The organism is Chroococcidiopsis sp., from assembly GCF_051657925.1.
Lineage (GTDB): Bacteria > Cyanobacteriota > Cyanobacteriia > Cyanobacteriales > Chroococcidiopsidaceae > Chroococcidiopsis.
Map to the genome: position 1 here is coordinate 1 of NZ_JBOFLP010000155.1, position 57,671 is coordinate 57,671.

At 47.2% G+C, this 57,671-nt stretch carries 53 protein-coding genes (1 of these 53 running past the window's edge); 34 read left to right on the forward strand and 19 right to left on the reverse strand.

Going from position 1 to position 57,671, the window contains the following annotated elements:
• Positions 1–271: 271 nt before the first annotated feature.
• From ACRC32_RS12260 to ACRC32_RS12380, 25 genes are all read left to right on the forward strand, one after another.
• Positions 272–781, forward strand: coding sequence for a hypothetical protein (locus ACRC32_RS12260; protein WP_438554221.1), 510 nt, complete (start codon positions 272–274; stop codon positions 779–781).
• Positions 782–831: 50 nt separating this feature from the next.
• The gene (locus ACRC32_RS12265; RefSeq protein WP_438554222.1) at positions 832–1,641 is read left to right on the forward strand and encodes a hypothetical protein; all 810 of its coding nucleotides are present in this window, start codon (positions 832–834) and stop codon (positions 1,639–1,641) included.
• Between the two features lie 4 nt (positions 1,642–1,645).
• Positions 1,646–2,554: a hypothetical protein gene (locus ACRC32_RS12270; protein ID WP_438554223.1), complete on the forward strand. Its 909-nt coding sequence runs from the start codon at positions 1,646–1,648 to the stop codon at positions 2,552–2,554.
• A gap of 21 nt (positions 2,555–2,575) precedes the next feature.
• Entirely contained in the window at positions 2,576–3,748 is a 1,173-nt protein-coding gene (locus ACRC32_RS12275) for a hypothetical protein (RefSeq protein ID WP_438554224.1), read from the forward strand.
• 110 nt (positions 3,749–3,858) lie between these two features.
• Complete coding sequence (locus tag ACRC32_RS12280) at positions 3,859–4,530, forward strand: hypothetical protein (protein WP_438554225.1); 672 nt, start codon at positions 3,859–3,861, stop codon at positions 4,528–4,530.
• Between the two features lies 1 nt (position 4,531).
• A complete protein-coding gene (locus tag ACRC32_RS12285; protein ID WP_438554226.1) occupies positions 4,532–6,016 on the forward strand; it encodes a hypothetical protein in 1,485 nt (494 codons plus the stop codon).
• 6 nt (positions 6,017–6,022) lie between these two features.
• A complete protein-coding gene (locus tag ACRC32_RS12290) occupies positions 6,023–6,430 on the forward strand; it encodes a hypothetical protein (RefSeq protein WP_438554227.1) in 408 nt (135 codons plus the stop codon).
• The gene (locus ACRC32_RS12295) at positions 6,399–6,908 is read left to right on the forward strand and encodes a hypothetical protein (RefSeq protein ID WP_438554228.1); all 510 of its coding nucleotides are present in this window, start codon (positions 6,399–6,401) and stop codon (positions 6,906–6,908) included. Before ACRC32_RS12290 ends, ACRC32_RS12295 begins: the two co-directional genes overlap by 32 nt.
• 65 nt (positions 6,909–6,973) lie before the next feature.
• Positions 6,974–7,990, forward strand: coding sequence for a hypothetical protein (locus tag ACRC32_RS12300; RefSeq protein WP_438554229.1), 1,017 nt, complete (start codon positions 6,974–6,976; stop codon positions 7,988–7,990).
• A 5-nt stretch (positions 7,991–7,995) separates the two neighbouring features.
• Positions 7,996–8,652, forward strand: a complete 657-nt coding sequence (locus ACRC32_RS12305; RefSeq protein ID WP_438554230.1) for a hypothetical protein — start codon at positions 7,996–7,998, stop codon at positions 8,650–8,652.
• Between the two features lie 2 nt (positions 8,653–8,654).
• Positions 8,655–8,834 (forward strand): hypothetical protein, encoded by a 180-nt coding sequence (locus tag ACRC32_RS12310; protein ID WP_438554231.1) that lies wholly within the window; start codon positions 8,655–8,657, stop codon positions 8,832–8,834.
• Entirely contained in the window at positions 8,831–9,331 is a 501-nt protein-coding gene (locus ACRC32_RS12315) for a hypothetical protein (protein WP_438554232.1), read from the forward strand. Before ACRC32_RS12310 ends, ACRC32_RS12315 begins: the two co-directional genes overlap by 4 nt.
• Positions 9,332–9,379: 48 nt before the next feature.
• On the forward strand, positions 9,380–10,225 hold the full coding sequence (locus tag ACRC32_RS12320; protein WP_438554233.1) for a hypothetical protein: 846 nt from the start codon (positions 9,380–9,382) through the stop codon (positions 10,223–10,225).
• Between the two features lie 112 nt (positions 10,226–10,337).
• Positions 10,338–10,712 carry a hypothetical protein gene (locus ACRC32_RS12325; RefSeq protein WP_438554234.1) on the forward strand — a complete coding sequence of 125 codons (375 nt, stop codon included), beginning with the start codon at positions 10,338–10,340 and terminating at the stop codon, positions 10,710–10,712.
• Positions 10,705–11,121 (forward strand): hypothetical protein, encoded by a 417-nt coding sequence (locus ACRC32_RS12330; RefSeq protein WP_438554235.1) that lies wholly within the window; start codon positions 10,705–10,707, stop codon positions 11,119–11,121. Before ACRC32_RS12325 ends, ACRC32_RS12330 begins: the two co-directional genes overlap by 8 nt.
• Before the next feature lie 5 nt (positions 11,122–11,126).
• The gene (locus ACRC32_RS12335) at positions 11,127–11,603 is read left to right on the forward strand and encodes a hypothetical protein (RefSeq protein ID WP_438554236.1); all 477 of its coding nucleotides are present in this window, start codon (positions 11,127–11,129) and stop codon (positions 11,601–11,603) included.
• A 50-nt stretch (positions 11,604–11,653) separates the two neighbouring features.
• Positions 11,654–11,917 carry a hypothetical protein gene (locus tag ACRC32_RS12340; protein WP_438554237.1) on the forward strand — a complete coding sequence of 88 codons (264 nt, stop codon included), beginning with the start codon at positions 11,654–11,656 and terminating at the stop codon, positions 11,915–11,917.
• Positions 11,917–17,766: a phage tail tape measure protein gene (locus ACRC32_RS12345; RefSeq protein ID WP_438554238.1), complete on the forward strand. Its 5,850-nt coding sequence runs from the start codon at positions 11,917–11,919 to the stop codon at positions 17,764–17,766. The genes ACRC32_RS12340 and ACRC32_RS12345 overlap by 1 nt, the downstream gene beginning before the upstream one ends.
• 93 nt (positions 17,767–17,859) lie before the next feature.
• A complete protein-coding gene (locus tag ACRC32_RS12350; protein ID WP_438554239.1) occupies positions 17,860–18,261 on the forward strand; it encodes a hypothetical protein in 402 nt (133 codons plus the stop codon).
• A 3-nt stretch (positions 18,262–18,264) separates the two neighbouring features.
• A complete protein-coding gene (locus ACRC32_RS12355) occupies positions 18,265–18,621 on the forward strand; it encodes a hypothetical protein (protein WP_438554240.1) in 357 nt (118 codons plus the stop codon).
• On the forward strand, positions 18,621–19,400 hold the full coding sequence (locus tag ACRC32_RS12360; RefSeq protein ID WP_438554241.1) for a hypothetical protein: 780 nt from the start codon (positions 18,621–18,623) through the stop codon (positions 19,398–19,400). The genes ACRC32_RS12355 and ACRC32_RS12360 overlap by 1 nt, the downstream gene beginning before the upstream one ends.
• On the forward strand, positions 19,397–22,039 hold the full coding sequence (locus ACRC32_RS12365) for a hypothetical protein (protein ID WP_438554242.1): 2,643 nt from the start codon (positions 19,397–19,399) through the stop codon (positions 22,037–22,039). The genes ACRC32_RS12360 and ACRC32_RS12365 overlap by 4 nt, the downstream gene beginning before the upstream one ends.
• Before the next feature lie 178 nt (positions 22,040–22,217).
• On the forward strand, positions 22,218–23,843 hold the full coding sequence (locus ACRC32_RS12370; RefSeq protein WP_438554243.1) for a hypothetical protein: 1,626 nt from the start codon (positions 22,218–22,220) through the stop codon (positions 23,841–23,843).
• Positions 23,844–23,847: 4 nt separating this feature from the next.
• A complete protein-coding gene (locus ACRC32_RS12375) occupies positions 23,848–28,812 on the forward strand; it encodes an Ig-like domain-containing protein (RefSeq protein ID WP_438554244.1) in 4,965 nt (1,654 codons plus the stop codon).
• 2 nt (positions 28,813–28,814) lie between these two features.
• Complete coding sequence (locus tag ACRC32_RS12380; protein ID WP_438554245.1) at positions 28,815–30,833, forward strand: hypothetical protein; 2,019 nt, start codon at positions 28,815–28,817, stop codon at positions 30,831–30,833.
• Positions 30,834–30,835: 2 nt separating this feature from the next.
• Here the strand turns inward: ACRC32_RS12380 and ACRC32_RS12385 are convergent, their stop codons facing one another.
• Both ACRC32_RS12385 and ACRC32_RS12390 read right to left on the reverse strand, forming a co-directional pair.
• Entirely contained in the window at positions 30,836–31,027 is a 192-nt protein-coding gene (locus ACRC32_RS12385; RefSeq protein WP_438554246.1) for a hypothetical protein, read from the reverse strand.
• A 59-nt stretch (positions 31,028–31,086) separates the two neighbouring features.
• A complete protein-coding gene (locus ACRC32_RS12390) occupies positions 31,087–31,872 on the reverse strand; it encodes a hypothetical protein (protein ID WP_438554247.1) in 786 nt (261 codons plus the stop codon).
• Positions 31,873–31,930: 58 nt separating this feature from the next.
• On the opposite strand from ACRC32_RS12390, the gene ACRC32_RS12395 reads away from it, so the two are divergent.
• Positions 31,931–33,430, forward strand: coding sequence for a hypothetical protein (locus tag ACRC32_RS12395; protein ID WP_438554248.1), 1,500 nt, complete (start codon positions 31,931–31,933; stop codon positions 33,428–33,430).
• Positions 33,431–33,742: 312 nt separating this feature from the next.
• Here ACRC32_RS12395 and ACRC32_RS12400 read toward each other — a convergent pair whose 3' ends face one another.
• From ACRC32_RS12400 to ACRC32_RS12410, 3 genes are read right to left on the reverse strand one after another with little or no spacing between them, the layout of a single operon-like run.
• Entirely contained in the window at positions 33,743–33,958 is a 216-nt protein-coding gene (locus tag ACRC32_RS12400; protein WP_438554249.1) for a hypothetical protein, read from the reverse strand.
• Between the two features lie 49 nt (positions 33,959–34,007).
• A complete protein-coding gene (locus ACRC32_RS12405) occupies positions 34,008–37,280 on the reverse strand; it encodes a hypothetical protein (RefSeq protein ID WP_438554250.1) in 3,273 nt (1,090 codons plus the stop codon).
• A 2-nt stretch (positions 37,281–37,282) separates the two neighbouring features.
• Positions 37,283–37,636: a hypothetical protein gene (locus tag ACRC32_RS12410; protein ID WP_438554251.1), complete on the reverse strand. Its 354-nt coding sequence runs from the start codon at positions 37,634–37,636 to the stop codon at positions 37,283–37,285.
• Positions 37,637–37,660: 24 nt separating this feature from the next.
• Between ACRC32_RS12410 and ACRC32_RS12415 the strand changes: the two genes are divergently transcribed.
• From ACRC32_RS12415 to ACRC32_RS12445, 7 genes are read left to right on the forward strand one after another with little or no spacing between them, the layout of a single operon-like run.
• Positions 37,661–38,110 (forward strand): crossover junction endodeoxyribonuclease RuvC, encoded by a 450-nt coding sequence (locus ACRC32_RS12415; protein WP_438554252.1) that lies wholly within the window; start codon positions 37,661–37,663, stop codon positions 38,108–38,110.
• Positions 38,103–38,858 (forward strand): hypothetical protein, encoded by a 756-nt coding sequence (locus ACRC32_RS12420; protein ID WP_438554253.1) that lies wholly within the window; start codon positions 38,103–38,105, stop codon positions 38,856–38,858. Before ACRC32_RS12415 ends, ACRC32_RS12420 begins: the two co-directional genes overlap by 8 nt.
• Complete coding sequence (locus ACRC32_RS12425) at positions 38,858–39,496, forward strand: hypothetical protein (RefSeq protein WP_438554254.1); 639 nt, start codon at positions 38,858–38,860, stop codon at positions 39,494–39,496. Before ACRC32_RS12420 ends, ACRC32_RS12425 begins: the two co-directional genes overlap by 1 nt.
• Positions 39,497–39,502: 6 nt before the next feature.
• Positions 39,503–40,717, forward strand: a complete 1,215-nt coding sequence (locus ACRC32_RS12430; RefSeq protein WP_438554255.1) for a hypothetical protein — start codon at positions 39,503–39,505, stop codon at positions 40,715–40,717.
• A complete protein-coding gene (locus tag ACRC32_RS12435; RefSeq protein WP_438554256.1) occupies positions 40,714–43,446 on the forward strand; it encodes a fibronectin type III domain-containing protein in 2,733 nt (910 codons plus the stop codon). Before ACRC32_RS12430 ends, ACRC32_RS12435 begins: the two co-directional genes overlap by 4 nt.
• 18 nt (positions 43,447–43,464) lie before the next feature.
• The gene (locus ACRC32_RS12440) at positions 43,465–44,571 is read left to right on the forward strand and encodes a pentapeptide repeat-containing protein (RefSeq protein WP_438554257.1); all 1,107 of its coding nucleotides are present in this window, start codon (positions 43,465–43,467) and stop codon (positions 44,569–44,571) included.
• Entirely contained in the window at positions 44,564–45,643 is a 1,080-nt protein-coding gene (locus ACRC32_RS12445; protein ID WP_438554258.1) for a pentapeptide repeat-containing protein, read from the forward strand. The genes ACRC32_RS12440 and ACRC32_RS12445 overlap by 8 nt, the downstream gene beginning before the upstream one ends.
• On the opposite strand, the gene ACRC32_RS12450 is transcribed toward ACRC32_RS12445, so the two are convergent.
• From ACRC32_RS12450 to ACRC32_RS12485, 8 genes are all read right to left on the reverse strand, one after another.
• On the reverse strand, positions 45,627–46,184 hold the full coding sequence (locus tag ACRC32_RS12450) for a DNA N-6-adenine-methyltransferase (protein WP_438554259.1): 558 nt from the start codon (positions 46,182–46,184) through the stop codon (positions 45,627–45,629). The two genes, ACRC32_RS12445 and ACRC32_RS12450, sit on opposite strands and share 17 nt — an antisense overlap.
• 3 nt (positions 46,185–46,187) lie before the next feature.
• On the reverse strand, positions 46,188–46,709 hold the full coding sequence (locus ACRC32_RS12455; protein WP_438554260.1) for a M23 family metallopeptidase: 522 nt from the start codon (positions 46,707–46,709) through the stop codon (positions 46,188–46,190).
• A 43-nt stretch (positions 46,710–46,752) separates the two neighbouring features.
• On the reverse strand, positions 46,753–47,082 hold the full coding sequence (locus tag ACRC32_RS12460) for a hypothetical protein (RefSeq protein ID WP_438554261.1): 330 nt from the start codon (positions 47,080–47,082) through the stop codon (positions 46,753–46,755).
• Positions 47,083–47,102: 20 nt separating this feature from the next.
• The gene (locus ACRC32_RS12465; protein ID WP_438554262.1) at positions 47,103–47,570 is read right to left on the reverse strand and encodes a hypothetical protein; all 468 of its coding nucleotides are present in this window, start codon (positions 47,568–47,570) and stop codon (positions 47,103–47,105) included.
• Positions 47,571–47,662: 92 nt separating this feature from the next.
• Positions 47,663–47,863: a hypothetical protein gene (locus ACRC32_RS12470; protein ID WP_438554263.1), complete on the reverse strand. Its 201-nt coding sequence runs from the start codon at positions 47,861–47,863 to the stop codon at positions 47,663–47,665.
• 89 nt (positions 47,864–47,952) lie between these two features.
• A complete protein-coding gene (locus ACRC32_RS12475) occupies positions 47,953–48,144 on the reverse strand; it encodes a hypothetical protein (protein WP_438554264.1) in 192 nt (63 codons plus the stop codon).
• A gap of 52 nt (positions 48,145–48,196) precedes the next feature.
• Positions 48,197–48,922: a ferritin-like domain-containing protein gene (locus ACRC32_RS12480; protein WP_438554265.1), complete on the reverse strand. Its 726-nt coding sequence runs from the start codon at positions 48,920–48,922 to the stop codon at positions 48,197–48,199.
• A gap of 109 nt (positions 48,923–49,031) precedes the next feature.
• Positions 49,032–50,546: a ribonucleotide reductase gene (locus ACRC32_RS12485; RefSeq protein WP_438554266.1), complete on the reverse strand. Its 1,515-nt coding sequence runs from the start codon at positions 50,544–50,546 to the stop codon at positions 49,032–49,034.
• Between the two features lie 265 nt (positions 50,547–50,811).
• Here ACRC32_RS12485 and ACRC32_RS12490 point away from each other — a divergent pair, with 265 nt between their 5' ends.
• Complete coding sequence (locus ACRC32_RS12490) at positions 50,812–51,135, forward strand: hypothetical protein (RefSeq protein WP_438554267.1); 324 nt, start codon at positions 50,812–50,814, stop codon at positions 51,133–51,135.
• Here ACRC32_RS12490 and ACRC32_RS12495 read toward each other — a convergent pair.
• From ACRC32_RS12495 to ACRC32_RS12520, 6 genes are all read right to left on the reverse strand, one after another.
• Positions 51,095–51,775: a hypothetical protein gene (locus ACRC32_RS12495; RefSeq protein ID WP_438554268.1), complete on the reverse strand. Its 681-nt coding sequence runs from the start codon at positions 51,773–51,775 to the stop codon at positions 51,095–51,097. The two genes, ACRC32_RS12490 and ACRC32_RS12495, sit on opposite strands and share 41 nt — an antisense overlap.
• A gap of 16 nt (positions 51,776–51,791) precedes the next feature.
• A complete protein-coding gene (locus tag ACRC32_RS12500) occupies positions 51,792–53,684 on the reverse strand; it encodes a DNA polymerase (protein ID WP_438554269.1) in 1,893 nt (630 codons plus the stop codon).
• Positions 53,657–54,211 carry a hypothetical protein gene (locus ACRC32_RS12505; RefSeq protein ID WP_438554270.1) on the reverse strand — a complete coding sequence of 185 codons (555 nt, stop codon included), beginning with the start codon at positions 54,209–54,211 and terminating at the stop codon, positions 53,657–53,659. Before ACRC32_RS12505 ends, ACRC32_RS12500 begins: the two co-directional genes overlap by 28 nt.
• Before the next feature lie 189 nt (positions 54,212–54,400).
• A complete protein-coding gene (locus ACRC32_RS12510; RefSeq protein WP_438554271.1) occupies positions 54,401–56,089 on the reverse strand; it encodes an AAA family ATPase in 1,689 nt (562 codons plus the stop codon).
• The gene (locus ACRC32_RS12515; protein WP_438554272.1) at positions 56,082–56,990 is read right to left on the reverse strand and encodes a toprim domain-containing protein; all 909 of its coding nucleotides are present in this window, start codon (positions 56,988–56,990) and stop codon (positions 56,082–56,084) included. Before ACRC32_RS12515 ends, ACRC32_RS12510 begins: the two co-directional genes overlap by 8 nt.
• A 1-nt stretch (position 56,991) precedes the next feature.
• On the reverse strand, positions 56,992–57,671 hold the 3' portion of the coding sequence (locus ACRC32_RS12520; RefSeq protein ID WP_438554273.1) for a hypothetical protein. 136 nt of this gene lie beyond the right edge of the window; the window shows 680 of its 816 coding nt (coding positions 137–816); the start codon falls outside the window, past its right edge; it ends in the stop codon at positions 56,992–56,994.

Sequence of the window (57,671 nt, forward strand, 5' to 3'; positions counted from 1 at the left end):
ACGTCAAAACACCAATCAAAACAATCACGCCGATCAGGTGTTGTAAAACATTCCGACGATATTAGATCGTCTAGAAAAAAAGATAGAAAAGCAACGGACAGTTTTATGACTGCATATGACAACGAACTGTATAGGTTGGATTAAAGGCGCTAAGCAGAAAACTATTCAGACTGTATGCAAATTATGAGTATTTAGAGCAAGGGTCTAACTAGACCCTTGTATTGTTACGAGTATAACTATAAACGATCGCCTATAGATCGGGAGATATTTAATGAATCGAGGATATCGATTTTCCAGCTCCGTAGCTTTAGCTAACTACTACTCGGATGTTCGTAACGTTGCGAACTTTGGCATTCGAAGCTCTTTGAAAGGCGCTTACGGAAGTGCTATGGGTGCTGTTGATGATATGGCTATGAAGATCGGTCAAAAAGCGACCGGGATGAAGCAGGGTTGGAATCCGTTTGCTAAAGAAGGTGCTTCCTACGGAGATGGTATCTACAACAAAGCAAAGCGTTCTGGAATGCGAAATGCTATGCAGAATCCAGAATACAGCAACATTACTATGGGCGCAGGTAGATCACTAGCCGATCAAAAAACTGCTGCTTTGCTTAGACGGCAAGCTATTGCACAGGGTCGTGCTGTAGGGAATCAGGCTCTGACCCAAACTCAACGAAATATTGGTCGAGGTGCTTTAGGTGTAGGTGCAGCGGCGGGATTGGCTGGACTCGGTGCGGCTGGTTACGCAGGCTATCGTGCGTTGAACCCTGAACAAGAAATGTAATCCTTTGTTCATTTGAACGACTAAAAGGAACTATAGGAGAACAACAATAAGTGGAATTTAACCCAACCAATGCATTTGGTGAACTACTCCTGGATTTGATCGAATCACAGTATCAAGGTGATATCGATGCAGGCGTAGAAGGCTTAATGCAATCAACAGGACTCGGAGAAGAAGAGATTGTTGCCATCATCCAAGGTGACACGATTATCGAAGATGAGCAGCTTCTATCCGACATTATCGAAGCATTCCCGGATGCTGATGAGGATGATCTCGAAGTCATCATCCAGACAGCTACCGAAGTTGACGAAGCCGATCGCAACGCATTGATCGAAGAGATTGATGCAAACGAAGCCGAACTTGAAGCAGGTGCTGCTGAAGGTGGTGAGCTGGGTGAAGGCGGAGAAGGTGCTGCTAGTTATGGATACCATTACAATCCGTCCTATCGTGCAGAGTTTGCAGCGCAGCAAGCCGCATCCCGCGTTTCTGCGGTAGAAGCACAGCTAGCAGATTTCCAAGCTTACAGCGCATTGAACGGTGAGTTGCGATCGCTTGATCAACATGCACAGCGCTATGTCGATGCAGGCGCTATGCCTCCCTCGATTAAGTCGATGCTGATCGGCAACTTCTCAGACGATGCAAGTCGTTTAGCGCAATTCCAGAGCGTTGCTGCAAATAACGGCGTGGATGTCCCCACCATGCTGTTTGCAACTCAATATGCACTCGGAATGCTATCGGACGCATCGGATTTTGTCGAGTTCCGCGATCACGCGATCACCGATGAGGATGTTGCGATCGCAAGCTTCTCAGCGTCTCTCGACACGATGGTTTCGGCTGACATTGATGCGATTTTCGGGAGCTAACTAAATGTATCTAAAGATCAAAGATTTCGACAACGGGAAACCGATTTTGTACGGACAAAATCAGACCCGCACCCCGTTTGGTGTTAACCTGTCCGATCGCGACATCCTGCCTGATTTGAAAGGACGGAAAAGCGTTCCTGAAGGATCGTTCTTGGCAGAAATCGATAACGAAATTCGGTTTCTACCTCGTGGTTCTGCTGCCACTGCTATCCTTCCTACGAGTCCGCTCGTTGAGTTGACTGGATCGACTCAATCGTTCAAAGTCGGTGATACGCTAACTCAGGTCACTGGGTATGCCAAAATCACGCTGGACGGAACGATCGCAGCCGGAGATGTCTTCACGATCGCCATCGATGCGGTGACCTACTCCTATACGGCAACCGCTGCCTCTGCGGCAACACTTGCGACCTTGATTGCGTCCGGGGGTCCAGTAAGTATTTCTGGGGATGGTCCGATCCCGACTTATAGCATCCCAGGCGTGAAGGTTACGGCTCAGGGAACGACGCTAATTCTACAGGCGAATGATTCCTATGCGTTGAATGTCTCGTGCTCTAGCGGTACTGCACGAATGAATGTGATCACCACCGATCCGGGATATCTTGGAGCCTGTATTGTTCCGCTCGGTACGATCAACTCCATTGTTCAAGACACAGTATCAGGCAACCGAGTTATTACGCTGAACGCGAACGCAGCCTTTGCGGCTCCGGTTGGATCTCGGATCGGGTTGCGGGTTGATCGACTTCTTGGGATTGCTCCGATCGCGATGGACTTTACGGACGAACCAATTCGTCACTACGCGCCGATTTGCGAAGCAGATGGAGTGTACGAAAAGAATCTTCCGTACTGCGATCGACAAATCAAGCGAGAACTGAGCGATCTGCGGATTAACCGTAGTTTCTATCGCGCTAGTTAACTATTAGGACGAACTATATAAATGTATATTGAATCTTGGCTGAAAGGACAGCGGGAGTCCCGGACGGCAGAGTTAGTGGTAGATAACACCCTGACAAAACTCAAGGAACGCTCCCGCGTACTGGATAAGTACGTTCCCATGTCCACAAAAGACGGTCGTGATTGGTTGGCGTATGTCACCGAGCAAATCGATCCGATCGCATCGCTCGTTTCTACGGGTCAGGAATATCCCTCGACTCAGAAAGGTAAGTTCCGTCAAATTGAATCTCGTCTGTTCAAGGCTGCATTGAAGCACGAATGGAACGAAGATTTGCAGTGGCGCTTGAAGGAAGTTAACGAGTTTGCAAAAGCTCGTGGAATTACGATCCAGAACATCTCGGTCGGTGAAGGAAAGATTCAAGTCGGTCAAGATAACTCCTTGGCTGAGCTGATCTTTGGAACGCTGACTGCTCTGGTTCGAGGTCATGTGAACTTGCTGGACTACCTGGCTTGGCAAGTGATTCAGACGGGTGCAATGCAGTATAGCGATTCCCGAACTGGATTGAACATCAATCTAGACTGGAAGCCTGCATTGACCGCTCGATACAATCACTTCCCATCGCAGCTTACAGGTGCTCGTCGTTGGACTGAGTTTGAAACCGCAAACGGAATTCAAGACTTGGTAGAAATGCACTATGCCTATAAGTACGACAACGGATTTGCGGCTGACGAGATCGCAATGTCGGAACAGTTGATTCAGTGCTTGCTGCGCCAGAAGTCAACTCGTGAAGCGGTCGTATCTTCCTTGCTGGTAGGTGGTACGAGCATGACGGGTACGGTTTCGATCGAACAGTTGAATGATGTTCTGGGTCGTCGGTTCTTGCCGCCGATCGTGTCTGTGGATGATCACTTCCAGCTAGACGGTGACAACACGGGAAGTAATATTCCTACCCGTTTTCTTGATCCTACCCGTGTGGCATTCCTTAAAAAAGGCATGGCTCAGCGAGTTCTGGGGGGAACACTTGAAAATGGCGGAAAAGCAGGAATCTACCAACGCACTTACGAAAAATCAAAAGAACCGCCGCTGGATATCTCCAGCACGGTCTCGATGATGATTGTAACGGCTCCGTCGATCGCAAAACAAGGTTTCTCGCGCAAGATGACGGACAACTCTGCTCTGGAGCAAGCACAAAATCTCGCTGACTTTGAATTCTAGACGCTAGCTAAACAATTAAGTTAGCAACTACAGGGCTTCTATCAAAGAAGCCCTTTCTTATAGCAATCTAACTCACGGTATACTTATAGTAAATAGATATACGCATATACATGCTAGATCCAGTAAAGCTTTCAGGCTATATCGACTGGCTTGATAACAAGATCAACAGCTGTTCGACTTTTATCCAAATGCAGCAGTTGATGACGCTACGTGCTCAAGCAGCTCAAATCAGCCTAGCACATTCTCCAAGTACTGGAACAGGCGGATCTTTGACAGGATCTGTGCTTGCCACAACCCTGAACGAGGTTATTGCTCCAGTATTAATAAACAATCATCTAACCAACATTCAAAGCCACACAAACAACATCCAGACCGATGTTGCAGCTGGGAAAGTCACTTCAGCTAACATTCTTACGAAGCTTGATCAGCTTCCTGCCACCTTAAATCAAATATCCCAGAAGCTAGATGCCTTAGCGTCTCTATCTTCTATCGGCTTAATGGGAAGCTCACAAGGATCGTTAGAGCAAACTGGTCCACAGGTTATATTTGATCCAAATCCTAACCGAAAATATCTTATTATCCAAAACCAGGATAGGGATTATCCGATGTGTGTTGGGTTTACAGATCGAACTAGTGATTTCGAAGCTTCAAAACTAGTTATCGAGCCGAAAGGTTCTTTAGTGTTTGAATCAGGCAGGTTTTGTCCGATCGCTATAGTAGCGGTCGCGGCGGCTGTAGTTGATCAGCCGATCTCCCGGTATGTCGCTTACGAAGGAGCTTAGCATGGGATTTTACTATCCACCTGAAAACGTTACGATAGAATCACTTGCACCGATTTCAGCGTCTTTGTTAGACGGGGTTATTCATACGAACTCAATCCCTGGAAAGGATGTCGTATCCCCTAACGTTGCGATCGACGCAAGCTTTAGGATTGAGTATGATCATAATAGTCGAGATATTGTTTGGAATTTATATACAACATCGGCTTTAACAATTAATGCACCTGATTTTCTAGCGGTCGCAACCCCTTCTCTTTTTACAAAACCGGGACAATTTCTCATTATTGCCAATACCGGAAACTTTGTCATTACGATCGCGACAACTTCAACTGTCCCCCTCAGTACAATCCACCATAGTGAATCGGTAGTGGTGAATCCGCACCGATCGGTGATGTTTTTCTATTCTTCTGGGTATTGGACGGTACTTGGATCTCCGGCATCTGTCGGTGCTCTCGGAACAATCGCCAGTCAAAACGCAAACAGCGTGGCTATTACAGGGGGTACTATCAACGGGACCGTGATAGGTGCAACAACTCCCTCCACGGGACGTTTTAGCTTACTGAACGTTAATACGGCTGTGGTCGGTGGGACCATTGCGCAGTTTGGATCTCCAGGAGCCTCCTTGTCGATCGCGGATAGTATTCCCGGACTGATCGGACTTCATACCACCGTTCCTACCCTTCATCTTGGATATAACCTTTCTACTGGACAATCCCAACGGGTAATCGTTGGGCAGCGTATCGATAACGGAGGATCGTCACTTCAGGCTCCATCTGCATCCTTTCGAACAATGTATGCGACCGGACTTGATTCCGCCATTAATCCATCTACAGGTTCGATTATATCGTCTGGAGGGTTAGGGGTTAGAGGGGACGCTCAAATTGGCGGATCTACGGTTACGAACAAACTAGTGTTGCGTGGCGACCCGTATACATTTGAAACCAAGGTTTCTGGACTCTCTACAACCCACCTTCGATCGATTAGCCCTACTGCTCCGGCTACTCCTGCACTATATGACGAGTGGTTAGAATACACGGCTCCAGGAAAACCTGTCGAGGATTGGTTCTGGAACGGAACGCGCTGGTGCTCCAAAAAGCTGTACTCCTCGACCTTGTTTAGCTCTAGCGTCTCAGCCACCGTAACGAACTGGTTTCCAAATTCCGGTGTTGTACGATCAACCGCGTCTGGGATTATCGCCGAACGGGTAGAGCACTTTTTCTACCTAAACGGAGCAGCTATAAACACGACAAATCACTGGGATGCTCAAATTCTATGGGCTTCAACCAATAGTGTATATAACGCACTTTATCCACTCACCCCTTTTCCAGCAACTGCCAACAACACGAAAACTTCTGTAGTTCACACCCCTACCGTTGCGTTTATTCCGATAGCAGATTTTGTGAACTGGCGCTATAACTACGTCAAGGTCAATGTTCCTGGTATTCTGGTGATAGAATCAACCGTTTATTTTAGACTAACGCATCTGTAAATTACTATGGCAAAAAAGCTACCGATCGATCCGATTGTTTCACGAACAGAACGAACAGCAGCGATTTGTATTTACTCCTACTATGATCAGCCTCGATCCGCTCAGTTTTTTCGAGAAACGGTTACGGCTTGCCAAAGCGGAGCGGTTACCGTCGATGCAATCTCCAGTCCATACACACTGCAAGAAAACCAGCTTGCAGAGCTGCTGAAGTTCATTGTTATCCCTGACGAGTACAAAACCCTATTTCCAAGTATTGCAGCCGTTGGAAAAGGACTTCAAGGACTCGCACCTCTGCTCTCAATGCTAGGAGATTCCGTGGAAGCCTGGTCACTTGACAGAGAAGCAAAACTCCGTGAGCTAGAAAACGCAGGACGAGCCGCTTATGTCCCTCAATCTGAAACCAATGCTGTATAAAGTTCATGTTCCTTTTGTTTCTCAAACCGGAGAGATTGTCCAAGCCGGAAACTACGAAGAAGGGATGATCGATCTCGCTTACGCAAGATCGCGATCGATCGTTACGACAGGCTCGGATGTGCCAGAAACCGTTAAGCCGAAACCCGTCCCAAGCGATATTCGGTCTGAGCCGTTTGTTTTGCAAGGATTGGATAACGGGGGATATGTCGTCCGAATCACGCCTGCGGTTCAAGAAGTCAAGATCGATCGACTTAAGATTAACTCTGCGTCGATCGAGGCATTGAAAGCTATTAAATCTATTGGAAAAGCGATCGCAACGAAGGTCGTTACGCTTCGATCAGAGCAGCGGTTCGATGGATACCACGATCTAAACCGACGAGTTCCGTTGTCGAAAGGTCGAAAATGGGAAGATGTCACTCCGATCGATTTTGAATACTCGGTCCCGGTTAACAATACTAATAATCTTAGGTTTATCTAATGCCATACAAAGGCGTGCTTCCCCAAATGATTCCGGGGAATACCTTGGTCCAGCAAGGGAAACGAATGAAGCAAGGAGTTCCGCAGTTTAACTTCATGGGTCAAGTGGGACCCAAGATTGAACGTGCCGGGACGGTAAAGCGGATTAGTCCTAGCATGTCGAAACAGCGGACGTTTACAACCGCAGAGCGATCGGACTACGCTTATTCTATCGATCTAGGGGATTTCGGCTATCAATCCCCTAAACATTTCAGAATTAACAAGCAAAAACTAAGGCAGTTAGGAGATAAAGCGTTTAAGAAAGCCTCGTCACTAGATGAGAAGATCCTAGCAGGACAAGACGTAAAACCGCTAACCGATAGAAAAGCCTTGTACGAACGTCGAGCTAGGAATGCAACTGTCCTAGAGCATTACCCGATGGGTCCAGAAGGTCAACTCCATAAAACAAAAGGCGGGAACGGAAAAGGAGTCAATATCGTTAACGATGAAGTCCTTCCTAGAATGACTGACTCATCCGTAAAAGAACGTTCAAAAGCTGCTCGACCTGATTCTCCCTTGGCTATAAGAAGAGAAGTCGAGCCTCCTCGAATCATCGATCAAAAACCAAAAGCAGTGTCTACGAGTTCAGCTAAGCCCACCTCAGAACCTGCAAAACAACCTTCTTCCGATCAGCCTGCTGTCAAACCCGAAAAATCGTCTAGTAAGAAAGCTGGATCTAAACCCAATACTGATATTCGATTTCCGGCTGCAACGCTAGCAGGGCTAGCTACCGCAGGAATCGGGGGAAAAATGTACCTAGATTCGCAAACTAAGGCTGAAAAGGAGCGATCGAGCTATTCGTCTCCCGTTCGGCTTTACGCAGATTTTTCAACCCCTAAACTAACCCCTCAAGAGCTGGAACGAAAAAGACGACTAGAGTTCGAAGCATGGAAACGAGAGCACGAAGAACAGGACGAACCTGGAAATATCCGATCGACCTCGAACGACATCGTATCAAAAGCCAGAGAAGGTAGAGGCTGGATTAACACAGCAACTTCTACGGGACGAGAATTGCGGAACTGGTACGGATTCTTAAGAGGATAGATTTAATGCGTTACGCTCGAATCGACGCGATTACGCGAAAACTAGCTGGACGAATCACGGTTGTCGATATTACAGACTCCGGGATTACCGGAGTTACAGAAACCCGGATCGGAACCGACTTAATTCGAATCCTTGCAGAGGAGCAAGAAGAGTTTATTGATATTTATTTATCGATGATCTACGAGCTTCCCTTGAAGCAAGAGCATTCGTTTCTCAGTGGAATAGTAGAAAAGCTGATCATATCGGAAGTATATCTAACGTATTTTCCGACTGTTTCAGAATCTACGGATAGTACAGACACATTTGGATCAATTATGCGGATGCAGGCTTTGAATAGTTTTCAAAGCCTGTTCAATGGACTAGGGATTTTTATCCCGGACTCGACCGCCTCCTCGAATCAGATCCAAAACGACGAAACTCGTCAGCAAATGGCGAATAAAGCCATTATCCTTCCAGGGGAAAAGCTAAAATCCTTTATCGGGTACGACTACGACGGAGACAGTGTATCGGATACCGATCTCTTTAAGTTGAATGGTAACGTCCAGCCAAGTTTCTACACGGCTGGGAAGATGGAAAAGAAAGATGACGACATAGATGTGATCAATCACGTCAGAATTCGTCCAAGACGCAAAACGATGTCCGATGATATCAATTTCTGGTAGATATGGACTTTAAGAAAGAGTTTGAATCCTTAATTCTGGATGCACTTAAAAAGACAGTTCCACAGCTTGCTCAGAAAACAGTACCTCCAGTGTCAGGAGCAAAAAGAACAACGGAGCTAGTCGATCGCGGTACGTCTGCAATGGGTTTCTCGAAAATTACTAAGACCGGATACACTCCATGATCGAACGTCCCCAGTTCCCAAACGATTTTGATTTTCAAGATCACGACACGTCGATCGTGGCAAAGTATTTGTTTAATGAAACAAACAAAACATTCGAAAACGTTACTGCACTTCCCAATCGGCAAATCATCAAGAGCTACCGAACCTGGAACGACATTGCAATCCCGTTAATTGACTATCCTGTTCTAAAGGTCTATGCCGTCTCGGAACTCGTCAAGGACAATCAGCCATTCTCCGCAACATCATTAACGATCGCGTATGGACTTGCCTTCACGGTTAAACAAAAAGTCCCGGACGTGTCGAGATTTGTTGTGAAAGAACTCGTCCGAAATCTATCGAATGCCGCTTTCGAAGACGCTCCAAAATTCCAATTAGATTGGACAAATGGACTTAGAGTAACCTACGAAACGTTTTTATCACCGGAAAACACAGTTTACAAATACGCCACGATTGACGCGGCGATTATGACGCATCTTAGTGATACCTGCTACGTATAGTGTGCGTGTTATATTTGAGATAAGTATTAAAGTTTTAACAAACGCTACATGGCAACTGTCATCATTAAGCGACCTTTAGCGGTCGCAATTCAATCTACCGCTATTGAAGTCTCGATGGGTGTTCCTACGGCTTCTGGCAGTGATTACTACGTTCCAATGGTTGTGAACGATTCCGCTGCTGTTCCGATCGGATCTCCAAACGCGATCGCAGTCGGCGGACAGTCTAAACTGAAAGCATCTACCGCAGGTGCGTTTGATACGGTTCGGGTCGGGGATGTTGTCAGTGAGCTTTCAACCGGATCGTTAACGGTCAAGCCTTCGGTCGTCCTGCAAGACTGCTATCTCGCAAGCGGCACGAAAATCATCAGCTATCCCGATAGTCCGACCTCCCGAATCCTTGATATTCGAGCAGGGGATGCAGTACTTGCTAGCGCTGATGTTGATGCTGATACCGTCGTCGATCGCATTGATTATGCGGCACGGACTATCTATCTCAGCAAGCCGCTGCTGGCAGGAACCCCTGCTATTAAAAACGTAACGATTAAACCCGTCGTTCGAGTAACGGCTGTTCGTCTTTCAACGGCAACCGCAGATGCTAACGAGATTGATATTGATACGACTGTGGCGACAGGTGCCGCTCAAACAGCCGTTACGATCGTCAGCGGTGTACGAGAGGCTGTGATGGGGATTCTACGGATTCAACCCCTCTCAAACACAACCGGATCACGGCTAACGGTCGGAGTTGGTGTTGCGACCCCCAGCGGAAAACTACTGATCGCAGATGTAACAGGAGGTAGTGGATTGAATCCAGCTACTCAGAACTATGTCTCGATCGGAACGTTTGGGATTGATGCAGACACCTGGCTAACGGATATCCGGGTTCCTCGCGCATAGTTCAATTTTGGTATAATTTAGGGGCTTCGTACAACTCCTTTTCAACGCTCCGTAGAATTAACTACGGAGCTTTTATGGTAAGGTGAATCTATAGAAAATATTAAGCGCGTATATGGTGGATACTCCTGACATCCGGCATGAGCTTCAAGACATTGCAAAGACTTTGGATGGAATGGAAGCGATCGATGAACAAGATAAAGAAGAAATAGTTAATTTACTAGAAAAAGTCAATACGCAAACCCAGCTTGCGATTGCGGCACTGAGTGAAGATGTTAGAAAGTTACGCACTCTAATCATCATGATGTCGGCTGCGGCTGTTTTATTTTACGGGATCGATGCAAAGAAGCGAGAAGAGCTGCTGGGTCGAAACGCGGACTTAATTGTTCAAGGACTTGCTGCTGCCGCAGGGGTTTACAATATTAGTCAGAAGCCTCGGTATTCGATTAGTCCTGAGAATCCTCCCTCTCTTCGCGACGATCGTGATTGATATTTTTTCAAAGCGATACTTGGCGGTTAGTAATGCATTCGTAACCACGATTGAAGGGGATGTGTTCGTGTATCCCGCTCCGCTATCAGTACATGGTACAATCGAGGATGAATCTAAGAGCACGAAAAGCCGTTTTGAGTTCCATGTTTCGTCCTACACAGATTCATTCCTTGCCTTAAACTCCCCGCATTCTATCTTTCTATATCTTTTATCGATGGAGTACACGATCGATACGTTGTATATCCAGTACTTAAGAAAAGAAGAAGTTAGACAAGAAGTTGGAGGCTATAAAGGGATTTACGACTATGTGAATCAAGATGTGGCGATGAACATGTCGATCGAAGAAGTCTCAGACGCGATGATTGCTCTTAGACGTGAGCTGAACCCAATCGAGATCGTTACAGACTAATAACTATGGCAGACCCTGCTAAAAAGACGTACCAAAACAAACCTGTTTATAAAACCCTAACCGTAACGTTAGATAATGGATCGTCCGTTCAAGTGGCGCGTGTAGCCGTAAGCGAACTAGATACCTTGCTGGAACTACAGGATCGACTGCTTCAAAAGTATGTCGAAGCAAATGGGATGTTGGGTACGATGATCGCGAACGAGGATGTTCGCTCTCAACTCTCTTCAATGTGCGGAATGCTTCCAATCGTTGGGAAATCCTCCTCTGGGGAGCCTCAGTATCTTCAGTTTACGGACATTCAAGACAACTGGGAACAGCTAGTGACATTGTTCTTTAACGGGAGTTTTGATGAAGAAGAAAGAGAGTTCACCGATGTAACTCCTTCAAAAATCAGCAGGTTGCATTTTTTTCCGTTCCAGACGCTGTTCAACAAGTACCTGGAAGAGAAGAGGGAGCAAGAGTCGAAGAAAAAGAGCGACTAACTAAGCTCTACTATCACCGACTCAAAACCAGAGAGTTCACGCCGCAAACGATGCTGCTGAACTCTCTTTTGTGTGCGTTTCCAGAAAATGGAATTGAACTATACCGATCGATCGACTACTGGCAGTGCCGGGAACTCTTGGACTTAAGCTCCGATGGTAGAATGAGTTCAGAGGATCGAATTCAGGCAGCAGAAAATCACGTCTTCAACACGTACCTCGATCGCACCGCTTCCAATAAAATAGCCTGGGTCGAAATAGAGGAGCTGCTAGATCTTCGAGATATTTACGAAAAATCTAAAGTATCCCTAGAATAATGTCGAACTCGTTTACGAACGAAATCCAGAAAGGTCTCAGCCTAGTTAGTAAATCGTTCTGGGAATTAGATAAAGACATCGCTGAAGCGGTTACAGGAACTAAAAGCATTGCTAAAGGGTTCGGAGAACTTTCAACGCAGCTAAAAAGTACTGCATCTTTTTCCGATAAGCTTACAGGATCGTTTGGGGCATTAGGAAAGTCTGGTCTAGGTGTTGTACAGGTTGTTTCAGGGATCGGCGAAGCTGCATTCAAAGTAGGATCGCTAGTGACGATAGCGGATGCGGCGTCTACTGCCTGGAAAAAATTTAGCGGGGTTAGCAAATCCCTTGATTTTGCAGAATCAATTCAAGGAAGTCGAAAACTAGCAGATAACTTTGATCTTCTAGAGCGAACCGGAACAAATACACTTAGCAAAATAAGTGGAGCGCTAGAAGTCGTTTTTGACAATAGTAGTTTTAGTAAGTGGAGCGGTCGAGCCGTTAGCTCGTTCGCAGAGGTAGAGCAAGCCGCATACAGACTTTCTACGATCACAGTCTCAGGCAACGAACGAAGTATTGACGCACTGGACAAAAATATTAAGTCCATGCGATCGCTCCAGAAGGAGACGAAAAATGCACTCGGATCGGTTGAGCTTCTAAATGCACAGTATGATATTGCGTCCGCAGGTTTTACCGATTCAAAAAGTAACAAGCAAGTCGGTAAGTCCAGTATTAACCTGGCTCAAGCAGGTTTTGGTGATGTCGGTGGATCAACCAATGCGATCGTGCGATCGCTTCGTGCGCTAGGGGAAGACGCATCAACCGCAGAGCGTCGTGCAGCCCAGTTGTTTGAAACTACAAAAGTCGGTCTCTTAACCCTGGATCAGCTTACCCCTGAGATTGGTGGACTAGCGTCACAGGGTCGGCAGCTAGGAGTCAGCTTTGAAGACATTACTGCATCTCTTGCTGTACTAACCACACAAGGTATTACTGCGAACGCAGCCGCTGAGCGACTATCTGCTTTCTTAGGGGAGGTTGTTAGTGTATCTCCTGAAGCAGCGGCGGCGTTAGCGCAGTTTACGGATGAGGCTGGAAAGCCTATTCAATTGAATGCTCAGGTTCTCCGAGAGAAGGGACTTCAAGGAGTTATTCAAGACATCAAAAAAGCGACAAACGGAGAACTCGCGAAAATCAAACAGATTTTTGGTCAGGAAACAAGCCAAGAATTTACAACCTTAATCATCGGTGCGGGAGACGAAAATCTCAGCTCCGCTAAATCTAGAATTTCTAACGTCGATACCGGAGCATTTAACGAGGAAGCAGAGAATAGAGGAAAAACGCTAACAGGTGCCTTCGACCAAGCGTTTAATAAATCACAAGCCGTTGTCGAAGATTTTGGTGCATCTCTTAAAACCGACGTATTAGGACAGCTAGAAAACTCCACAGGTGTCCTCAATAAATTTAGTAGCGCGTCCGCTTCCGCGTTTGGTGGGGTGCTGGGAACCTTAAACGGAATTCAAAGCAAAGTATCTGCGGTTGTCGGATTTGCTGGAACTGTGTTCTCAGTTGTTGCTCCGACTGCGTTCTTTGCAGTCCTCGGAAAAGGGTTTGTCAAAATCAAAGATAAGTTTGGCGGAATCGCAGAAGAGATTCTAAGCCTCAAGAAACCTGGAGAATCCTTTACTGATTTTCTAAAACGTCAAGCTCAAGAAGTCGGGGATAGACTGAGAGATGGATTGATTGACGCTTTTGCTAAAGCCCGCGTCGAAGCCAAGCAGTTTTATTCGGAGGTCAAGACCCTATCCACACTTTCTATCGAGGAGCGTCAGCAGCGCAGAGTTGAGAAGAAAGCCGCACGTCAAGCCGAAAAACTGTCCACAGATGATCCCGATCGCCTCACTCCAAAAGCGGCTGCTGGGAAAGCGTTAAAAGCAGGTGGATCGGTCGCTACATCCTTTTTCAAAGAAACGGCAAAAACGATCGGGTTTCTAGGAGTCGGGGGAGTAGCTGCCGCAGGAGGGTTAGCGATCGCGTCCGGGTGGGTCGATACCCTTGCAAAGAATATCGATAAAAAAGCAATCCCGGAACTTCAGGAGATGAAGGACTCGCTTAGTTCCTTGGAGGGGGTTTCTGGATTAAAAGCGTCCTTGGCAGAACTAGACGAGTTTAACGCAAAACTAGAGACCGGAAATATTTATCTTGATGTATACGCGGAGTCGCTAACTCGAATCGGGGGGTATTGGAACAGTGTAACCGGAGCAGCCTCCCAAAACGCAACGATCCAAGAAGAACTCGCTAAACGGCAAGAGTTGATTCGAGCAAGCGTCAAGGAAGCAACGCAGAACGGATCAAGAGGAGTTCTAGACAACACCCCTGAACAAAAAAAAGTACAGGCAAAACTAGATGCAGGGGTCGAGCTGAGCGGAGAGGACCAGAAGGTTTTAACCTCCGCCTACGATCAGGAGATTGCAAAAAACAAAGCAGATATTGATATCCAAAAACAAAGGATTACAAGCGAGAAAGAGAAAGGAGGAGGAAAACCGGAAGTTTTAGAAGGACTTCAAGCAGAGCTAAAAGCGCTAGAAAGAAAAGCAGAACTAGAAAACAAGTCCCTAGAAAGCCAAAAAGAACAAGCGTTGTTCGCAAACCAACTGAAACTCTTTCGATCGCGAGGAGGTTCCCCGGTTCCGATCGCGCTCAAAGTAGACGATCAATCCCGACAAGCGGTTGAAGCTCAAATTAAAGGTATCGCTGAAAATCTACAAGGTGCGGTATCGGGTGCAAACGGAGATCCTGCAAAAGCAAGCGCGAAGCTTGCTTCCTTTAACTCTTCATTAAAAGCTGGAATCGCTTCGATCGAAACCTCGGTTGATCTAAATCCATCAGCCGCACTAGATCTCCGAAAACAGCTTGAAAGTGAACTTGCAAAAGTTGATCCACAAGGACTTGCAAATGCGCTGGAAAGTGATCCAGCGCTCAGAGCTGCGTTCAACGGACTTAACAAGAAAATTACGGATGGGGTGGTTCAGCAGTCCCAGACCAAGGAAACGGCTCGAACGTCCACGTATGACGGAGCGCAGTCGCTGGGGTTAGACAATGCGGCTCTCTCCGGTGCCAAATTCAAGGCTCAGACCGAAAGTATTGACGCTCAGGTAAAAGCACTCAATGAGGAGCTTAACGCCTCTTCTACCCCCCTTGCAAGGCAACTGGAGATAACCGCACAAATCGAGCAGCTTGAGTCGAAACGCGCACAAAACAGTGCTGAGAATCGAATTAAGCAGGAGCTGTCTTCCAAGAAGCAGATGCTGACGTTAGAGGAGCAGCTTCTGAGTGTTCGAACCGGAATGGTCAGCTTGTTTTCCCAGCAGAACGAGTTCGATATGATGTCGATCTCACTCGCAAAAGCGAAAGTCTCCGAAGCAGAAAAGCAGCTTCAGATCTCTCAGAAGCAGATCGAGATTTCTAGCCGAGAAGACATCATCCGCAAAGAAGAGGGAGTTAAATCCTTACAGCAAAAATCCAAGCGATCGCAAGCGGATATTGAACGACTCTCTTCTACCGGATCGGGGACCGGAATCCCATCGACTCAGGCGACTGCACCTAAACCGCCTGCAACCGAAACAAGTAATGCAAGCGTTATTGACGCCACGAAAAAAGCATCGATCGAAGCGGCAAATGCAACTGCTTCGAAGTTCTCGCAAGATGAACAAGCACGAATTACTTCCGCGCTAGAACGATCGGGGAATAAGTTTGGATCGGGACAGCAAGCGATTCGACAGAACCTGTTTACCGCAGACGGATCATTCAAGGGAGACCGAGAGTCCGTTAAAGAAGTGTTGTCAAAACAATCCCAGAATAACCAGCCTTCACTCAAAGATCGTGCGGTAGAGATTGCTACGCTTGCATTACCTTTTGGAGAAGTAGCGAATAAGGCAGCAACTCAACTTAACAATACAACTCGTCAACAGGATAATGTTGACTCATTCAAAGCGAGAGATATTTTCACTCAGAAAGAAGAGGAACGAAAAGCAGCGCTTCGAAAAGCAGAAGGGGATGCAAAGCAACAAACAAAAGCGGACGGAGATGCAAAGATCACGAAACAACAAACGGACGCTAGATTAACCAAAGGGAAAGGCGAAAAGATTGCAGACGCAAAGAAAGTTGCAGATGAAGATAAAAAAGCACTAAAAGGTGCGAAAGAGGAGCTGAATTTCGCTAAGGTTCTGAGCGATGTCAAACAGAGATTTGCAAATCTAGACAAAGTGATCGAACTCAACATTGCAAAAGTCAATGAAGAATTCGCATCAAGAGAGAAGATTGTAAAGTTCAGCCAAGCGATCGGGAATGCTACTCAAAATATCGGAAGTACTGTCAAAGGACTTTCGTTTCTAGGGTCTGCGTTTAATTCGATCGGTGCAGATATCCAATCGAGCGGATTTGAAGCAAGCGATCCGCTTGGAGAGATTTCCACTCGAAAAGATAAGGCGCTAAAGCAGCTTGACGTAACCCTCGAAACAATGGAAGGCATCTTTAGGGATGCCAGCATCGCGCTAGAAAATGCGAAAAAATCCGGTGCGGATAAAGCCACGATCGACGCACTCCAAAAAACCAAGCGAGATGCCGGAGATAAGCTCAGCAGCGCACAAGAAGAAGGGAACATCGATCGCACCCGCATTAAAGAGCAGACCGCACTAGAAGCGGCAAATGCGCGGCTTCAGATCTTCACCAACCGAGTGAGTGCAGTTAACGAGAAGTTTCAAGCGATTGGGGAAACCCTTTCCAAACAATCTGACTTATTCAAAGGCGCGATCGATCTCAATCAGCGTCGAGTGAACAATACGGCTGAAAACAACAAGTCTCGAAACTCCTTACAATCGTCGGTTATTGGATTCTTTGGAGCAAACAACCCCGGTGCAGCAGCGCTGCAAAAACGCTTAGAAGTTCAGCAGATTAAGGACGATACGAAGCTTCAGAAGTCTCAGATCGTGACAGAAGGAAAAAAAGAGGTTATCGATCTCTCGGTCCAGAGGCAGCAGCTTGAACTTGAAGGACAGTCGTTAGAAAACGCACTGACCCAGACTCAGTTACTCTCGGACTTGCTCTCTGTGTCCCAGGGACAGCAAGCTACGTTTTCAAAAACGGCGGAGGTTCAAGACCGAATCGGGAAAATCCCGGATGTCATCAAGCAATCCCAAGCTCTGAACTCCGCTAAACGAGGATTAATTGATGAACAGCTTGCGACGGTTCAGCAAGAAACCCAAGATAAGTTGAAGCGAGCGGACGCAGATTCTGCAAATCGAAGACTACAAGCGACCCAAGGTGGAACAGGTGCGACCGCAGACTTAATGATCGAATCGCTTAGAGATTCTGAAAAAGCACTTAAATCTATGAAGCGTCAAGACTTTAACGTTGGGTCAATGGAGGAGTTGAATCCAATGCTAAAAACACTGGACACCCTCAAGAAAGCAGGACTTTCCGAACCAAAGCAAGAGCGCTTTAATCCGTTCGACTTAGAATCCGCGTTCAAGCCTAGACAGAGAACAGCCGCTCAAATCGTTGATCAAGGAGTAACCCAGTATCTAACGAATGGTCAAACAGCACGAGAAGACATGCGATCGTCGGTTGCTCAAATTCAAGCCGCTCAGCGACAATCTATGTCCCCTGGAAATTTACCGACGACTTCTGCATCAGGCGGAAGTAGTACGGTGATTCAGCCGCAAATCACGCTGCAAATGAACATCGATAATCGAGGAGGAACTGGAGCGATCGATAATCTTCCCGCGATCGTTCGTCAACAAGTCGGACCTCTGGTAAATAACTCCATGTCCCAACTATCGGAGAAGGTACTGCAACTCACGAGAGGTAACTAAGGCAATTATTGAAACTGCTATGATGTTAGTAGAAAGACGAACTACTATTCGAACTACTATTCCGACTTAATCTACTTACTAGATTCATCAGTAATGGCATTAAATATCAAATATCAGAAAGTGTTTGGAGTTCCTGTAGCTCCAGACGCGATCAGCCAAGGAGCGGTATCTTTGGCAAGTCCTCCGGTGATTACCGGGGACTTTGTGACGACTATCAACATCCAGCTTCGGACCTACACGTTTGACTTGCGGGGTATTAACGAAGCAAAAGCTCAAGAAATTATTGATATCTGCAATACCAACGCAGAGTCGCTTGCTTTGGGTCAAATTGATTTGTCGAATCCGGCTGGTGCAGGGATGTTCACGTACCGCAGTGCGAAGTGTGTTCCGTTCTCTTATCAAGATGGTGGCACGATTCAAGTCGGCGGAAACTCCAACAACTACAACAGCTTCCAGGTTACGTGCTTGACCGACGTTACGACGGCATCGATCTAGGTTTTGGGAGTTCGTTATTCCCAAGAAAAGTTTGCAGGATATCCCGTTCCAGAAGACGGGGTATCTTTTAGCAAACTATCTGCTTCTGGAATTAGTGCGTATGTGGCATTAAGCAACATCGTCTTTTCGGGAAACTATACATTTGATACCATCTCAATCACCTTAAAAGGGATTACAGTCCCACCGTATAACAAGCCGGGTAAGTCAGGTTATGGAGGTGTGTTTTCGTTTAGAAATCGAAACTGGACGGTGATCGATGTGGTCGAAGGACCAAAGTTTAATATTGCAGGAACCGATAAATTTATTTCCTGGACGGTTACAGGCGTTGACTTAACCGCTGGACGAATTAGTATAGGCTGATGTGGATTTCAACCCGAAACGGATCGCTTCTCAAAACTTGTGAGCATACTCCTCCGAACCGCGAGGATTTTTTATATCAGTCTCCTGTTTTCGCATTAAATACAGACTCATTAACACTTCAGCCGACCGCTGCTGCGTTTATTGAGTTCACAGCACGATCGATCGACGCGCTTGCAAGACGATCTTCGTTTCAGACCTTGACGATCTCAACCGATATTTTAGATGTTGGGACGATCGTGCCGTATAAAAAACAGTTATCCACTCAGCTCGATCAGTCGAATCAGTGGATCAGAGTTGGAAAACCGTATTCTACCGCAGAGTTCCCATCTGTACTAGCATTTCCGGCTAGTGATCCGCTGTATGCGACGCTTCAGGTAGAAGTTTCAAATGTAGGAGCTAGTTACGATCTAGCTCCCTTCTTGGAATCTATCCATCCGCTGGTAGGGCTATCTCTAAAAGAGTTTGAGTTCCAGATTCCGCGAGTGGTTGATTACGACTATTTATCGAAGCATACATTTTTAGACAGTCACTCCGTCTTCTTTAACTATCGAGCAAAGATCTTCGATCCGACGATAGAAACGCTTCCTGTCTTTTCTAGTACCTCAAAATCAACGTCAGGGACCGCAACCTCAATCGCACACACTAGACTCGACTGGCTGGATTTAACGCAGATCTACCACAACGGTCGAGTTTATCGATCGCTGGATCGGCAGCTAGGAGTTCCGTTAGAAGGTTTCATAATCAACAGTGAGTATTTGCACCTCTTTGACCTGTCATGACCCTTGTAAGCAATCTAGGACGCAATCCAACCGGACTGAGAATCGACAATGGGGTGCTGACGTTAGAATCCTCGTTGAATGATTATCCTCGCGCTACGATCGTCGAATATTCGGTAGAGACGACGACTCGACGAATCGGGTCAACGATTACGGTTGGTGGATTGCTTTATCTTCTAGAATCTATTTCGGTCAACTCCGCTCCTGATATCGGAGCGGATTTACTAAAGGTGATCACCTATCAATACGTCCACATCTCAAAAAAGGCGTATGAGTTTCCGATCGGACTCCGAGATTTCTTAGATAAATACAAGAAAGATGCAGTCCAAACTAAAAAAGATAAATATGTTTTTCCAATTTCCGCGTTAGCACGATACGCAATGGAAAAAGCAGGCGGCGGAATCGTTAATCCTCCAAACTTCAAGGTTGAAGTCCCTAAAACAGCGGGGGTAGAAGATACGATTACGCTGAAACAGTTTTGCGACGCCAAGGCACTGATCTTAGAAAAAGTCTACGCTTTCTCTGGATCAACACTATCCTTCACGTCCTTGTCTCAAGGAACGATCGCTCCAAAAATTGTCTCAAACTATACGATCGGATACAACTCTCCTCCGATCTACAAAGACACGATCCTAAACTGGAGTAAAAAACAGGATTACGATCCGCTGCAAGTCCAACGATTTGTTCAGCTTAAAGATACAGAATACTGCATCTACGAAGGAGACCATCAACCGCATCTTCCTCCTCCTGAAACGCGATCGGGGACTTTCCCAAGAGACTTATCCATCATGGCGGATAACTCTGGGGTAACAAAACAGTTCAAGATTACAAAATACAAGTGGGGACAGCCTGCGGCGGAGCTGTCGGGTGTATTTGGATATGCTCATGCAGCCTTAGAGTTAGTCGGAGATCCAAACAGACCGAATCAGTATTCCGATACGGTTCTAAACCTAGTCTCCGATAAAGCTGTTTTAGCTGAGAACGCCTATCAAGAGATGTTCGACGCGCTAAAGTCTAAAAAGTTTGGATTCCCGGACGATGCGGCGTTTAATAAGCCGATGGTCTGGAGACTAATCAGCCTAAAGGAAACCCGCTATAACTACGAAACCTTCACCCCGAACATCTATCCTCAAATCAAGAAAGCGGACGGAACAATTCAAACTGCCTATATTCCTCCCGAATATCAGCGATACCTCCGATCGAACTTGAAGGTGCTGGTGTCCGAAGAAACGAATGGGTGGGAGTTAAAACGCTTCGCTCAAGAAGATGCTCAATCCTGGACACAAGGAAGTATCCAGGCATGGTCGAACCTAGAAGGGACGATCGCACTCAAGGATAAAATCGACTTTAAGACAAAGCGTGAAAAACAGCGATACTTCTGGGCGCTATACCAATCAAAAGTCAATCTGGAGCAGTATCTCTACCGAAAAATTCCGATCTATGAGCGAGTAGACTATGCGATTCAACCGTATAGCCTGTATTACCGGGATTTTGATGAAGTAGAGTGGACCGTTCAATATATCGCAAAGTCGAAACTATTTCCTGATATTAAAGGGGATGAAGGGGAAGAAGAGATTCCAGTACTGTTCCCCGATCCGAACTGGGTTCCTCAGCTTATGATTAGCGCACAGAGCCGCTATAAAACATCAGTCGGGATATCCGGGAATCCGGGATATAACCCCGATGCTAGAAACTATTTTGGATCGAATCCGATGACCGTACTCACTGGGTCGGATGAGTACGAGTTTACAAAGTATGGAATTCTGCCGTCTCGAAACACAAAAAATACAATCACGGAAATGTATGCAGGCTATACTCCGATCGAGGATGTTCTAGGAGCAGTTAAGCAGGATCAGCCGACCCCTGGAACGTACTATACGCCGCACCGCTACATGACGATCGGAGACTACGGCATCAAAGGGATTCCGATTCCGATCGTCGATCCCTCTGTAGTAGCCGCAAAATTTCCAGGTCGGATCGAAGATAAAGAAGTGGATCAATACACAACCCAAACGACATTAAGAGTTGCACAGGATCACTCCTATAAATCGCACCTAACAACCTCAAACTTTAGTTTGGCTCAAGGTCGTCCACCCTCCGCATCTTTAATCAAACCTCAATATACGGAAGATAAAAACGATAAAGACAATCCACTACAAGACTCGATTACTTATCTAAATTCTGGTCTAGGTGCGCGAGAAGGGGAACCTGTTCCTTCGGTGATGATTGACTCTGCCGACAATATTGAAGAAGCCATTAAAGGAGCGAAATTCAAACTAACACTAGACACCGTGCAGTCTGGAACCTCTGCCTCCGCGCAGCTTCGCTTCACAGAAACCACTGGGTACTCGATCGTGAATCGAAAGCTTTTATTGGATAACCAAGAATGGGTGGTAAAACGCAGTACCCAATCGATTCAGTTTAGTGACGGAATCGGATTTACACAGCAAGTCGAAATTGAGTGCGGCGTCTATGCTCAGCCGCAGGTTAACCACAAAACCGTTAAAATTGATAGAGAGGACGGGGAAGAAAAAGACTCGGTGAAAGTCTTGATCGGAAGCGAAGGGTTGCCGTCCCGGTTTGGGGTTGCGATCGATGAAGTTCCGGTCGGGTTCTCGCGATGGCTGGATACGAATAGTTAACATACTTTACTATGTTTATTGGGAAACGGAACGACGCACTGAGTAACTTTTCAAAAGCGTTTAAGAATTTAAGACCTACAATCACAAACCAAGGGAATCAGCTCAAAATTATCTACCGGGAGCAGGGGTTTACACTACCTCTTACCCCGACAGAAGCTAAAAACAGCGGGTACACTCGATGAAAACTCTCTTTGCACATGGTCGTGCATCTCTTCCCGCTCCGGTTGTAACCAGTACAGGTGCAGGAGGAATTCAAGGAGCTGGACAGACCTATTACTTCTGGCTCAAGGCGAGAAATCGGGTTGGATTTAATCAGTTTTCTCCGGTTCAGTCGATCACGATCGCAAATAATAAAACACTTCAGCTTTCTCCGACCAGTCTCAACACCTTTCCGTGGGAAGACTGGCGATCGATTTATCTACTGGTCTCGACCAGCAACGATCCGACAACGGCACGGATTATCTATCGGTTCAACGTCTATGAGCCAGACCATCATACGCTTGCGTTAATCTCTGGAAATTCGTTCTCAGACAACTATGTTCTAAACGGATTTGGAGGAACGGACCCGACGACGATCGCGACGAGTGCAGGACTTCCTGCGGCTCCTCCCAACGGATTTCGGGTTACCCTGCAATCGACGAACCGGGTCTATGAATGGGTCGCAAACGACGAGTCGATCGTTGATAATATTACGGTTCTATCTGGCATTGGTGGACGTTGGAAAATTGTTCTTAGTGGTACCGTTGGATGTGGTCCAGAATCGGCAACGATCGAGCTATTCGAAGTGGCTCAATCCACCTTTGAAAATGCTCCGCTTGATCCAAGTTCCGGGATTCCAATCCCCTTAAAATACTACGTTCAAAACTCAACGTCGAATGCCGTTGAGATTGGAGAACTGAGCCTCAACGCTTATCTATCTGATCCCGCGTTGCGCTATACCTACGACGTTCAGGTGATGGGTTACCTTAACCTAACGACTTACGCGCTAGATACCTTTAACGTGCAGTATGCGGGATCGACGGTAGAATACCCCGCGACAAAAATCCAGCTTAGTAAAGCGTTGCCGCCTGGTAGTGCCTTGGTTCTAGAGATTACTCCTGTTCCGTCCTCGAACAATGTTTTACTAGAAGGCACCTATCTCACGCTTTACCCGAAACTCAACGACTATACGATCGTTGAGGATGTGAAGTACTTTGGTGATCCTGTAGCGGATCTAAGCAGCTTAAAATCGCTACCGCTATCTATCTATCGTCCTAACCAAGTAAGGTTTGTGGTCTCAACTCAGCAGTTTTACGTCTTTAGTGAAACATCAGGACTATCTGATAATGGGAAGACGGTGATCGCTCCCAACGTGGCTGCTGCCACAGGTCGCTGGTTGTCGCTGAAGATTGAGATCCCGGATAGTTCGATTACGGTTCCTAAACTTGCACCAGATGTTCTAGCGCTCCTGGAGACCTCGATTCAAACGACAACCAAGACGCTAGATATTAGTACATCGTTGACGATCGATCTCGACGCTGAAACCTATGACTACGTTATCGTCAATGGACCGTTAGAAGACGGTGATCCGACGCTAATCGATGTCGTCGCAACCTTAAGCAATAACGAAACACGCGCCGTTTTGGTGGAGCTACGGTCAAAAACAGGGTTAATCCAGTTTTCACCCAGTTTACTGTTTCCGGGGGGTCAGATCCCGACCTTCGGCGGAAACGGCAAGAATGACTTGTTTGCTATTCTATTAACAAAAGACAGCAATGCGGTTCTCAAAAAGAGAATTTACTTGCTCCAGAAAAACATAGGATAGTGCTGTGCGATTTAACGCTTTATTTCCGCTCTTGATGGGATCGTTCAGCACCGTTGATGCGTCCGATCCTTTCTGGAACGATGTAACACTGCTCTGTCGGTTTGACGTAGAGACGCAAACCTACGGTCTTCCCTTTTATCGAGATTATTCGCGCTACCATTATCACGTTCGATCGATTCAAGGCACCAGTGAAGATAGTGGGCTAAGTGCAGTAGAAAACAGTTCGGGTCTTGTTCCGAGTTTTCCGTCAGGACCAGATTCTGCGGTTCGCAGCTACGCCTACCTCAATAATAGACCCAACATTAACCTGAGATTAGCGGAACTCAATAGCGGATCGACGACGATCGAGATTCAACCGAGCTACATTGATATCGCGTATCACGGCAATCCGTACCATGAACTCGGAACGGACGATTTTACGATCGAGCTATCGTTTTGTGCGGATGAAGTTAATCTACCCTGGCAGTACCAAACCCTTTTCCACGTCGGAAACATTTTAGACTTCTCGGCATTCGCACCGACTCCGACAGCCTCTACGATCGGATCGCATTATCGTGTGTTTGCGGCTAGTTTCGGATACGGACTTGTCCTAGAGGATTCTGACTTGGTATTTCTAGCAAAAGGTCAGAAATACAAAATCAATATCTCTCCTCTCACAAAAGAAACATGGTACTCCGTCTGCATCCAGCGGGTTGGGTCAACCTTAACAGTCTACCTTAATACTCAGCAAACACACTCCTATCCATTTTCAGGCGTAAATTTATCGATTCAGCCAACCCGACCGGACTCGTATCCGTATCGTCTCCGCATGGGATGCTGCCGCACCGTAGATGGAGGCTTCGGATCTCAAACTGAAGCAAACGCGATCGACACTGCCTTTTCAGGAGCGTTATCCAACTTCCGCATCACCCGAAAAGCGAGGTACCTACAAACGTTGTATGCTGAGCCTTTACCGCTTCGCATCAATCCTAACCAAAACAAACTCGATCCTTACTATGGGTCGGTGCTTTTTAACGCACCTCTAACGTATGACACCTTTGATTATAGTCAGCATCTAGCACATCCTGAAAATTCGGATATCCGTCGAAAAGTGTTACCATTCAACACCGGATTTTTTGAATTAGATGGAAAGCAGGTTTACGAATCTAGAGAGGTTCCAGACGCGCTAGACAATCAGGCATGGACCGCTGAGTTTACGATCGCTCCGTTTATCAACCACGAGCTGTTTCAATCCAGCTCGGAGCAAAACCGTGAGACACTGCATTCCCTGCTCTCCTCTTATTCTTTGCAGGGGATTACCGATGTATTTTCAAAGCATGAAATTACGGTGCTGCGGATTGAGGACGGTAACCGTCCTGTCCTAGAAATCGTGTTAACCCTGCTGTCTGAGTCGATTTGGTTTAGTTCAGGTCATGGAATTTTTCTATCGCTTAGACTTTCGGAAGATGGAACCACCTGGAGGCAGTTCCCGCTAGAAGATGAAGTGCTGTGGAACGTGTACGGAAACCCACGGTATACGCTGCCGTCCAATGAGCTAAGATTGTTTGCTCAAAACAGAGAATCGATACCCGGACTGGTGACTGATTCTTCGTCCTTCTTTTATGGACTCAACTCCCCTGGAATTCATTGCGCCGTTCAGCGCTACAACAATCAGATTCAGTTCATCTTGAACGGAACGGTTATTCTATCGAAACCCTTCAACGCTGCCCTATATCAACACCCTTCGGCTCAAACTCGGTTTATTCTGGGAAATCTATTTTCAGATATTTTTGTCAAGCATCTCAATCAAGCAAAGATTCTAACGTTTGGAGTAAAGGGGGTGCGGGTTACGAACGAAGCCCTATACTCCTCCACCTCAGTGAACGATTATGAATACCTGCATTCGCTGCAACCGCTAGGACTCGATCTCACAACAATCGCACCTCCCCGATTTCGGGTGCTTGGAATTTTCCGCACGATCGCACCTGCCACCACATCTCTGGAGACCGTAACGTGGACCGTTTACTTTACGCAGCCTGTTGCCGGACTCTCTATGAGCGATTTCAGTCTAACTCAGCTTGATGGGGTATCTGGCTGCGTTATAACCGGATTAGTGGAACGACAGTCTAGAGTATTTGAAGTATCTGCCTTTACCGGAGTCGGAAATGGGACCATCCGGCTGAATTTTGTCGATCGAAAAACGCTGACGTTTATCGGAACGTCAGAGTCGGTCAGCAAAGCGGTCGGAGAGCTTAACTTTGAAGGGGAAGTCTATACGATTAATCGATCGAATCCGATCGTATTGCTAAGTTCAGGAAGCAATCCCTACATTGCGGGAACGTTCAAGGTTACTGCAACCTTTGATACTCCGATTGCGGTGTTCGATGAAACGCTGATTGGACTTGTGAATGCAACGCTAGACGATTGGAGAGAGCTGGATGATACAGCGATGCGATATGAGTTAACCGTTGTACCGCAATCTGAAGGAGTCGTTCGGGTTCAGGCGTTAGCGGGACTTGGCACAACAGCGTCTCAGCTTCGATCGCGTCAAAGTGAGCCGATCACCAGGGTGTTTAGCGAGAGTTTTCCGATTTTACAAACGCCGCTAACCTCGACAGATGGATTTAGAGATTACAGTCCAAATAAAGTTGGATTGTCTGAAATCATTCCGAACACGGCTGTGTTTTCATCAGACGTTACCCCCTATGGAGCGGATAGTTCCTTGCATGTTCGACCGATCGCAGAGCAAGGAGGGATCGAACATCTAAATTGGAATGCAGTAGGGACGATTACCGCAGGTTCCGCAGACTGGACGATCGAGTTTTATCTTAGAAGTAATTCGACAACCACCGGAAGCTCTAAAAAGTCTCATATTCTATCGGTTGAAAACGGAAGTTCCGGGTTTGCACTGATGGCGGATAACGGATTTTTGAAGTTCCTTCGCAGCACGACAGGAACCAACAATCTGTTTCCTACAATTAACCTTGCCGAAAAAGACACTCCCACGTATCCGTCTTGGCTCGATACGTCCGTCCCACTTGCTCAGCGTTTCCCTCATTTTGCAATCACCAAGAAAGGCACGACCTATCGATTTTATCGAAACGGAGTGCGTGTCGGAATTACTCAAAATCTCTTAAATCTAGATATTACGAGAGGCGATCTCCGCGTCGGATACTATCCAAACCGAGTAGATGATACCGAATATTACTTATCGAACGTTCGAATTACTTACGGAAAAGCACTATACACAAACTACCAGTTTAATCTACCGACGCTGCCATATTCTGTCTTACCGAGCATTACCGACGTTGCAGAACTGATTAGTTTTGCATCGATCTACTCGAACAATTCGAACTCTTCGATCGCACGAGCGGGGGATGAAGTTACGTTAAGGTTTTCGTCGATCGTCGCCTTAAACCCTGCTCCGGCTGTTACTGTTCTCGGTCGAACAATTCCGATTACGGTCGATGCCTACAATAACTATATTGGTCGAACGCTGATTACCGGAACCGATCCAGATGGGACCGTTCCGTTTGAAATTAACATCACAGGTCAAGCTCAGCTCCCGGATAAACAAATTACGGTGACCACCAACACGAGCTTCGTAGTGGTCGATAATCAGGGGCTACAGGCTGTGATTAGCTCTCCTGACCCAAACACCAATGATTACCGCTTCCGTGCCTTGCTGACCCTCTCAGAGCCATTACAGAGCTTTACTGAGTCGGATCTGACTTTAACGAACTGCACGATCGGGAATCTAGTGTCGATCGACGATCGAACCTATCAGATGGATGTGTCGGCACTTTATTCTGGTACGGTGTCGCTTCAGCTTGCGTCCGGTGCGGTGCTGGATCGATCCGGGAATCCGAATATTGCGAGTAATCTCTTTACGCGATCGGTTTCGGTCCCTCCGTACCGTCCTGATCCGTATTGGGATAACGTCATCTTGCTGCTGCAACCAGATCAAGCGATTCAGGATGAGTCGTCCAGGCAGATTGCGATCGACGCGCAGAATGTGGAATTGTCTAGCGACGCCACCCCGTTAGGACTGATCAAGGCGATGAAGTTAAACGGACGGGACAGTTCTTTATCCTTTACACTGACCGATACGCTTCCGGCATCGAGTCCCTATACGATCGAGCTGTTTGTTTACTGTGCCTCCTCAACGGTGTTCCGCCTTCCACGACCGAAGCTGCTTCCAGTTTCAGGACTAACACCGAGGTCGTTCCAGGTGAACTGGGAAACGGTTCCACAAGCGTCCCGCTATCTTGTCTCGATCGCGTCGGATGCGGCGTTTACGGTTCCTGTTCCTGGATTTAGGAACAAGGAGGTTCTGGGGAGCTTTACAACGGTAGAAAATACAGCATTATCCGCTGTTCCGTCTTTCCTTCCAACCGCTTATCGATCCGAACGATCGATCGGAGCGGCATGGCAGTATCCAAACGCTCCGTTAGGATATCGAGTGGATGTTTCAACCGATCCAGGGTTTGCGTTTACCTTGCATAACTACACTCAAACGCTGACCCCATTGAGTTACCTCACAATCGGATCGGACCCATTGACTCCGTTTACCATTCCTGCTCCTCCGGTCGGATCACCCTCAAGTCAGAGTCCTCTAGATTCCCAAGGATCGTTAATTACAGGATTGCTCGGAAACCAGTCTTACCCAAGACTAGACTATGTGCTGCAAGAAAGCAGTATTCGCCTTCAAAAAGACAACCAGTATTCGACGATCGCCATTGCAGAGGATGTGGAGGTTCGCAGATGGTTACATGTTGCTGTCGTCAACGATCGCAAGTATACCTACCTCTATGTCGATGGGGAACGGTGCGACCGGATTCGCAACGTGGAGTTTAACAGCGCTTTTGATATCGGATATTCGATTGGTCATTTCAATGGATCGATTACCGGAGTTCGCATTACCAAAGGGGTTGCTCGATATACAGCTCCTATGATCGCAATTCCAACCCTTCCTTACTCTAAAAACTAGCGATGCCAACCAATCCAGCGGTTAGAAAGACACCTTCCGGCGAGTTGTTCATGACCGGACGGGACGGGAACGAGGAGCTATTAAATCCACGTGTTCTATCGGAGCGAGAATCCTCTACCGTAAGACGACCGGGGAAGCAGCAGCCAACAAAATTCAAACTGTTGACGATTCGACGATTAACTCGCCAAAGTCTAGAAACTGCAAAACAAGAGTTAGAAAAGCAGCAGAGACAGTTAGAGGCGATCGCGCTTCGAACCGGACAGCCTGCGCCTTATCCCTCCAAGATTCCAGTTACGACCGACGACGTTAAACAAGTGTTCGGGGTCTACATAGATGAAGATCTCAATGGAACCACGGCTCCGGTTTACGTCTTTAGTGCCCCCTCCGATCGAATGAAAGCGTTTATCACGGCTAACGGAGAAGAAAAAACGGCGTGGAGTGTTCATATTGCTCATAGCGTGGAGCGATTACGGAACCCGGACGGAACGCTAAAGACAATCTGGAGGCTTTATACGATCGATAATCAACTTTTAGCGTCGGAGCGATCGGACTATTTTCTAGATTCGATTCAGCTCCCGGAATGCTACCAAGAAAACTATGACATCGATTCTTTGGTGTATCTCGGAGGTGGAGGCTGGAGCGGACTCGCGATCGATTCAAAAGATAAAATCCCGCTAATCGCAACCGCACCGTCTACTAAAAAAGATCGATATATTCCCGTTGGAGCGGTGACTCGGTACATTGGAGAAGGACGTTTTCCCGCAATTGTTCAATACTCCGTTACACCCAGCTACTCGTTTACCTGGTGCCGGGGGCATCTAAAAACAACCTACCGAGAACGTGCATTTGATCAAAAACTAGATATTAAAGAACTACTCGATAGCGGAGTCATCACGGTTCAACGAGATCATCAATATGCACTCGATCTCTGCTATCGTCCAGCCCTTCCGTACCTGGGTCCAGCGTCAGAGCGCTTAAAAAAGGAAATCAGTTCAGGAACCGCTACCTACGTAGGAAACACCAACTATGCAACCGCTTCGATTTATCAAAGCCCCGACTATGGAACCGATGTGTCGAGGCTTGCGATCGCAGCTTACTCAATGGAAACCAATGTTGTACGACCTGTTAAATTTGAAAAGTCAACCAACCTCTCACTGCTAAAACTGAGTTACCAGGAAGAATCTCACATCCCGATCTTAGCAAGCAGTCCAACATTCTCAACCTATATCAGCCTAAATCCGGGAACCTTTAGGGGTTCCCTGAAACACGGATACGAACAAAAAGGAGCGATCGGAAAGCGGGGTTTTGATTACCCAGATTATTACAAATACTGGTGGGTGTACGGAAAGATTTTAGAGACTTACTCGATCGGAGATACAAATCGGTATCGTCTTAGTAAGTCCTCCGGTTCGCAAGTCAAGATCGGATCAATGTTCGATTTAGGTGAGCTAAAAATCGACGATCGGAAAAACCGAGTTATTACCACCTGGGACAGTCTCAGGAATCCGCAGACCGGGTTTTTCGGTATCGAAAGCGGAACCTTAACCTTTGCAATTCTCTACCTTAATCCCCCTTTGATCGGTCATGACGGGGTTTACTACTATGAGATAAACCCGGAAAATATTGGAAGCTTATGGGGAGGAGATCGAACCCGATTGTTAGAAAAAGGATCGGCGGCGGTTCCTCCGGTTGGACTAGCTCCAAGCTATGTTGCAGGCTCAGACGATCCGCAGGAAAACGCGAATCAAATGCTAACCGCATACTCTCAGTTTCTTGGCGCGATCGGTGGAGGTGCGGTTAGCTCTCTTAACATTGGGACAGTGACGATCGCACCAAAAGACGGGGAAAGTGTTGTTGTTCGCAGTCCAACTCCGGGGATGAAAGCCGCGATGCAAGAGCGACCCGAACTATTTCCAAGCGGATTTTGGGACGGAGATTTACTGGATGTCGTCCTAAAGGACAGTCTTCAGTACACCGAATACGATAGTCAAGGAGAGGTTGTTAAATCCTGGACCTCCTGAATTCAATTCGTCAACGCTGCTCTTACAAGGCAGTCTTTCGCTTCCAACAACTTTCTCATTCCTGCCGACTTCTCTGGTCCATCTGGCAGCAGCTTCTCCATCAATTCCTGTAAATCTGCGATCGGCTTACTGACTGCTTGTAGCGGAAGCGGTAAATGATCGTAAGAAAAATATCGATCAACGTTTGTTGGCACTGTAAATCCTGTGTTGAAACAAGTAAATTATCTCATATCTAAAGAGAAGCTAACCCACATCAAGAGTGATGGTACGCCACATTAAACAAAACTAAAGAATCGTCTTGAGTTTTGGGGTTAAATGTGCGAACAGGGTCGGTGACTTCTGTGAAATAACTGCTGCCGGACTCACTCATCGAAAATACGTCTGCATTGAACACGTTGGATGCAAATTCAACCAGCTCCCAAAATACAGAAGGTCGTTTAGATGGTTTTCTAGGGGGGTAGCTTCGGGTCTTTTTGAGACATTTCCAAACGGACTCCTCGTATTTCACGATCATCCCAGGTAGAAAACTTCCGAGCGGAGAAGCTTGCTTCGACGAAGGAAGATCGATCGCATGAATCGAGCGACAAACCTGATCGTTTCCAAGCGCTCGGACTAAGTAAGCTGGAGTCTCTTTTCCCTGTACATCTTTCGCGGTTTGAATCACGCACCATCCCGGAGTGAGCTTGGTGTACCAATGCTCGGCATAAAATACTTTTTTGTACTCTAAGTTGCTATTGACGGGACTGCTAAACGCTTCTTTTTTACCCACTTCTTTTCCTTTGAACTGATCGCGAAAAAGAGTCGTTCCCAAATCCCCTTTCAGAGGTTTGGGGGTTCCAAGACCGATCGTAAGTTCGATCGTGGGAACGTCGGAGGTATCCAGGCTATAGCACGGAAAAAACTTGTCGTAGGTTCCATTGATCCGGTCCTGGTAGAGATAGTCTGCTGGAATCAGGACGGTCTCCTCGTTCTTGACCGTATGGTATCTGGGAGACCCTGTAAGATGGAACGGGGTAGTATTAACTATATTAGTCTTCACTCGATTATTTCTAACTCTTATTTGATTTATTATGTCCCAAACGCGGATCGCGGATACCGTGGAAGGTACGCTGAGACAGCTCGTATCTTCTAACGGTCAGCTTTTGTTTGACGATATTCCAACGCCTCTTAATCCCTACACGCAAGGCAGTTACTCCAGCGAGATCGCTTCTCTCAGTGCAACCACGATCAGCCAGATCGCTTATCCAGGGAGCGAGCATCGTCCTCCCCTAAAAGAGTTGATCGAAATGGCGGAGCGTGATCCGGTCGCCGCGAAATGCGTTTCCTTAAAAGCTCTCCGAGCGATTCAAGCGTTCGGAAACTATACCCACCCAAAGAAAGATATCGAATCTTTCGTCAATAGCAACCTTCAGACCCTATCAAAGTCCTTTAAGCGAACGCTGTTTAGATTAACCTCTAGTGTTATTCTAACGGGAGTCGGGATAGCAGAGATCACGTTCACACCCAAGGCAAGAGGCTTTCAAGGTCAGTGGAGACTAGCCTCCATCAATGTTCTAGATCCTCAAAAAATTGTCAGCTTTATTGGTCAAAAAGGTCGAATTGAGGCGATCGAATATGACAACGGAAACGGGAAAATCGTCAAAATCCCCTATAAGAAATGCATTCACATCGTTAATAATAGTGGATTGACGTTTGATGAGAAGGAACTCTGGGGAATCGGAGATGGAATTGCAGCACTGAACTACTACAAGCTCAAGCGAGTGGTCCTAACCCAGCTTGCATTAGCCACCAAGAATAACTCCACAGGACTGCTTCACGCACGGGTTCCAAACACAGGTCGGACAGTCTTAATTGACAGTAAGATGAAGCCGCTGAAAGACTCCAGCGGAAAACCGATTGAAGTTACAAAACAAATCGCGTTAAATTACCAACTGCAAGATCTCAACAAAAAGGATTACATTGTTACGGATCTAGATGTTGAGATTAACCGGATTCAGACTCAGAACGATGAACGATTCTGGGAGTACGTCCTAAACTATATCGATCGTGCCATTCAGCAGGCGTTTGGGGTTCCGGTGGGGATCTTTGATTCCGGGGTTGGCGGGATTCAGAACGTCGGACTGAGTAGAAACTTCAAAAGTGTCTTCGACAGCACGATTTACGCGATCACCACCTTGTTAAAAGAGGAGTTAATCAATAAAGTTGTCAAACGACTCCTTTATTTCAACTTCCCGTTCGATTGGTTTAAGAATAACTTCGGAGAGTTCATTTTTGACGCCGAAGAAGACCAGGAAACTATCAATGGACGACTTAGCACAATCTCCTCGCTGATTGCCTCTGGAATCATCGACATGAATGATACAGAAGTTATTGGACTGATTCGAAAAAACCTCGGACTTCCCGCCTTAACGGAAGATCAAAAGGCGGAAAAAGAAGAAGATGCAATGAATGCGAAGATTCAAAAGATGATCCAAGCAGAAATGCAGAAACTGCAAGGTCAGGCTCAAATCGATCAGCTTAACCAGCCTCCTCAACCTCCACCTGAAGAAGGTCAGCCTGCGTCTGCTCAGACGCAGGAGGATTACCCGGAAGCTTAATCTTCTAGCGGATCGTCTAACGACCTAAACTTAAGGTCAAGTCCAAGATGAGGAGAGTCTTCTAAGAACGATCGCTCTGTGATCGACTCTCCCCACCCTAATCCCTTCACTCGCTCACCGGATGTATTGATGCATCCGGTTTTTCCCTTTTTAGCTCCCCACCCACAAACTTTGTTATGAAGCTCGTTGGGACTAACAGGTTTTTGATTGTTGCTCCAGACAAATCCTGTGTCTGTCTTTTCGATTCCGCAAACAGGGCAGGTCTGGCATCGGTTATGCATAGTTTCGTCTCGAACGATGTCAGATACTATATCACGATCGGAAAACGAGGCGTCTGAGGAGATGTCCTCCTACTCCGGCTGCGGTTCCGGCAGCAGTCTGCGCGGCTACTTCATGCAGTGCATCTCGATCGTCTTTTAACTCCCCGTTATTTCGCTTAATGCGGACATAGGTTAACCCTCCGAGTAGTCCTCCTCCGGCTCCGATCGCAGTATCAAACAAAAAATCTCGTGCATTAAAATTGCACATGTATCTATAGTTGTGTTTCATGCTAGAAAATAGCGCTACCATTACCAGTTTAATAGCTTCCGTAGCGGTGGAGCATCAGGTATTTTCGCAAGAACAGCTCGATCGACGAGAGCTGTGTCGTAGACAGCAGCTTGTCATAGAACATTGCTCCTAAAAAGAGTCCATTGAGTCCGTTCGTGGTGTTTCCGGCTCCGATTTGATCAATATCCAGCGGAATTGTTGTTTGGAAGACCAACAAAGACACGTCTTCTACCGTTAAGGCTGCTCCGATCGCGACAGTTTGACCATTCTGACGGACCCGTGCCATTTGAGACGGAACTGCGGTCTGGTCATAGGTAATCAACGTTGCGGTGTCGGTATAGTTCGAATGCAGCACGGACACCGTGTTCGCAGAGATTGCATATCCCGCACTAGTTCCACCTCCGGGAAGGACTTCGGGGACTATCCAGTTTGAACTCACGGGATACTTGTAGATTTTCTGCTCGTTCGGGGAGGCAATATACACGTTTGAGTCATTGTCTAGCGCACTCGCTGAGGCATATAAGGGAAGGGAGTTGTTAAAGTCTGCAACGACATCCCATGTGGTCTGTTTTCTGAATAATTTGGCAGAATGGGTCGTTAAATTGCTGATTAAACAGGTGTTTTCGAAGGGATGCAAGGACACCGATCCTGAAAAAGGAATCTGCTCCTCGATCGATCCCCACACAGGTGTTTTCGTATAGATGTACGTCGTGTTTAGATCGACTGCACTGATCGCTAGAACGGTTCCCAGCGCATTCAGTGATAGTGAAAACCCAAATCGTCCGGCTCCGACAAAGGTATGAAGGGGGGATGCGTCCCAAAGTGCTGTTTTTTCAAACAAGTAGACCTTGCTTGATCCGACTTCGGAAACGGCTAGCGTCGTTCCCGATTCTGAGAGTGCAACTTGATATCCAAAGCCTCCGAGATAAGGAGATGGTACTGGACTTCCCATCTGTAAATCCTTCATCCATCCCGCTCCAGTCTTTTTCCAGACCTGGACCATACCTTCCCCGTTGTATCCGTTCTTAAATCCGATCGCCAGACAGGTTCCGGCTTGATTCAGCGCTAATGCTGCGCCTTGGAGCGCAGCCGCATCGACTGGATCGATCGGAAGAATGGTTGGATCGTTATCCCAGACTCCAGAAGGGTTTCGACTATAAATCAAGACCTCGTTCGAGAAATCATCAACTAAAACAATCGTGGAGTTGCTTCCTGAAAGTTTACAAGTTGAGAACCGTCCGGGTACGGAGAGTCCTGGAATATAGCTAGACGATTGAGTAATCAGATCTCCAACGAGTTCCCCTTGCGGTCCACCGTTAAACGTATATTCCGTAGAATGTCCAACGTACTGACGGTTCGGGGTTAGGGCTAGCTCTCGATACAGCAACACGATCGTTCGAACCCCGGACAAACTAGACGATAAGGCTATCTTATCAAGCGGAGATTGAAATCGATAAGCGGTTCCGTATAGGTCGGTTTCGACTTTAGCCGCGATCGTGGACGCTGTTTTTGTATTGGTGATGTTGGGAAGCGATCCAATCCCTCCAGTCCGACTTAAATATCCGTCCAGATATCCTTGAATTGCCGTTACAGTAGTGGTGGTGTAGGGTCTAGCATCAACGACTGAAACTTGAATCGATCGACGGTACCAGCGGTTCGAAACCACCAGCGTAAACGATCGCTTAAAGGGGTTAACGGTGAATAGTTTTAACAGCAGGTTGATTTGAGTAGAGACATCACCCAGAGCCACGATTGTAAACGGATCGACCTGTAAATCGGTAGACGATAGTTCGTCTTGACTGGGGAACTCGATCGAGACTCGATACGGCACCGCTGATCGGTGCGCTCCTTTTTGCTGAACCGTGTAGATAGCGGTTGTTCCCGGAGTTAGTTGAGCTGATCCAACCAAATCAAAATCAACCGTCTCGACCGGAAGAGCCGATCGAGAGTCGGGAACATGGTATCGAACGATCGCGCTGGACAATGGGGGTTCGACGACCTTATCAGACAAGGTGTAGGGAATATAGTCCTGCGCGAATCGAGCACAGTTCAGCACAGAGAAAGTTTTGAGATACAGCGTCGTCCCGATCGTCGTTCCGGCGTCTGCATTCACGTTAAACCGATACCGAAGACTGATCGGTTGACGCAGTAGAAAAGGTAAGGTTGAAATTTTCTTTCCGTTTAGATACAGTTCCGTTGTTGTTTCTAATCCCTGAATCGCAACCGTATCCCAATCGGTTCGAGTGGCAAGACCCAGAACGAGCCGAGTCACGAGCGCACCTGTCGTCGTATAGTTTAGGGACAGTTGCTGAGTCGTCGCTTCGTACTGCACATAGTACAGTCGATTATTCGGAGAGTCCCAGCTCGATAGAATCGTGATATCGGAACTGTTTAGCGGAATCTTAAACGCAAGCTCTAGCGTATACGTTGGTCCCAGCTCCGAGGATGCATCTGGAACGATCGTGAGTCCTCGGTCATCGATTCGCCAATCCAACACCCCATTCGAGGGAGCGATGACCCAACACCCTTGAGCCGCGTCATACGTCGTAGAAGCCGAATTTGGTAGGAGTGCGGAACCTCCTGCTGCATCGATCGCGTTGAGATGAATTTGCTTATATTCAAACCGATCGTGATCGACTTGGTTCACCTGCACGGGTTTTAGAGCCTCTAAAACTTGTCCGCGTGATGTTGCAGAGGGATATAGCGCGGTTGAATTAATTCTAAATCCGCTAATTGAAGCCGAAAGTCGAGTCCCGGTGATTGCATTTTGTCCCAAGATAAACACTCCTGGCAACACCGAATAGTTAAATTCAATCTCTTGCACCAACACCAAATCAACATAAACCTGTAATCGATTATGCTGGCGGCAAACCGCGATGTGGTGCCATCCTGGGGATAGTCCTGCAAACGGAATAGGGATTGTCTCAAACGTTGAGCCGTAGATTCGACGCTGGATCTCAAAGCGCAAACTGGACTGACGATAGGACACTGCAAACTCTGATCCGATCGACCATAATGAAGCGGTGGTCGAGACCAAATTGAACCACCCTTCGATCGTCCACTTAAACCCCAGAGAAACAGATCCTAGATTAATAAATCCATTAGAAAGTCGAGCATATCCGACTCCGTTTATAGAATTAATCGTTTCAATCGTGACATTCGAGGATGAATAAGGAGTCAACTCCACGATCGACGTGAACGGTAGATACAAAGTATCTACCTCGCTGTAGGGATTAACGGTAACGGGAGCAGGAGCAGCTACGATCGGAGCAGGTAGCGGTTCTCTTCGATGGCGATACATGATCAAATAAAGATAATTCGGTTAATTCGACCTGTTAGCGCGATCGCGTTCGCAGTACTAGCATAAGCAGTGATAGCGGCTGATCCGCTAAACGTTTGTCCCGTTAGCACCGGAACCAGTCCCCGACCAGACGGGACGACAATACTCAGTTTTTGATGCGAGGCTGATCCTCCAAGTTGGACCGTTAACACAGCATCGCTCGTTGAATAGTTGTAAGCATTCAGCCATACTTCGTCAAAATTAACAGCATCGCAGGTATGTAGCGCAGTAGGAGCCGTTGAAGTGATCGAAGCGACGTTGATCGGTAGAAAATTATTCGCCCCACTAAAGGGGACTATACTGTAAGTGGGTTTCATGTCTTATCATTATTTACCTATAGTATGCCATACGTCCTTGGGATTGATAGCGGTGTGAAACACATCGGACTTTCGGTGTTCGATCCTGAACGACAAGAACCTGTTTACTGCGTAGAGCAGAAGTTTGTGTCGTACTCCAGTTACTACACATTGTTCTGTGATTTCATTACAGAGTGGAATCCGCAAGCCGTTTATATCGAAAAGCCGTTTTTCACGGCAAAAACGATCGGGAAAAACACAGTTACCCTGGAGCTAATTGGAATTCAGAAACTGGTTTGCGATCAGCGCAAAATTCCTGCATTTCCATTGTCCCCAAAAGCTATTAAAAAAGAGTTTACGGGAAACGGAAACGCGAAAAAAGAACAGGTGATTGATGCAGTTCGATCTCGATTCGAACTCTCGGTGAAGTCGTCCCATATTGCGGATGCCATCGCGATTGCCTATACCGGACATAAACTAAGCTTGAATGAGTGATGTTCTAACCTATATTCAAACCCATACGCTTCCCGCGAAAGTGTGGCTGAACGGACTGGATAGTTCTAGCTTTGCTACCTCTAATACAGAGCTGAGATGGAAAAATCAGCTCTTAAATCCAGCGTATGATTTTCGGCAAACCGATCCAACCCTAGCTCCGTCTATCGGAGGGTTAGGGGTGCAGTTTACGGGAAACAAGCGATTTAATCCGGTGATGAACAATCTGCTGGTCGGTGCTAGTTCCTATACGGTCATCTTTCAAGTTAACGCAGAGAATCCGTTTGATGGATCGCTGTTGGGATGGAGAAAGTTAGATAGTTCGAAGCCGCAGCTACTGGAGTATGGATATGAAGCGGCTCAAGCCGCTCAGCAATTTAGTTTGCTGAATCTTCTAAATGAATTAAGGTTAGGCGCAGCCGCTATAACGGACTCATTTTTCTCAATCTCTCACAACATCCGGTACGGAAAGAGTAGGGCGATCGTGGGAAGCATTCCGACAATCCGGTTTAATTCCGATCGGGGGTACCTGTCCGATAATTTCTTCGGGGAGTTTTATCTGGGAAGCACCTCGAATACACCTCTAAACGGAACCTTGCAACACATGCTGTTGTTTACTCCTGAAATCGATGACATCCACATTAACGCGATCGCGTCGTTGCTTCCAACTAGCACTACCTTAAGTTGGGATGCGCTCGACGAATCGGGATGGAACTCGCTAGATACTGCAATATGGGACGGTCTTAGCTAATGCCTGCATCGACTGGATACAGTGTTTCAACACTCGCAAATCTCAAAGATATTGATCCCTCGATTCGCGCCGATCGCTATATCCGAGCCGTTCAACAAACATCGTCTTGGTATATGTTTTTCGCAAGTGCGACAAACCCAGATGATGGATTGAATTACATTACACCGACCGTTGGAACAGGTCGGTGGTATCGGATGCGATCGATGATTGTATCGAGCGATATTTTAGATTTGTTTGAATATGTTCAAGACACAATCGGAAACTATTTTCAAGACAGTGTAACCCTAGATTTTAGCTACTCCGATACTACAAACACCTTCTCAATCAATTTATTACCCGGCACTATTTCAGATACGCATATTGCGGCAAACGCTAATATCGCAATTTCCAAAATTAACGGGTTGGTGACGACCTTACAAAATAAAGCAGAATCTGCACACACTCACAATGCCGCAGTGATTATAGGACTTACAGAAGCGGTCCAAGACATTTTGGCGACCTCCCTTCAATCATCTAATATCACCATTAACTACGATGATGGTCAGGGGATTATCCAGCTAACCGCTCCATCCGCTTCCGGGGGTGGTACGGCAGATTGGGATACGATCGATGAAACCGTATGGGATAGTTTATTTTAATCCAGCATGAGTAGTGTATCTGTTGATAATCTAGTTTCTCTAAAAGCCGTTTCTGCTGCCTCTCCAAAACTGCGCTGGGTCGTATCCGAACGAGCTTGGTTCGGGTCCGATCCGGCTTCAACAAGCGCCGCCGACAATGTAAATGTAATTTCCCCAAACAGCGGAGTGGGTCGATGGTTTCGGCAATATGCTGTCGCTCCGGTCTCTACGATTTTGTGGACAACGCTGACCGCAAGCACGACGCTTGCACCGGACGCGGGATATATTATCGATTTAACCAGCACCAGCGGAAACGTTGATCTTGCGCTGCCAACCGGAGCTGCGATCGGAACAACAATCTATTTAATTTACAGCGGCGTAACGGACCTGCTCAAAAAAGCGATCGTGCGTCGAGGACCGTACTTGATCAATGGGACCGCGTGGGACTATCAATTCTACCAAGAACGTCAGCAGGTGCAGCTTCGCTATACTGGACCTGCAAACGGATGGGTTGTCACAACCGAGGGTCGGTTTGATCGCTTTCAGCCTGCGGTTATTTTTGCTAAACCGTCCACGACGACGGTTCCCCAGAACGGAATCTTGCAGTATCTTGGCAGTGAGATGGGAACCGCATCATATAGCGCTCCGATCGCGCCTCAAGCCCCTCGACCTCGGCGCATTTCTTTTGTCACATTATCAGGTTGGGGCGGTTCGTCGTTCTGGATAATGGATAAAAACGTAGCAGGTTCAAGCACGTTCTACTCAAATTCAGGGGCGATCGCGCAGAACTCACTAGGGATTCTGTTTTACAACTGGAGCACCAATCAGCCGATTCAAGTTAAATTGGAATCGATCTTTATTCAGTGGGGTAATTCTGCAAGTTACCGACCCGATGCGCTCAGTATTCGAGCGGCAAAAGATTTCGGTCCCTTGATTTCGTATCCCAGTATTGGAAATATCGTGGATGCGAACGGGGTAGCGTCGATCAACAGCCCGGATAGTCGAGTTATTGTGTCCCCAAGCTGGGTAGCGGTTGCTAATTTATCAGGGGTGTCCCAAAACTATACCGGAAACTATTACGGAAACACGGCTGCATCGCTGAGCCGGGTTTACGACACTCCTAGCCCAGACTTTTACCCGCTGTATTGGATCGATGCATTAACCGCAGGGTTTCGGGGAAGCACTCCCCCGTCGATGGAGATTAGACAGATTGAATTTTATGGCGAGGTGATTGGATCATGAGCATTCTTCCTGGGACAGATTACTATATTCGGGTGAGAGCCGTTACCGACACCCAAGAGTCTGAATATTCCGATCCGCTGAAGATTACGACCCCCGGAAGTACTGTTCTTCCAGCCACAGGTCCAGCGATCGATCCCATCATCTATCGAACAGCTTCGTCTACAACACAGCTACAGCTTTGGGTTGTTGACCCAATTCAAGAACCTGATCCGTGGGAGTACAAGATAAGTCTATCGACAGTCAGCGATTTTAGTCAGCTTCTGTACGATCAGCTTACCTTTCAGCGTCAAGACAATACAAGTATTGCGATAGAAAACGGGGTGCATTATCGGGTTATCTCGGTCGCAGGGCTATCGCCAGGAACAACTTACTACGGCAAGGTAACATCTTCTAACGCGATGTCCCTTTCCTCTCCGGTGCTGTTCACCTTTACCACAAAGTCAGATCTACCTGAGCCGATCTCGATCGGCGTAACAAACCTAACCGCTATTACGGCAACCGCAAACTGGATAAAAGTTTCAGGTGCGACAACCTATCGACTTGACGTTGCGGATAATAGTGCATTTACGAACCCTGTTTTATCAAATATAGCGACCGGGAATGTCGATAATTTTGATATTCCGGTCCTGGTTGAGCAGACAACCTATTTCTATCGAGTCCGATCGATTACAGGATCGACTACTTCAGGAAATAGTAACGTGGTGAGCTTTACAACACTAGATGATATTCAAACACAGCCTGGACTCTCCTCCACAATCGCCGCTCCTGTCATCACCCAAATTAGGCAGATTGACACCACCCAAGCCACTGTGGATTGGGGAGCTGTTCCAGGAGCGACCAGCTATAAGATAGAAGCGTCTACTTCCCCGACATTTACAACAATCGATCGATCGATTACAAGCCTGGGGACCAGCGCAACTCTTGACACCTTAGTTCCGGGAACAGCCTATTACCTAAGACTTCAAGCGTTATCCGCCGCTCAAGGAAGCGCCTATGTAACGTCCGTATTGTCTACGTTAACCGTTTCAACAACGTTAGCAGCACCTCAACTACTTGCGCCTGTCAGTCGAACGTCAACCGGGTTTACAGCGGTCTGGATTAAACGATCTTATGCGTCGAGCTATCGGGTTCAACTCTCGGACACAACCACGTTTAGCACTGTTCTGGTAGAGCAGTATGTTGGAGATGTCGATCAGTTGCGATTCGAGGATCTAACGCCGAATACCGGATACTTTGTCCGGGTGATGGGACTTAATGCAGTCCTTCGAAGCTTGCCGTCTCTCCCGCTTAGCGCCTCAACAACCGCAGACCTGCCTGCTCCGATCGCATTAACCCCCAGCGAGATTACTGCATCCTCGATTCGATTAAATCTAAGTTTGAACGGGATTTTTTCTGATTATCTGTTATCGATTTCAAAAGCGCAGGATTCAACGTACTTAGGAAATGGATTCTACGCAGAGCGAAGCATCGGATACGTGTCGAGCTATCGAGTGGATTTGTTTCTAGAACCCGGACAAACCTACAACTATACGCTGACAGGAATTACCTCGACCGGAGATCGAAAAACCTCTAGCGTGTATTCATTTTCCACTCGGAGCGCTCCTCCGGTCTTGAGCTTTGCCGGAGACGGTCGATCGATTGCATGGGTCGGATCATGTAATCGGATCGAGGTTTCGACCGATCGAGACTTTAAGTTCTTGCTGCCGGGACATGCACCTCAAACGATCGACTCCACGGCAAATCAATACTCGATCGACTATCTCCTAAATCTTCCAGAGGGGGTGTATATTCGAGGATACTTTGTCGAAAACGGAACCACGAGTGAAAAAAGCAACCGTCTTGACACCTGCGGTTCGTCGGTCCTAATGATCTACCCGATGGTCACGTCCACCTCCGCGAAGCTGCGATGGACTCAAAGTAAACTCACGAACTATAAGCTGAAACTGCAAAAACAAGTAGCGGGTCAAGCGCAGTCTGTCCCAGGCTATGCGTTTCCGCGAGATATCGGAAGCAATCAGTCGATCCTAGTAGAAAATTTGGAGCCTGGTACGGTGTATATTGCTCAACTTTCTGCATTGAGTGCAGCAGGTCAATACGTTTCAGTCCCTCCGATGTCCTTCAGAACACAGAGATACGATACGGTTCAAGCAGCCGTGTTCGAGGGGACGCTGATCGTCCCGTCCGTTCCGGCTCCTACGCTGCTGCACGATCGGATCACGCTAACGCTTCCGGCAACGTACTCGGAGTACGGAATCGAATATTCTAGACGATCGGATTTCTTGGTATCAAGCTACCTAGAAACCGGATCAGGGGTCCAGTCGATCCCGAACCTGGACCCCAACACAACCTATTACGTGCGTGTCTACGGACTCTCTTCGAACAAGCGATCGAACCCGTCCACGCTAACCGCTAAAACAGCCTCGCTAAGCGCTCCTGCGGCGACACTGATAGGAACTCCCGTAATTACAGGAACAACACCTCTGAACGAGCATGAGGCACTTCTGCAATGGTCGGGGGTGGCAGGAGCCACCGGATATTACATCGAGGTCAGCGAGTCATCCACCTTCCCGCTGCTAAATACGGACTACCAGGTATCGTTTCTCTCAGGAACCAAAGCGATCGTATCGGGACTGGTTGGAACCAAGACATATTATGTTAGGATTTACGGGTTCAATGGGAACTCGGTATCTCAGTACAGTTCAACGGTGATCGTTGATACGGTTCCTTAGCTTATGTAGAGGTTGCTTATGATTAGCGCAGAAGATCTAGCTCAGCATCGGTTGTGGTGGAACTCCAGAAATGACGCATCTCCTCAAGGAAAGCGGATTAATTTGCCGGGTGCATCTCTGATCGGGATCGATTTAGCTGGGGCAGATTTAAGAGGGGTGATACTGACTGATGCGAATCTAAAGGACGCAAACCTCTATCGCGCCGACCTTAGTGAAGCAGATCTGTCAGGCGCATACCTAGAAAGTGCTGACTTGAGACAGGCAGTGCTAGATCATGCGAATATGCGGCTCGCGGATTTAAGCTTAGCTAACATGCAGGGAGCGCGACTGGTCCATACCGTTTTGCAAAAAGCATGTCTTCGCCAAGTTTGTTTATCGGACGGAGTTCTTGAGTACGCTGATTTGACAGAAGCAGATTTATGCTCTGCTATTATGAGTCGAGCGAACCTACGCCATGCAACCTTGAACAAAGCCATCTTGACGAGCGTTTATCTGAACAATGCTTTTGCTAGCTTTGCAAAGTTTCGAGGTGCTTGCTTGGGTGAAGCTTGCCTAGGTTCTACATGTTTTAGTGATGCGGATTTAACGAACGCGGATCTATCTGATTCTATTATGAAGAGATCTGACTTAGAAGATGCAAATCTAACTGATGCTGATTTGACAAACTGCTTCTTAAATTTTGCGGGTATGGATGGTTGTATTTTGGCAAATACCGTACTTACAGGATCATCTCTGGAGTCTGTTAGCTGGGACGGTGTTGATCTTGAACTTGCAGACATGGAGGAAATCAAAGAAGATTTTCTAGATATTCTGAGGTACGCGATACCTGAGATTGACTACTTGAAAACAGAGCTTCTAGAAGGAAGAATCGATGGTTTGTCCTACGACGGAAAATGCGCCTGCCTTGTAGGCACAGTCGCGAACGCCAGAGAAGTAAATTATAGACAAATGAAAGGAATAGACGCAGACTCCAATCGACCAGCGGAGAAGTTGTTTACCGCTATTGCTATAGGCGACACCCCCGACACGAATCCGGTTAGCGCTTTGGTTGTTCAATGGATAGATGAGTTCGTGTCCACTCTTCCAGTAGAAACAGCTAATATTTCAGGAGTTGCGGATGATTAGCAAACAGGAGTTAGCGGAGCACCTGCTTTGGTGGGAATCTAGGGACGATGAAGACCCAAAAGGTAAGCAGATAGTCCTCTCAGGAGCGTCTTTGATTGGAGCGGACCTCAGAGGAGCCGATCTTCGAGGAGCGGTACTCACAAATGTAAATTTAAGAGGCGCAAATCTTTCCCGCTCCGATCTTAGTGAGGCTAACTTGTCGGGTGCCTGTCTAGCGTCAGCGATCCTAAACCACGCGGTAATGGAGGCAACTCATCTGAATTTAGCGGACCTTAGAGCCGCTCGAATGCGGGGAGCTTTTCTACGACGCGCATCTCTACAAGGAGCCTGTCTTCGATACGCTTACCTATTTAATGCAGTTCTTGAGTCGGCTAACTGCATCGAGGCTCAACTCGATCATGCTGTTCTATCTCGATCGGATTTGGAACAGGCGGATTTTAGTCAGGCTAGCCTGAAGAATGTAAGTATGCATAACGCCTTTGCTCATTCTGCAAGCTTTCAGTCGGCTAGCTTGCGCGGGTCGTCGATGGTTTTTGTTTGTTTTCAGGACGCAAACTTAACAGGTGCGGATGCAAGCCTCACTAACATGAAACACGCTATCCTTGAGGGTGCTGTTCTTAACAGCACGAATCTAATAGATAGTTATCTGACTTTTGCAGACCTGTCGGGGTGTGAATTAGAGGGGGCGATGTTAAGCGGAGCATCGCTAGAAAGAGTCCTGTTTGAAGGGGTTGACTTAGCGACCTCTAACACAGAAGAAATCAAAGAAGATTTTCTAGATATCTTGTGCTGCGCCATCCCTGATATCGGATACCTGAAAGCAGCACTTCTAGAAGGGCGGATTGATGGGTCGGTGTATAGCGGATCTTGCGCCTGCCTTGTAGGTACGATCGCAAATTCTAGAGAGACAAGCTATCAAGAACTATATGAAATCGAAGCGAATGCGGATCGACCAGCGGAGAAGTTGTTTACAGCCATCTCAAGAGGAGATACGCCGGAGACAAATCCCGTAAGTGCTTTAGTGGTTCAATGGATTGATGAGTTTTTAGAAACTCTCAAACCGAAACCATAACTCGACCGATCGACGAGAAGGATTGATTGAACCGTTCTAAGCGAGTACCGAAGTAGATAAACACCTGACCTTTGGTATTCGCTTTTCCAATATTCCCGTACTGATCGACAAACCGCATCCGATGATTTGTAAAGCACATCGGATAGTTATAAGCGTCTTGAAACCACCGCTCCGAGGTTGCGGCGTTACATAGAAAAATCCCTTCCTGAAACGCTTCGTCTCGGTAAGACTGAATCATTTTCTGAAGGAACGGCTTGGCTAGTGAAAACGGAGGGTTGCAGAACACCGATCGCGCATCCCAGGCTTGCGATAGACCGTCCATTTCCTGGGTATAGTACCGATCGGCTCCTAAAATGCGGTTTGCTTCATAACAAGACGCTGGATCTAACTCGATCCCTTCTAAGCAATTCTTAACCTTGATTAAATAGGGATCGTAAGGCGTATACCACTCATCCGATCGCTTACTGGCAAAAAACGGATCAGCGTAGACATTGATAGCTAGATTAAGCAAATCGTCTTCGAACAGAGGTGGATTTAACACGAATCAGTGGATTGACTTTGGATCGGCTGGAGTTGAATCAAAAAACGTGATAAACGGAGCAGGGTTTACGGCTTGCCATCTCCCTGCTTTTTGGATTTGATACTCAAAATGAAGATGCGGTCCGGTCGAGAGTCCGGTTGATCCAACAAGTCCGATGAGTTGGCTTTGGGTCACTTTGTCTCCCACCTTAACTAGCACCTTGGATTGGTGAGCGTATAGCGTCCTGTACCGACCCGAACAGACAATCACCGTGTTCCCGTAGCTCCCGTACCATCCTGCAACCACAACGTCCCCTTCATGAGCAGAGGCAATGGCAGATCCCTCTGGGACCGCTAAATCAACGCCCCAGTGAGGGGCGCATCGACCCAGAGAATAAATACATCTTCGAGGTGAAAAGTCAGAGGATATATACCCTGGACTTGTGACAGGAGATACCATCGCAGGAGCGTCTAGTTCTGCTACTGTCGTTGGAGAGAAAGACAGGAAGTAGATAGACGCTAGTAATGGATTGATGGATTTTTTCATATTTTCAGTATACGAGCAATCCTTTTGGAGCCGATCGGACTACTTATTCAGAAGGAGGATCTAGATCGCTAAAGTCCGACAAATCAATTCCATCAAGCTCAGCGTCCTCTTGAGGAGGTACGTGTTTCGGGACTGTGTTACGGGCAGGAGGATCGGTAGAGACCGGAGCATCCGACACGAGCTTGGATAGTGCAAGTTCCAATACCGCGATTCTTTTCTTCAAGGGGGTCTCCTGCTTTTTTAGCGTTTGAATTCCCTCTAGCATCGATCGAAGCTTTTCAAGCTCGATCGTTAGAACAGACTCAACGGTTTCTGCGGATGCCTTCAATCGTTCGATCGTAGTAATCGGAGCGATCGGGGTGGGTTCTGGCACTGTTTTTCGGGTATATTTTCTCATCGTGAAAAGGCTCTAACAATTTGCATGTTGCTCCATTCTGGAGAAACTTCAGAAGAATCAGACAGCCATCCCCAGTCTTCTAAGTATTCTTCTTCTAGATTCTCTTCAGAATCGTAGTGACTAAAATCGATCGCACCATACCCCGTCTTAAAATCAAACCCGCAATAAAACACGTCAAGATCTTCGGGTTGAGGAAAGACCACCGAGTTCAAGAGGATCGCCGCATGTACGTCTAGTCCTAGCGTCTGACGAAGCGTTGCGAAGGTCGGGGTTTGGATTAAGTCCGCTGCAAGATTGAAATCGACATAGGACGTTGTTAGAAACAGCGCAACATTTCGGTTGTACCATCGGAGCTGCGTACTGATAAACACGGTTTCAGTCCAGGTGTCATCTTTCGACAAGTCCCAGCCTCTAGGCTGAAGCTGATCGACCACTTCCGGCATCTTTGAGACGGACCACCGCATGATCCGTTCGACATTAATAGGGTGGATAACGATTGAAGAGTAATTTAGGCGACGAACCATTCGTTCGAAGCGATCGACAACAGTAGCGATAACTATCCCTCCTCGTCTAATTCATCGAACGTTTCATCTAGCTCATCTAGATTAAACGTATAAACATCCATCTCCTCAGACGATCCAGCAAAGTCGGACTGAAGTGCGTGGAGGACAATATCCCCGGAGCGGATCATTAATTGAGTCACCGAAACCACGACTTGATCGAGTTGATCGGAGTCATAGTCTGGACAATTATCCAAGGCAGTTGCGAATTTAGCGAAATTGTCGAGGTGTACCCCGACGATTTCAATAACACGTTTAAGATCGGTAGGCATTTTCTATAGTAGTTCTATCTAGGAAACTCGTAACTCTCTATCTCCTCCCTAGAAAACTCGATAATCCGACCTGCGGTTCCGGTGACGTGACGGATCGTTTCGCTCAGTAGCTCGGCTTCTTGCAGCGTGAAGGTGTAGCCGCAAATCTTTATTATCGGGGTAACTTGAGCGACATAGAAAACGCGAGTGAATCTCGGTGTCTTCATACGCTTATAGTACCCCGATAATACCGAAAAGATGCTCCGTGTAAAAACGGAACTATGCAGTGTAGTAAGGGAGGGACTTATTATCCCGTTCAAAAAAGGCGGGAAGCTGGTAGCTTTTTGTGAAATCCAGTTCCTGCGTAATTCCTTTTCGCATCAATTCGTCTGACGCTTTTTGAAACGAAGCGGCAGAAAACCCAGGCACCTTGAAACGCTCTAAAAACCACGCAACCGTGTCTTGACGAAGACGATCCAAGGAGGCAGAAGGACGACGACCGATCAATTTTGCCGTATGCCGATGGGTCTGAACATGAATTCTCTCGTCAGACGAGATATCGACAGACGTAACTCGAAGCGACGGTCCACCGAACTGTCGATAAATCGGCAGAATTACAAAAAACACTCCGTTTTCTAAGGTGGCAACTTTCGTTGCCCAGTGATCCGGGTGATCCATCCAGCGCTGTGCGATCGCATTTGCCTCTTCTTCATAGCTTGAATCATAGTTAGAAAATACCGCTGTGCAGTTTGCAAGTGCAGTGTCGTGCCGCTCCTCGTCTTGAGTGTTCCGGAGCAGCGTTTCGATCGCTTCTTCAGTCAGAAGCGCCTTTTCAGTTCTCTCTAAACCATCTAAGATCAACGTCTTTACGGGAAGCTCTAACACTCTCAGCGCTAGACAGCGAGAAAGAGTATCTTCAGCCCCATTCGTGCAAGATTCAAGGCGAGTCGGAGAAACTGGCTTCCATTCCTTTCGAGCCAGATTCGCTTTTTGATAGACGGTCATAACTATAGATTTTATTACTCTCCCCATTATAGCGAGAGGGGTAGAGTCTGTTACATTGACTCTACCCCTCTCTATCGAAATCACAGGTTTAACCTACATCTCTAGGCTATTACTCCGCGCAAGCTGTGCAGACGTTCTTCTCTTTGTACGGATCGCTTGGCTCAGCATCCGGTTGAACCGTAAAGAAACCGTCCGAGTCCTCTTCACCAATCGACGACTTATCGACATAACTCTGCTCGATCATGAGTCGATAGTACGTCGTCACTAGCGGAGACATCAGCCAGTCCTGGAACCAGGCTTCGTCTACGGGACAGGTATTCCACACGTTATACGAAATTGAATGCGCGAGTCCTGTTCTAGCCATCAAGCGCTGCCAGCATTCCGCAAGTTTAGTGTAGGTTTCTACCCCGACTTCTTCTGCGGTTTCCGAGTGTGGGTGGTACTGATAGTTCAACGCCGCTTCATCGGAATCGCGATCGGTCATCTTGGTCTGAGGGTGACAAACCGGAGGAGAAATCTCAGGAGCGCAGGTATATCCGTCGAGATCCTGGTAGCGGTAAGAAGCGGAAGCGGTCGGCGCGATCGTGAACGCACGTTTCATCCGATGCTTCCGGGCGACTCGCGCCGCTGCTTTGTAGGCTCTAACCAACGTTCGTGCAAGCTTGATGGTTCGACGAGTATACGTCCGAGTTGGGATGTCCTGATTCGTTGTGAGGTAATGCAGCACGTTAGCAAGGCTAGCATACGGGATATCGTATCGAGCTAGCAGATTCGCGAGTCCAAATACGCCTAAACCAACTTGCTTATCGACGCGAGGAGAGAGATAGTAGTTATCATCTCCGGCACCTGTAATTGGATGCAGATCGCACAGAAACTGCATCGTTGTTTCAAACGCTTCGACCAGATTTTCGATCGTGCATTGACCCAGGTTAACGTGGGACAGTAGACACGTCCCACGACTCTCAACCAAGATCTCCATGCAGACGTTGGAGTAGAGTCGCCGATCGGTTTCATAGTTCACGGACTGTTTGGAAACGCTATCATACCAACGCTTCTTAGCCAACCAGACCGTTCCAGAGCGAACTGCATCCAGTAGTTTTGCAACAACTCCTGGATAGTTCATAATGAACGTTGGAGACGAAGGGTTGTCGTCCACATACACCGCTTTCTTGCTCCATCCGCCGATATCAGCGGTCAGGAACTCCTCGATGTCGGGATGCGTTGCATCCAGGTACACGGTTACAGCACCGTTCTTGAACTTCCCGCCTCGACGCAGAATGTCATTCTCGGTTGAGTAGGCAGACGCAAACGAGACTGGACCGCTTGCGACAAGTCCTTGACCGTTATCCGCTCCTTTTTCGCGCAGCTTGGAAAGATCGATCGCAACCCCAGCTCCGTATCGAAGAGATTTAGACGCATACAGCCAGCTATATTCAATACCGTAGGGTCCCTCCATCGAATCTTCGACCGATAGCGCTGTACAGGACACAGGGTAGCGAGAGTTAGAGTCATGGAGCCAGTCGGAAACGCGACCTGTAACTCCAATATACGGATGCTGATGCATCCGGTTGAGCAAATCGAACTTCCGAGAAGGAACGTCCAACAGCGCAGTCTTATGAGTCATAAATAGTCCTTAAAGATTTACATCAGGGGTCAGATTCTCAAACCACTGGGACACGACGGATAATAGCTTTTCAATATCTACACCTGCTTTTACGTCGATCGTCACTCGGTTGTCTGGACGAAGTGAGACAAACAGAGGTAGTACCGACGCATTAACTTTTAGTCTTGAGTACTTAAAAGTTAATTTAGTGATCATGGGAATATGTTTAGCTATTACAAGCTTAACACATCGTATTGATATACTAAAATTACTATAGATAACACCTATGAAACTATTATCTCGTTCCCCGATCAGTATCTTTGGGTTTGAAGCGATTAAGAAAGTCGGCGGCAGTGCGTTAGGAGCGATGAACGGACTCGGAACCGCCTCGATGATTGCAGGATTAGTAATCCCCGATGCAACAACGCGATCGCAGGCAAAACTTCAAGAAGATGAGCGCAAGAAGCTGGCAATGCTCAATAAAAACCCGGAACTATTAAAAGGGTTAAATAACTTGAGAAACACAGCTCCTGCTCCCGGAAGTTTCACCTCAAATCCTCGACCGAACGTTAATCAACCTCCTGCATTTCCTCCAGGGTCGTTGCGGTAGGGTTATCGTCACGCGCTTGCGTTCCTTGGATAAACGCAAGCCGCTGAGCTTCAACGATCCGGTTCACCAAGCTAATCGTGAACAATGGATCGTTGATTTGACCTGTTGACGCAACCGCATTGACTTGTTCGAGAAGGTTTGACGCGAACGACTTGAACCCATCTTCAAACGTAGAAGGCATAGAAATTGCTAGGTTAGGGGTAGAAAATACCCCACTATCCGCCAGCTTGTTAGCGGTAAGCTCGGAGTACCGAAAGACAAACAGAACTCCGTTTGCTGCTTCGTAAATCGGGTAGTTGTCCAAATCGACAACATTTTTCAACTTACGGGCGCGGATGGTGGCTTGTCTGGAATAGACAATCCGGGTTCCGTGTAGTTCGATTTGCTTAGACTGAGACAAGATCGGAAGGTTTAAGGGACCGTGAATTAATAGCTCTCCGCCATAAGGCGTCACAAACACAATGTCTTGATAGAGACTTAGATTTCCCCACCGCTTCCACTGATCGATTCGTCGTCCCAGATCGTATAGATCCTTTAATCGAAGATGAGCAGGAACAGGATTTGGGGATGTAGTTCGATCGCGACCAAATAAAAACCGCACAATAGCACCTACTAACACACCGAAACCGATAACACCCATGCAACTATCCTCCATTCTAGTCCTTCTCGCCTAAATGGTTCATTATTTTTGCCTCGCACGTTACGGGGCAAATCTTCAGCACTTCTTGTCCCGCTTCGATCATGCTTCGCTCCAGCAGCGCAGCCGTATAGTCCGCTAACTCTGCCGTGCATTCACAAATTAATTCGTCATGAATTGTCAATAGCAACCGCACATCATGAGACTGAAGCGGAGAGAACCCGTCGTCATACAGCCGCTGGTAAAGTACCGACATCGCAGATTTTGTAATGTCTCCGCTCGTTCCCTGGATCGGAGCATTCGCTAACGCTGGAATGCCTGGGTACGTGTGCCATCGACGCCGACGACGGTACGGCTCTAATGTTCTGGTTTCTCGCGTCGATCGCGGCTCAAACCGTGCGTGATAGTTGCTGAGTTCTTTATACAGCTCAAAATACTTAGCTCGATTCTGCTTAGCTTCCGCAAGCGTCATGGACACTTTGTACTGTTGCTTTGCATAGAGTCTAAAACTCGCTGCTTGCATGGCGTAGTTATATCCCAGTCGAACCGCTTTTGACTTTTGCCGACGACTTTTGTACTCTAGTTTATCCAGAGCGCAGAACTCTTCGTAAGTCATTCCGCTGAGATACGCAGCCGTGTTTGCGTAGGGATCTTGATCCGATAGGAACTCTTCTAGCATGACCGGATCGTTCGCAACTTCTGCAATCACCCGAAGCTCGATCTGAGAGTAGTCCGCACCCACAAATACGTTTCCGTCTTCTGGGATAAAACACGATCGCACCGAAGTATCGTCTGCGCTGTTGGCGCGAGGCATTTGCTGAAGATTCGGACCGGAGCTGCTAAACCGTCCTGTTGAAACACACTGTCGAAAGTGGGTATGGATGCGGTTGGTGACCGCATTGATTTTATCGGGAAGTGTTTTGAAATACGAGGATAACAGCTTGGTTGCTTTTCGGTGATCGCTTAGCGTTTCTAGGATAGGGTAGTCGTTCCAGTCCAGCAGCGTGATCATATCTTTCCCAGTGGAGGGAATCAGCTGCGATCGCAGCTTCTCGTCTCGGCTATCTGGATCGTATTGAGGGTTTGGAATTTCCAGGGACTGAAGTGTTTTTAGAACCTGGTCCGAAGAGGTCATGGAAAACCCAGAATCCAGAACCTCGCCAAACAAGTTTTTGCGCTCGTATCGATCGGGAACCGATTCGATAAAAGACTCCTCGCAGGCTTTCACCTTCTGTTCGTGAATCGGACGGATTGAGTTTAACTTCTCAACGTCTAATCTAACGCCATACCACTCCATACACGCTGTTGGGAACAGCGTTCTCATCTCCAGTTGAAAAACGGACTGAAGCTGCTCTGCATTCAGTCGCACATTTAATCGACGAGCTAGCTCAATCAGGATCGCCGCATCTTTGGCAGAATATGCAATCTGAGATTCCGATAGAACAGGTGCAGACCAGTCTGATTTCTGATCGCTCTTATCAATCACCGTTCCAAGTTCCACGAGCGCAATGTGCTCCAATCCCGCCAGATCATCTAGACCTGCCTCTAGAACTGTATAGGCTAACATCGTATCGAAGATTCTCGATCGATCTAGCCCAACTCCGTGCGACCACAGCATTTTAATATCGAACACTGCGTTATGGAGGACATAAGTAGACTGAACGGTTTGAGGAAGCAGCACGTTTTGGATAAGCTGGGTGGCTTCCGGCACCGCAAAACAATCGATCACAAACACTTCGATATGGGTTCCGCGTTCATACGCGAACTGAATTAGTCGAATTTTGGATGTGTGGGGATCGAGTCCTGTTGTCTCCGTATCGGTCCCGATGTATTCAGGACGATCGTGAACTAGATACTCGATCGCTTTTCGAACGTTCGACAGTGTTACGAGATAGTGGGCGTTAAACTGCATGGCTTGGACACGGAAAACCGTTTCAAGTTGAGATAGCGATTTCGAATGTCTCTTGCCTCTTCCAGTAGATGCGATTTTCGGGAGTATTCAGGCTCTGCGATCGACGCATCAGACTGGTCGATCACAAACTGTCGAATCGACGCAATATCTACCGCATACCGAGGAAAATGATGAGGAGTGTTGTACGACCCTCCAAATATCTTCAAGACCGAGGACCAGGCTTCTGAGCATTGATGTCCGATAAAGACCGGAAATTCATCGACTCCCACAAACCGAATCAGTGCAGGTCCGATCGCACCATGAGGCATCCAGCAAGGATTGGGAGCGGTGTACTCGGTCTTTCCGACCAGGAATGAATCATGCTCTAACGGAAGTCGCTGAAGCAAATCTAAGTTTGCTTTGCAGAGTTTCTGTCGATCGAGACTGCGATTAATGCAGAGTAGATATTCTCGATCTTCTCTAGCAACCGCGATCGCAACGAGTTCCCCGGTCATGTCGGACGTAATTGCAGAAAAATAGTAGTTCATGGTTCCTCGTCATTAGAAAAAACATGGGACTGGTACAGTGCTCTAGCGGTCATGTTGATATAGTCAATCTGCTTTTGCATTTTTTGCTCCATCGATCCTTGACACAATGGAGTCTGCATAAACTTTTGATTGTCTAAACAATTCAACAGTCCTTCAAGCAGTGACGCAGGAATTGAAATGTGAGTCGGCTTAGAAGCCATCAAACACAACCTCTTCAAGATCAAGGGTTTCGGCTGGTTCGTCGTCCTCGGTTAGAGCAGGAAGACGCAATGGCTCCATATCCCCGTGATTAAACGACAATTCAATTTCAAGAACCGGGTCGGAGAGACCGGATAGATAGTACTGATTCCCTCTAAGCGATGGGACATCTTCCACGATCGATTGAATTTCGTAGACTTTATCCTGATACCAAACCTCTGTCCCAACCTCGTACTCCCACGATCGAACCAACTCCAGAAGTCGAGTCCGTTCATCTGCTAGCAGAAGCTGCTTAGCTTGGGATTGTCTTCCTTCGTCCCAAGATTCGATCGCAGCTCGAAGACAAGCTTTGGTAGAACAGCGCATCAAGGTATTGGCATCTACGATCGCGTCTCGATTGCTTTCTGGAATCAAATCGATAACACTCGTCGGGTTAATGACCCACATCGATTCAGCCGGAAGCGAATACAGCGAGGTTTTCCCTGAAAGCTGATTTGAAATGAGTTGAACATTGACCAGATATCTCAGCGAGGTTTTGAACTCAACATCTCCGACCGGAACCCCTAGCTGACGGGCGATCGACGCATCGGAAAACTTCGAACCGGGAAACTGTCCTAGAAAGCGCAAAATTTTGCTGGTGATCGGCTTCCGCGCAGGAGTGTCCTCATACGCCTTCTCCATGCGCCAGAAGCCTTGGTCTTCCATCTCAAGGCTATATCGTACCGTAACCGACGATCCTTGTCTTGGAAGCGTTTTTAGAGTCAGTATAGGACTCTCAGGATCTTCCCGGTACAGTCCTATCAGTCCATCGGTTGCAGCGGAAATACTGGTGTGACCAGAAATGCGCTCCACTAGTCCGGTTTTAGAGTTACTACGACCCGCAGGTTTGTTCATATGGTGGATCAGCACGCCGCAGGTTCCTGTAAAGTTGAAAACCTGTTGCAGTGCATACACCGCTTTTCCGTATTCGTTAGAGTTCTCGGAGGCGTCCGTGCGAAGCTGACTCATTCGAAGCGAGTCGATGATCACCAGAGAAGGCTGATACTCTTCGATTTTCCGAGTTAACCACTCTAAGTTGTTCGTGATATCAAACAATCGTTCAATTAACAACGAGTCAGTAAAATTCGCAAGAAGGCTGACTTCTTCGTTCTCAGAGTCACCGAGTCCCGTTAGATGAAGTCGCTCTGAGATTGTCTTGAGCGATTCCTCAAGTTGGATGAACAGCACCCGACCTTTCCGAACAGGTCGTCCTAAAAACTCTCCGGTCAAAATCATGGACTTGATCAAAAAATACATCAAGATCGATTTTCCGGTCTTCGGCTCTCCTGCCAGAATATACAGTCCTTCCGATCGCAGTAGCTCTGGAATCAGCCAGCTAGAGCTAGGATCATAGTAGCTGAGCGCTTCTTTTAATCCCAGAGAGTTCGCGAACTCGGTTTTTGGAGTTTGAATATCTTGGATGTCCGCAATAATCTGAGTTTTGCTAAACCCTAGCTTCCTGACCCAGGTTTCTTCTAGTCGATTGAGCAGGTTCCGCTTAATGTAGTCCGCGTTTTCTTCGTCACCTAGATCCGAAACGATTCGAATATATTCTTTGAGCTGATCCAAGTACTCTGAGGTGACTCGTCGAATGGTTTCTACATCGAAGGTGGTTTTCGCTTCTTCCTGCAACTCATCCATTGTTAACAACATCCAGAACCTCAGAAAGTATTGCAGGGGTGGTTTCTAGAGAAATATCGCCTGAGCGATATAGATCGTATAAATCAAATCCAGGAGTATCCGCATGGTGCGGAAAAAGGGTTGTAAGGTTAAAAGATGCGGCTTCTGTCTTGTACTTCCAAAACAATTTGCACGTCATCGATCCTTTTTTGCGTCCTGGAGCGTCGTTGTCTTCAAGAATTAAAGCAGAACGAACTCCTACATCGATCAGTCCCTTAATACAGCGCTCTAGATAGCGGTCGGAGAGGAAAAACGAGGGAAACGCGATTGCGGAAATTCCTAGTTTGTGGGCGATTGCGGCAGTCTTTTCTCCTTCGACAATGACGATACAGGGTTGAAGGTAACGCGCCTGGTAAACAGGAAGTGCTGTAAACTGAGTTGGTGTTTGAACGTGATAGTTTTGAGTCTCTGCGTCAAACACCTCAGTGTAAAGAACCTTCTTTTCTCCTGGACTATCGATTCGAACTTGTCTAAAATCACCGTAGTCAAAATAAGTTGTGACTTTATGATTCGATCGAATCTGGAGTGGTTTTTGAAACGGCTGAGTCGTTAGAAAACTATCTGAAATAGCGGTAATCGGATACGGATCTACAATCTCGTCATACGTCTGAAGTCTGGGACGAGAAAGCTCGAAACTCGATCGCTGTCGGAAGGAGTTTCGAGTGTAGAGGAGAGTTCTGATTTGGTTCTTGTCGAGATGACACGAATTACTGTAACATGCGTAAGCTCCAGGTTTATCCGGGTTCTTACTGATTTTTAACGTCCCTTTGCAAATCGGACAGGTGGCTTGAATCCAAGTGAAATGCTGGATGACCTGTCCGTACTCCTCAAGCTCCTTGAGATGATCCAAAATCAAGAACATGCTAGAAAGGCTCCACTCGTTCGATGTATCTTGGCAAGTAACTAGAGAACTCTCCGGTCTCGAAATCGAACGAGCTTTTAGCGTTTGCGGCAACCTCTAACCAGCTTTCTTTCAGCGATCGATGTCCAAAAAAATCAAGCGCTAAGTTATAGAAATGCTGCCAGTAGAATTCTAGTCTCTCCCCGTCGATCAAGCAGACTTTGCAGCGCTTTTTCGTAGTGTAAACCAAGATAAATCCGTCCGGTCGTTGACCAAACTGCTGCTCATACGCATAGACATACGCGGCTCCTTGCAGATAGTTTTTTAAGGAGTACTCTGCGGTGTAAGGATTCGGTAACGACTTTTTCGTTTTCAAATCTACAATATAGGACCCAGCCGGAACCTCTGCTCCGTTCTCGGTCGTAAACGCTCCTTGAGGGAGCGTCACCAAAGCATCGAACCGACCTGCAAACTGCACCTTATCATCGCGAAAGAACAGGACATCTTCTGCTTTGTCCGGGTTGATTGCAGAGTAGAAATGCTCGATCGCAAGTGTTGCGTAAGGGTCAGTCGGGTTCACGTCGATCTTATCCAGCCAATGCTCGATCGCAGTGTGTGCGATCGTGCCTCGAAGTGCGGCATCTTCTCGAACCTGGTCCGCTTTTTCATCTCCGAGCTTTTCTCGCCACTTGCGAAGGACGG

Excerpts from the sequence above, each read along its gene's own strand:
- ACRC32_RS12515 (WP_438554272.1), bottom strand. The coding sequence starts at position 56,990 with ATGTTCTTGATTTTGGATCATCTCAAGGAGCTTGAGGAGTACGGACAG.
- ACRC32_RS12475 (WP_438554264.1), bottom strand. The coding sequence starts at position 48,144 with ATGAAGACACCGAGATTCACTCGCGTTTTCTATGTCGCTCAAGTTACC.
- ACRC32_RS12435 (WP_438554256.1), top strand. The coding sequence starts at position 40,714 with ATGAGCATTCTTCCTGGGACAGATTACTATATTCGGGTGAGAGCCGTT.
- ACRC32_RS12410 (WP_438554251.1), bottom strand. The coding sequence starts at position 37,636 with ATGAAACCCACTTACAGTATAGTCCCCTTTAGTGGGGCGAATAATTTT.
- ACRC32_RS12345 (WP_438554238.1), top strand. The coding sequence starts at position 11,917 with ATGTCGAACTCGTTTACGAACGAAATCCAGAAAGGTCTCAGCCTAGTT.
- ACRC32_RS12295 (WP_438554228.1), top strand. The coding sequence starts at position 6,399 with ATGTCCCTCAATCTGAAACCAATGCTGTATAAAGTTCATGTTCCTTTT.
- ACRC32_RS12500 (WP_438554269.1), bottom strand. The coding sequence starts at position 53,684 with ATGCAGTTTAACGCCCACTATCTCGTAACACTGTCGAACGTTCGAAAA.
- ACRC32_RS12280 (WP_438554225.1), top strand. The coding sequence starts at position 3,859 with ATGCTAGATCCAGTAAAGCTTTCAGGCTATATCGACTGGCTTGATAAC.
- ACRC32_RS12485 (WP_438554266.1), bottom strand. The coding sequence starts at position 50,546 with ATGACTCATAAGACTGCGCTGTTGGACGTTCCTTCTCGGAAGTTCGAT.
- ACRC32_RS12495 (WP_438554268.1), bottom strand. The coding sequence starts at position 51,775 with ATGGGTGTTATCGGTTTCGGTGTGTTAGTAGGTGCTATTGTGCGGTTT.
- ACRC32_RS12445 (WP_438554258.1), top strand. The coding sequence starts at position 44,564 with ATGATTAGCAAACAGGAGTTAGCGGAGCACCTGCTTTGGTGGGAATCT.
- ACRC32_RS12440 (WP_438554257.1), top strand. The coding sequence starts at position 43,465 with ATGATTAGCGCAGAAGATCTAGCTCAGCATCGGTTGTGGTGGAACTCC.
- ACRC32_RS12490 (WP_438554267.1), top strand. The coding sequence starts at position 50,812 with ATGAAACTATTATCTCGTTCCCCGATCAGTATCTTTGGGTTTGAAGCG.
- ACRC32_RS12405 (WP_438554250.1), bottom strand. The coding sequence starts at position 37,280 with ATGTATCGCCATCGAAGAGAACCGCTACCTGCTCCGATCGTAGCTGCT.
- ACRC32_RS12340 (WP_438554237.1), top strand. The coding sequence starts at position 11,654 with ATGCTGCTGAACTCTCTTTTGTGTGCGTTTCCAGAAAATGGAATTGAA.
- ACRC32_RS12505 (WP_438554270.1), bottom strand. The coding sequence starts at position 54,211 with ATGAACTACTATTTTTCTGCAATTACGTCCGACATGACCGGGGAACTC.
- ACRC32_RS12510 (WP_438554271.1), bottom strand. The coding sequence starts at position 56,089 with ATGGATGAGTTGCAGGAAGAAGCGAAAACCACCTTCGATGTAGAAACC.
- ACRC32_RS12480 (WP_438554265.1), bottom strand. The coding sequence starts at position 48,922 with ATGACCGTCTATCAAAAAGCGAATCTGGCTCGAAAGGAATGGAAGCCA.
- ACRC32_RS12270 (WP_438554223.1), top strand. The coding sequence starts at position 1,646 with ATGTATCTAAAGATCAAAGATTTCGACAACGGGAAACCGATTTTGTAC.
- ACRC32_RS12425 (WP_438554254.1), top strand. The coding sequence starts at position 38,858 with ATGCCTGCATCGACTGGATACAGTGTTTCAACACTCGCAAATCTCAAA.
- ACRC32_RS12465 (WP_438554262.1), bottom strand. The coding sequence starts at position 47,570 with ATGCGGTGGTCCGTCTCAAAGATGCCGGAAGTGGTCGATCAGCTTCAG.
- ACRC32_RS12285 (WP_438554226.1), top strand. The coding sequence starts at position 4,532 with ATGGGATTTTACTATCCACCTGAAAACGTTACGATAGAATCACTTGCA.
- ACRC32_RS12350 (WP_438554239.1), top strand. The coding sequence starts at position 17,860 with ATGGCATTAAATATCAAATATCAGAAAGTGTTTGGAGTTCCTGTAGCT.
- ACRC32_RS12420 (WP_438554253.1), top strand. The coding sequence starts at position 38,103 with ATGAGTGATGTTCTAACCTATATTCAAACCCATACGCTTCCCGCGAAA.
- ACRC32_RS12370 (WP_438554243.1), top strand. The coding sequence starts at position 22,218 with ATGAAAACTCTCTTTGCACATGGTCGTGCATCTCTTCCCGCTCCGGTT.
- ACRC32_RS12365 (WP_438554242.1), top strand. The coding sequence starts at position 19,397 with ATGACCCTTGTAAGCAATCTAGGACGCAATCCAACCGGACTGAGAATC.
- ACRC32_RS12310 (WP_438554231.1), top strand. The coding sequence starts at position 8,655 with ATGGACTTTAAGAAAGAGTTTGAATCCTTAATTCTGGATGCACTTAAA.
- ACRC32_RS12455 (WP_438554260.1), bottom strand. The coding sequence starts at position 46,709 with ATGAAAAAATCCATCAATCCATTACTAGCGTCTATCTACTTCCTGTCT.
- ACRC32_RS12325 (WP_438554234.1), top strand. The coding sequence starts at position 10,338 with ATGGTGGATACTCCTGACATCCGGCATGAGCTTCAAGACATTGCAAAG.
- ACRC32_RS12360 (WP_438554241.1), top strand. The coding sequence starts at position 18,621 with ATGTGGATTTCAACCCGAAACGGATCGCTTCTCAAAACTTGTGAGCAT.
- ACRC32_RS12305 (WP_438554230.1), top strand. The coding sequence starts at position 7,996 with ATGCGTTACGCTCGAATCGACGCGATTACGCGAAAACTAGCTGGACGA.
- ACRC32_RS12260 (WP_438554221.1), top strand. The coding sequence starts at position 272 with ATGAATCGAGGATATCGATTTTCCAGCTCCGTAGCTTTAGCTAACTAC.
- ACRC32_RS12320 (WP_438554233.1), top strand. The coding sequence starts at position 9,380 with ATGGCAACTGTCATCATTAAGCGACCTTTAGCGGTCGCAATTCAATCT.
- ACRC32_RS12335 (WP_438554236.1), top strand. The coding sequence starts at position 11,127 with ATGGCAGACCCTGCTAAAAAGACGTACCAAAACAAACCTGTTTATAAA.
- ACRC32_RS12275 (WP_438554224.1), top strand. The coding sequence starts at position 2,576 with ATGTATATTGAATCTTGGCTGAAAGGACAGCGGGAGTCCCGGACGGCA.
- ACRC32_RS12380 (WP_438554245.1), top strand. The coding sequence starts at position 28,815 with ATGCCAACCAATCCAGCGGTTAGAAAGACACCTTCCGGCGAGTTGTTC.
- ACRC32_RS12400 (WP_438554249.1), bottom strand. The coding sequence starts at position 33,958 with ATGTGCAATTTTAATGCACGAGATTTTTTGTTTGATACTGCGATCGGA.
- ACRC32_RS12315 (WP_438554232.1), top strand. The coding sequence starts at position 8,831 with ATGATCGAACGTCCCCAGTTCCCAAACGATTTTGATTTTCAAGATCAC.
- ACRC32_RS12415 (WP_438554252.1), top strand. The coding sequence starts at position 37,661 with ATGCCATACGTCCTTGGGATTGATAGCGGTGTGAAACACATCGGACTT.
- ACRC32_RS12430 (WP_438554255.1), top strand. The coding sequence starts at position 39,503 with ATGAGTAGTGTATCTGTTGATAATCTAGTTTCTCTAAAAGCCGTTTCT.
- ACRC32_RS12300 (WP_438554229.1), top strand. The coding sequence starts at position 6,974 with ATGAAGCAAGGAGTTCCGCAGTTTAACTTCATGGGTCAAGTGGGACCC.
- ACRC32_RS12290 (WP_438554227.1), top strand. The coding sequence starts at position 6,023 with ATGGCAAAAAAGCTACCGATCGATCCGATTGTTTCACGAACAGAACGA.